52 protein-coding genes and 1 pseudogene (1 of these 53 running past the window's edge) are annotated in these 57,671 nt (G+C 63.9%); 12 read left to right on the top strand and 41 right to left on the bottom strand.

Annotation, left to right across the window (positions count from 1 at the left end; translation table 11 throughout):
* The 4 genes in view from OCL88_RS06950 to map are tightly spaced (at most 10 nt apart) and all read left to right on the top strand, a layout consistent with a single transcriptional unit that may run on beyond the window.
* Window positions 1-722: the 3' portion of an aldo/keto reductase gene (locus tag OCL88_RS06950; RefSeq protein ID WP_264962023.1), read on the top strand. Its footprint begins 160 nt before the window's first position; 722 of the gene's 882 nt are visible here — the last part of the coding sequence; the start codon falls outside the window, past its left edge; the stop codon is at window positions 720-722.
* A 10-nt stretch (window positions 723-732) separates the two neighbouring features.
* Window positions 733-1,677 (top strand): alpha/beta fold hydrolase, encoded by a 945-nt coding sequence (locus tag OCL88_RS06945; protein ID WP_264962022.1) that lies wholly within the window; start codon window positions 733-735, stop codon window positions 1,675-1,677.
* Window positions 1,674-2,783 (top strand): glycosyltransferase family 4 protein, encoded by a 1,110-nt coding sequence (locus OCL88_RS06940; protein WP_264962021.1) that lies wholly within the window; start codon window positions 1,674-1,676, stop codon window positions 2,781-2,783. The genes OCL88_RS06945 and OCL88_RS06940 overlap by 4 nt, the downstream gene beginning before the upstream one ends.
* Window positions 2,780-3,562, top strand: coding sequence for a type I methionyl aminopeptidase (gene map / locus OCL88_RS06935; protein ID WP_264962020.1), 783 nt, complete (start codon window positions 2,780-2,782; stop codon window positions 3,560-3,562). Before OCL88_RS06940 ends, map begins: the two co-directional genes overlap by 4 nt.
* 4 nt (window positions 3,563-3,566) lie before the next feature.
* On the opposite strand, the gene OCL88_RS06930 is transcribed toward map, so the two are convergent.
* The 13 genes from OCL88_RS06930 to pyrR form a co-directional block, all read right to left on the bottom strand.
* Window positions 3,567-5,720, bottom strand: coding sequence for a primosomal protein N' (locus OCL88_RS06930; RefSeq protein WP_264962019.1), 2,154 nt, complete (start codon window positions 5,718-5,720; stop codon window positions 3,567-3,569).
* 169 nt (window positions 5,721-5,889) lie between these two features.
* Window positions 5,890-7,119, bottom strand: coding sequence for a methionine adenosyltransferase (gene metK, locus OCL88_RS06925; protein ID WP_021470590.1), 1,230 nt, complete (start codon window positions 7,117-7,119; stop codon window positions 5,890-5,892).
* 87 nt (window positions 7,120-7,206) lie between these two features.
* Window positions 7,207-8,460, bottom strand: a complete 1,254-nt coding sequence (coaBC, locus tag OCL88_RS06920; RefSeq protein WP_264962018.1) for a bifunctional phosphopantothenoylcysteine decarboxylase/phosphopantothenate--cysteine ligase CoaBC — start codon at window positions 8,458-8,460, stop codon at window positions 7,207-7,209.
* Window positions 8,461-8,490: 30 nt separating this feature from the next.
* Entirely contained in the window at window positions 8,491-8,751 is a 261-nt protein-coding gene (gene rpoZ, locus OCL88_RS06915) for a DNA-directed RNA polymerase subunit omega (RefSeq protein ID WP_011774945.1), read from the bottom strand.
* A gap of 39 nt (window positions 8,752-8,790) precedes the next feature.
* The gene (gmk, locus tag OCL88_RS06910) at window positions 8,791-9,363 is read right to left on the bottom strand and encodes a guanylate kinase (protein WP_021470592.1); all 573 of its coding nucleotides are present in this window, start codon (window positions 9,361-9,363) and stop codon (window positions 8,791-8,793) included.
* 19 nt (window positions 9,364-9,382) lie between these two features.
* A complete protein-coding gene (gene mihF / locus OCL88_RS06905) occupies window positions 9,383-9,709 on the bottom strand; it encodes an integration host factor, actinobacterial type (protein WP_021470593.1) in 327 nt (108 codons plus the stop codon).
* A 70-nt stretch (window positions 9,710-9,779) separates the two neighbouring features.
* Complete coding sequence (pyrF, locus tag OCL88_RS06900; protein ID WP_264962017.1) at window positions 9,780-10,613, bottom strand: orotidine-5'-phosphate decarboxylase; 834 nt, start codon at window positions 10,611-10,613, stop codon at window positions 9,780-9,782.
* Window positions 10,606-13,914: a carbamoyl-phosphate synthase large subunit gene (carB, locus tag OCL88_RS06895; protein WP_264962016.1), complete on the bottom strand. Its 3,309-nt coding sequence runs from the start codon at window positions 13,912-13,914 to the stop codon at window positions 10,606-10,608. The genes pyrF and carB overlap by 8 nt, the downstream gene beginning before the upstream one ends.
* Window positions 13,914-15,161 (bottom strand): glutamine-hydrolyzing carbamoyl-phosphate synthase small subunit, encoded by a 1,248-nt coding sequence (gene carA / locus OCL88_RS06890; protein ID WP_264962015.1) that lies wholly within the window; start codon window positions 15,159-15,161, stop codon window positions 13,914-13,916. The genes carB and carA overlap by 1 nt, the downstream gene beginning before the upstream one ends.
* Window positions 15,142-15,663 (bottom strand): hypothetical protein, encoded by a 522-nt coding sequence (locus tag OCL88_RS06885; protein WP_021470597.1) that lies wholly within the window; start codon window positions 15,661-15,663, stop codon window positions 15,142-15,144. The genes carA and OCL88_RS06885 overlap by 20 nt, the downstream gene beginning before the upstream one ends.
* Complete coding sequence (locus OCL88_RS06880) at window positions 15,663-17,018, bottom strand: dihydroorotase (RefSeq protein WP_264962014.1); 1,356 nt, start codon at window positions 17,016-17,018, stop codon at window positions 15,663-15,665. Before OCL88_RS06880 ends, OCL88_RS06885 begins: the two co-directional genes overlap by 1 nt.
* A complete protein-coding gene (locus OCL88_RS06875) occupies window positions 17,018-18,028 on the bottom strand; it encodes an aspartate carbamoyltransferase catalytic subunit (RefSeq protein ID WP_264962013.1) in 1,011 nt (336 codons plus the stop codon). Before OCL88_RS06875 ends, OCL88_RS06880 begins: the two co-directional genes overlap by 1 nt.
* The gene (gene pyrR, locus OCL88_RS06870) at window positions 18,025-18,609 is read right to left on the bottom strand and encodes a bifunctional pyr operon transcriptional regulator/uracil phosphoribosyltransferase PyrR (protein WP_021470600.1); all 585 of its coding nucleotides are present in this window, start codon (window positions 18,607-18,609) and stop codon (window positions 18,025-18,027) included. Before pyrR ends, OCL88_RS06875 begins: the two co-directional genes overlap by 4 nt.
* A 154-nt stretch (window positions 18,610-18,763) precedes the next feature.
* Between pyrR and OCL88_RS06865 the strand changes: the two genes are divergently transcribed.
* Complete coding sequence (locus tag OCL88_RS06865; RefSeq protein WP_264962012.1) at window positions 18,764-20,017, top strand: PrsW family intramembrane metalloprotease; 1,254 nt, start codon at window positions 18,764-18,766, stop codon at window positions 20,015-20,017.
* Between the two features lie 82 nt (window positions 20,018-20,099).
* Here the strand turns inward: OCL88_RS06865 and nusB are convergent, their stop codons facing one another.
* The 14 genes from nusB to OCL88_RS06795 form a co-directional block, all read right to left on the bottom strand.
* On the bottom strand, window positions 20,100-20,510 hold the full coding sequence (gene nusB / locus OCL88_RS06860) for a transcription antitermination factor NusB (RefSeq protein ID WP_264962011.1): 411 nt from the start codon (window positions 20,508-20,510) through the stop codon (window positions 20,100-20,102).
* Window positions 20,510-21,073, bottom strand: coding sequence for an elongation factor P (gene efp / locus OCL88_RS06855; protein WP_021470603.1), 564 nt, complete (start codon window positions 21,071-21,073; stop codon window positions 20,510-20,512). The genes nusB and efp overlap by 1 nt, the downstream gene beginning before the upstream one ends.
* A 164-nt stretch (window positions 21,074-21,237) precedes the next feature.
* Window positions 21,238-21,759: a tetratricopeptide repeat protein gene (locus OCL88_RS06850; RefSeq protein WP_021470604.1), complete on the bottom strand. Its 522-nt coding sequence runs from the start codon at window positions 21,757-21,759 to the stop codon at window positions 21,238-21,240.
* Window positions 21,756-22,847, bottom strand: coding sequence for a 3-dehydroquinate synthase (gene aroB, locus OCL88_RS06845; protein WP_264962010.1), 1,092 nt, complete (start codon window positions 22,845-22,847; stop codon window positions 21,756-21,758). The genes OCL88_RS06850 and aroB overlap by 4 nt, the downstream gene beginning before the upstream one ends.
* Window positions 22,844-23,398 carry a shikimate kinase gene (locus tag OCL88_RS06840; protein WP_031215973.1) on the bottom strand — a complete coding sequence of 185 codons (555 nt, stop codon included), beginning with the start codon at window positions 23,396-23,398 and terminating at the stop codon, window positions 22,844-22,846. Before OCL88_RS06840 ends, aroB begins: the two co-directional genes overlap by 4 nt.
* Before the next feature lie 11 nt (window positions 23,399-23,409).
* Window positions 23,410-24,609: a chorismate synthase gene (aroC, locus tag OCL88_RS06835; protein WP_021470607.1), complete on the bottom strand. Its 1,200-nt coding sequence runs from the start codon at window positions 24,607-24,609 to the stop codon at window positions 23,410-23,412.
* A 26-nt stretch (window positions 24,610-24,635) separates the two neighbouring features.
* Complete coding sequence (locus tag OCL88_RS06830) at window positions 24,636-25,490, bottom strand: shikimate dehydrogenase family protein (protein ID WP_264962086.1); 855 nt, start codon at window positions 25,488-25,490, stop codon at window positions 24,636-24,638.
* A complete protein-coding gene (gene mltG, locus OCL88_RS06825; RefSeq protein ID WP_264962009.1) occupies window positions 25,487-27,262 on the bottom strand; it encodes an endolytic transglycosylase MltG in 1,776 nt (591 codons plus the stop codon). The genes OCL88_RS06830 and mltG overlap by 4 nt, the downstream gene beginning before the upstream one ends.
* Window positions 27,259-27,849 carry a Holliday junction resolvase RuvX gene (gene ruvX, locus OCL88_RS06820; protein ID WP_179014199.1) on the bottom strand — a complete coding sequence of 197 codons (591 nt, stop codon included), beginning with the start codon at window positions 27,847-27,849 and terminating at the stop codon, window positions 27,259-27,261. The genes mltG and ruvX overlap by 4 nt, the downstream gene beginning before the upstream one ends.
* A gap of 2 nt (window positions 27,850-27,851) precedes the next feature.
* Entirely contained in the window at window positions 27,852-30,530 is a 2,679-nt protein-coding gene (alaS, locus tag OCL88_RS06815; RefSeq protein WP_264962008.1) for an alanine--tRNA ligase, read from the bottom strand.
* A gap of 113 nt (window positions 30,531-30,643) precedes the next feature.
* Window positions 30,644-30,856, bottom strand: coding sequence for a hypothetical protein (locus OCL88_RS06810; protein ID WP_264962085.1), 213 nt, complete (start codon window positions 30,854-30,856; stop codon window positions 30,644-30,646).
* Between the two features lie 67 nt (window positions 30,857-30,923).
* Window positions 30,924-31,298, bottom strand: a complete 375-nt coding sequence (locus OCL88_RS06805) for a DUF948 domain-containing protein (RefSeq protein ID WP_021470613.1) — start codon at window positions 31,296-31,298, stop codon at window positions 30,924-30,926.
* A 172-nt stretch (window positions 31,299-31,470) separates the two neighbouring features.
* Window positions 31,471-32,091 (bottom strand): 30S ribosomal protein S4, encoded by a 621-nt coding sequence (gene rpsD / locus OCL88_RS06800; protein ID WP_021470614.1) that lies wholly within the window; start codon window positions 32,089-32,091, stop codon window positions 31,471-31,473.
* Window positions 32,092-32,304: 213 nt separating this feature from the next.
* On the bottom strand, window positions 32,305-33,804 hold the full coding sequence (locus OCL88_RS06795; protein ID WP_264962007.1) for a replication-associated recombination protein A: 1,500 nt from the start codon (window positions 33,802-33,804) through the stop codon (window positions 32,305-32,307).
* 42 nt (window positions 33,805-33,846) lie between these two features.
* Here OCL88_RS06795 and OCL88_RS06790 point away from each other — a divergent pair, with 42 nt between their 5' ends.
* A complete protein-coding gene (locus tag OCL88_RS06790; protein WP_243540983.1) occupies window positions 33,847-34,527 on the top strand; it encodes an acVLRF1 family peptidyl-tRNA hydrolase in 681 nt (226 codons plus the stop codon).
* 4 nt (window positions 34,528-34,531) lie between these two features.
* Here the strand turns inward: OCL88_RS06790 and OCL88_RS06785 are convergent, their stop codons facing one another.
* From OCL88_RS06785 to hisS, 3 genes are all read right to left on the bottom strand, one after another.
* Complete coding sequence (locus OCL88_RS06785; RefSeq protein ID WP_243540984.1) at window positions 34,532-35,362, bottom strand: GNAT family N-acetyltransferase; 831 nt, start codon at window positions 35,360-35,362, stop codon at window positions 34,532-34,534.
* 134 nt (window positions 35,363-35,496) lie between these two features.
* On the bottom strand, window positions 35,497-37,278 hold the full coding sequence (gene aspS, locus OCL88_RS06780) for an aspartate--tRNA ligase (RefSeq protein ID WP_243540985.1): 1,782 nt from the start codon (window positions 37,276-37,278) through the stop codon (window positions 35,497-35,499).
* A gap of 104 nt (window positions 37,279-37,382) precedes the next feature.
* Window positions 37,383-38,729, bottom strand: a complete 1,347-nt coding sequence (hisS, locus tag OCL88_RS06775; protein WP_243540986.1) for a histidine--tRNA ligase — start codon at window positions 38,727-38,729, stop codon at window positions 37,383-37,385.
* A 206-nt stretch (window positions 38,730-38,935) separates the two neighbouring features.
* Between hisS and OCL88_RS06770 the strand changes: the two genes are divergently transcribed.
* The 3 genes from OCL88_RS06770 to OCL88_RS06760 all read left to right on the top strand — a co-directional run bounded on the left by OCL88_RS06770 (window position 38,936) and on the right by OCL88_RS06760 (window position 41,983).
* Window positions 38,936-39,730, top strand: coding sequence for a peptidylprolyl isomerase (locus OCL88_RS06770; RefSeq protein WP_201433314.1), 795 nt, complete (start codon window positions 38,936-38,938; stop codon window positions 39,728-39,730).
* Between the two features lie 66 nt (window positions 39,731-39,796).
* Entirely contained in the window at window positions 39,797-41,287 is a 1,491-nt protein-coding gene (locus OCL88_RS06765; RefSeq protein WP_179014207.1) for a DUF349 domain-containing protein, read from the top strand.
* A 96-nt stretch (window positions 41,288-41,383) separates the two neighbouring features.
* The gene (locus OCL88_RS06760) at window positions 41,384-41,983 is read left to right on the top strand and encodes a hypothetical protein (protein ID WP_166187255.1); all 600 of its coding nucleotides are present in this window, start codon (window positions 41,384-41,386) and stop codon (window positions 41,981-41,983) included.
* Here the strand turns inward: OCL88_RS06760 and OCL88_RS06755 are convergent.
* From OCL88_RS06755 to pdxT, 9 genes are all read right to left on the bottom strand, one after another.
* Window positions 41,980-44,370 (bottom strand): RelA/SpoT family protein, encoded by a 2,391-nt coding sequence (locus tag OCL88_RS06755; RefSeq protein ID WP_031215976.1) that lies wholly within the window; start codon window positions 44,368-44,370, stop codon window positions 41,980-41,982. The genes OCL88_RS06760 and OCL88_RS06755 overlap by 4 nt on opposite strands.
* 157 nt (window positions 44,371-44,527) lie before the next feature.
* Window positions 44,528-45,517: a protein translocase subunit SecF gene (gene secF, locus OCL88_RS06750; RefSeq protein ID WP_243540987.1), complete on the bottom strand. Its 990-nt coding sequence runs from the start codon at window positions 45,515-45,517 to the stop codon at window positions 44,528-44,530.
* The gene (gene secD, locus OCL88_RS06745; protein ID WP_243540988.1) at window positions 45,517-47,286 is read right to left on the bottom strand and encodes a protein translocase subunit SecD; all 1,770 of its coding nucleotides are present in this window, start codon (window positions 47,284-47,286) and stop codon (window positions 45,517-45,519) included. Before secD ends, secF begins: the two co-directional genes overlap by 1 nt.
* Window positions 47,287-47,400: 114 nt before the next feature.
* Window positions 47,401-47,784: a preprotein translocase subunit YajC gene (gene yajC, locus OCL88_RS06740; protein WP_021470626.1), complete on the bottom strand. Its 384-nt coding sequence runs from the start codon at window positions 47,782-47,784 to the stop codon at window positions 47,401-47,403.
* A 103-nt stretch (window positions 47,785-47,887) separates the two neighbouring features.
* A complete protein-coding gene (ruvB, locus tag OCL88_RS06735; RefSeq protein WP_021470627.1) occupies window positions 47,888-48,964 on the bottom strand; it encodes a Holliday junction branch migration DNA helicase RuvB in 1,077 nt (358 codons plus the stop codon).
* The gene (ruvA, locus tag OCL88_RS06730; protein WP_201433318.1) at window positions 48,957-49,601 is read right to left on the bottom strand and encodes a Holliday junction branch migration protein RuvA; all 645 of its coding nucleotides are present in this window, start codon (window positions 49,599-49,601) and stop codon (window positions 48,957-48,959) included. The genes ruvB and ruvA overlap by 8 nt, the downstream gene beginning before the upstream one ends.
* A gap of 61 nt (window positions 49,602-49,662) precedes the next feature.
* The gene (gene ruvC, locus OCL88_RS06725; protein ID WP_031215978.1) at window positions 49,663-50,238 is read right to left on the bottom strand and encodes a crossover junction endodeoxyribonuclease RuvC; all 576 of its coding nucleotides are present in this window, start codon (window positions 50,236-50,238) and stop codon (window positions 49,663-49,665) included.
* A gap of 64 nt (window positions 50,239-50,302) precedes the next feature.
* Complete coding sequence (locus OCL88_RS06720; RefSeq protein WP_201433319.1) at window positions 50,303-51,058, bottom strand: YebC/PmpR family DNA-binding transcriptional regulator; 756 nt, start codon at window positions 51,056-51,058, stop codon at window positions 50,303-50,305.
* A 3-nt stretch (window positions 51,059-51,061) separates the two neighbouring features.
* Window positions 51,062-51,763 (bottom strand): pyridoxal 5'-phosphate synthase glutaminase subunit PdxT, encoded by a 702-nt coding sequence (gene pdxT / locus OCL88_RS06715; RefSeq protein ID WP_201433320.1) that lies wholly within the window; start codon window positions 51,761-51,763, stop codon window positions 51,062-51,064.
* Window positions 51,764-51,843: 80 nt separating this feature from the next.
* Between pdxT and OCL88_RS06710 the strand changes: the two genes are divergently transcribed.
* Together OCL88_RS06710 and OCL88_RS06705 are read left to right on the top strand one after the other, a co-directional pair.
* The gene (locus OCL88_RS06710; RefSeq protein WP_062096939.1) at window positions 51,844-53,163 is read left to right on the top strand and encodes a Mur ligase family protein; all 1,320 of its coding nucleotides are present in this window, start codon (window positions 51,844-51,846) and stop codon (window positions 53,161-53,163) included.
* Window positions 53,160-53,891: a type 1 glutamine amidotransferase gene (locus tag OCL88_RS06705; RefSeq protein WP_193593575.1), complete on the top strand. Its 732-nt coding sequence runs from the start codon at window positions 53,160-53,162 to the stop codon at window positions 53,889-53,891. The genes OCL88_RS06710 and OCL88_RS06705 overlap by 4 nt, the downstream gene beginning before the upstream one ends.
* Window positions 53,892-53,907: 16 nt before the next feature.
* Here the strand turns inward: OCL88_RS06705 and OCL88_RS06700 are convergent, their stop codons facing one another.
* Window positions 53,908-55,155 (bottom strand): CapA family protein, encoded by a 1,248-nt coding sequence (locus tag OCL88_RS06700; RefSeq protein ID WP_264962006.1) that lies wholly within the window; start codon window positions 55,153-55,155, stop codon window positions 53,908-53,910.
* 83 nt (window positions 55,156-55,238) lie between these two features.
* Here OCL88_RS06700 and OCL88_RS06695 point away from each other — a divergent pair, with 83 nt between their 5' ends.
* Window positions 55,239-57,257, top strand: coding sequence for a M3 family metallopeptidase (locus OCL88_RS06695; protein ID WP_264962005.1), 2,019 nt, complete (start codon window positions 55,239-55,241; stop codon window positions 57,255-57,257).
* A 70-nt stretch (window positions 57,258-57,327) separates the two neighbouring features.
* Here OCL88_RS06695 and OCL88_RS06690 read toward each other — a convergent pair.
* Window positions 57,328-57,671: pseudogene (locus tag OCL88_RS06690) on the bottom strand (pyridoxal 5'-phosphate synthase lyase subunit PdxS); the annotation flags it as partial.

Below are 57,671 nucleotides of genomic sequence, written 5' to 3'. Positions count from 1 at the left end.
AAGTCGGCGTCGGACGCGCGATCGGCGGGGCCATCGGCGATGCCAACGAGGCGAACGTCGGGACAGGTGGTTCCGGTGAGGCGGTTCATGCCCTGGCCCGGGAGGACGTCTTTGTTACCACCAAGGTGTGGAACGATGACCAGGGATATGACGCCACCCTGCGCGCCTTCGACACCTCCATCGCCAATCTGGGCCTTGACTACGTGGATCTCTACCTCATCCACTGGCCCTGCGCCCGCCGCGGTCTTTTCACTGAGACCTACAAGGCGCTCGAGACCCTTTACCGCGAAGGAAAAGTCCGGGCAATCGGCGTTTCGAACTTCCAGCCGGAGCACTTGGCACGGCTGATGGAATCAGCGGAGGTCGTTCCTGCGGTTAATCAGATCGAGCTTCACCCGTGGTTGCAGCAGGCCAGGCTCCGCACCCTGCATAAACAGCTGGGAATCCGCACCGAGGCCTGGAGCCCCCTCGGCCGTGGACAGGTCCTGGCCGACCCGGCCATTGCAGAGCTGGCCGACAAGCACCGGCGCACCCCGGCGCAGGTCATCATCCGGTGGCACCTCCAGCTGGGTAACCTGGTGATCCCCAAGGCAAGTTCGGCCGGGCGCATCAAGGAGAACTTTGCAGTTTTCGATTTCGAGTTGGACCAGGACGACATGGACGGCATGGCCGCCCTCGAAAGACATCACCGGACAGGCTCGCATCCGGACACCGTGAACTAGGAACGACTGAATGGAAAATGTGGACACCGCGCACACCCCTGAAGGTGCACAGGCCCCGGTCGAATTCTTCAGCAAGTCCCTGCCGGGACGGACCTCTGCCGCAACCATCGACGTCGATGGAAGCAACGTAGCGTACTGGACCTATGAGCCTGTGGAGGCGAAGGAGAACGCGAGGACAATCCTTGTCATCCACGGCTTCCGCGGGGACCATCACGGACTCCTGCGGGTGGCGGACCAACTTCCCGATATGAGGCTGATCATGCCGGACCTGCCGGCATTCGGCAGCTCGGAGCCCGTTGTTGGCGATGAACACTCCGTAGCGCGCTATGGGATGTTCATCAAGCACTTCATGGAGGCCCTCGGGCTGGGCCCGGACACCGTCCTCCTTGGCCACTCCTTCGGATCCATCGTGGCCAGCCACTTCGCAGCCGACCACCCGGGCGCCGTCAACCCGCTCATCCTGGTCAACCCCATAGCTTCGCCGGCACTGGAGGGTCCCAAAGGCTTGATGACCAAGCTGGCAGTCTTCTACTACTGGGCTGCTGCACGCCTGCCCAAGGCTCCGGGACTCGCCCTCCTCCGCAACCGGGTGGTGGTGCGTGTCATGAGCGTGACCATGGCAAAGACGAAGGACAAACAGCTCCGCCGCTTCATCCACGGCCAGCACGACGCATACTTCAGTGCCTTCGCCAACAGGGAGAGCCTCCTGGAGTCATTCAAAGCATCGGTCTCCGGGACAGTCGGGGACGTCGCAGAGCGGCTCAACCTGCCGGTCCTCCTGATCGCCGGTGAGAAAGACGAGATCGCCACGCTGCCGGACCAATACAAACTGATGGCGCTCCTGCCGGATGCGAGGCTGGAAGTGATTCCCGGCGTCGGGCATCTTATCCACTACGAAACCCCCGCCCCGGCCGCCGCCGCCATCCGCGACTTCCTGAAGGACAATCCCGCGTGAAAATCGTTTTTGATGCCCGCTTCACCAGGACAGAGCACCATGACGGCATCAGCCGGTACGGCTCCAGCCTGATCGCCGCGGTCTCCAAAATCGCCGATGTCACCATGCTCATCAGCGACCAGCGGCAACTCGCACTGCTTCCCGATGTTCCCTACGTCATGATCAACAGCCCGCTGTCCCCCATGGAGCTGTTCGTGGCGGGCAAGGTCAATCCCTTGGGCGCGGACGTCGTGGTGTGCCCCATGCAGACCATGGGCACGTGGGGCAGGCGGTACGGCTTGATCCTGACGCTGCATGACCTGATCTACTACGAACACCCCGCTCCCCCGGGGTTCCTTCCCGCACCCGTGCGTCTGCTGTGGCGTCTCTACCACAAGGCGTTCTGGCCGCAGCGGATGCTGTTGAACCGCGCGGACGTCGTGGCGACCATCAGCCGCACCACCGAAGCGCTGATGGCAAAGTACCGGCTGACCAACAGGCCGGTCCGCATCGTGGCCAACGCCCCGCAGGGCGGCCAAACACCCCGGAATCCGGCGGACGGCGCTGACAAATCGCTCGTGTACATGGGCTCGTTCATGCCGTACAAGAACGTGGAAACGATGATCCGCGGCATGGCCGGCCTGCCGGACTACACCCTGCATTTGTTGAGCCGCATTACCCCCGGACGCCGGGCCGAACTGGAGGCCCTGATACCGGACGGCGCCAAAGTGGAATTCCACAACGGGGTCACCGACGACGAATACGAGGATCTACTGAGGCGGTCCACGGCCCTCATCAGCCTGTCCCGGGCCGAAGGGTACGGGCTTCCCTTGGTGGAGGCGATGGCTGTGGGTACTCCGGTGATTGCCAGTGACATCCCGATTTTCCGTGAAGTGGGCGCCGACGCCGTGAGCTTCGTCCATCCGGAATCACCGTCGGAATTCGCGGCCGCCGTAACCGCTTTGGACGAGCCCGGAGCTTGGCAGCGGCGCTCACTCAGGTCCGTGGAACGTGCCGCCGACTTTGACTGGGACGTCTCTGCACGCCAGCTTCTGGCTGCAGCCGAAGAAGCCATTGCCCTGCGCTCCCGCAAACGCCGCACCTCCCCCAGGAAGGACGCCCGATGATCGAGATCCTGAGCCCCGCAGAAGTTGCCAAAGCCAGGGTAACCGGCGCCTTGGTGGCCGATATCCTCTACACCCTGAAGAGCCGGACCACGGTCGGCACCAACTTGCTGGACATCGACCGCTGGACCAAGGAGATGATCCTCAAGGCCGGCGCCGAATCGTGTTACGTCGACTACGCGCCCTCCTTTGGACGGGGTCCCTTTGGGCATTACATCTGCACGGGTGTCAACGATGCTGTGCTCCACGGCCTCCCCCACGATTACCAACTGGCGGACGGTGACCTGCTGACCCTGGACCTGGCCGTGCTGAAAAACGGAGTAGCCGCCGACTCCGCCATCACCTTCGTGGTGGGCGAATCAGCCCCGCCGTCAGGGGTTGCCATGATTGAGGCCACCGAACGGGCACTCAGTGCCGGCATAGCTGCGGCGGTCCCCGGCGCCCGCATCGGAGACATCTCCCATGCCATAGGTTCGGTCCTGGGTGCTGCCGGCTACCCCGTCAACGTGGAGTTCGGCGGGCACGGCATCGGTTCCACCATGCACCAGGACCCGCACGTTCCCAACACCGGCAGGCCCGGGCGCGGTTACGAACTCAGGCCGGGGCTGCTGCTCGCCTTGGAGCCTTGGGTCATGGAAGACACCGCCAAGCTGGTCACGGACGCAGACGGCTGGACGCTCCGGAGTGCTACCGGGTGCCTGACCGCCCACAGCGAACACACCATTGCCATCACGGATTCGGGTGCCGAGATACTGACGCTCCCCACGGGCACCCTGCTGTAGCCAATCAGAGAACGTCCACGCCGTCCAAACGCAGTTGGACCGGACCGGCCACCCGCTTGGCCGCGTTGGCCGCCTTCACGGCCCGCATGGCCTGGGTGGCGTTGGCGGCCTCGGCGTAGGGAATGAAGTACAGCGTACGGACGTCCCTGTCCTCCGCTGCAGGGCCGTCCTCCCCTGCAGGGCCGTCCTCCCCTGCGGGGCCGGCGGGGTGGCTCCCGGACATCGCCAAGGGAGCCGGGCCTACACTCCGCAGCTTAGGCTGGCCGGACTGGCCGAGGAATGCGTCCAAAGCATCGGAAAAGTGCCCGACGTCGGCCCGGGGACCCGTGACGGAAGCCACCCGGACAGCTGGCGGGAGCTGCAGTTCCTTCCGGAGTTCCAGTTCCCGCGAGGCGTAACCGGGCGCGTCCCACCGCACCAACGCTCCAGTAGCTGTGGTGTCGTCCGCCGTGACAACCACGAGGCCGCCCTCGCGGGCCGGCCTGACCAACGCTGCGGCGTTGAACCAACGGCGCACAGTGTCTTCACCGGCACGCAGGTTTTCGCGGCGAAGCAAGGAGTTTCCGTCCAGCAGCAAACAGGCGGCATAACCGCCGTCGGCCACTGGTTCGGCACCAACCGTGGCAACCACCAGTGCAGGAGCGTCCGGCACACCGGCCTTGACGTGCTCCCCCGACGAGGTGACCACAGCATGGCCGGGGAATGCCCGGCCCAGTTCCTCGGCGGTCCTGATGACCCCGGTGGCGCCACGCCGCAGCCGGGTCCCCGTGCAATGACTGCAACGCCACTGGGGCGCCGGAGTGGAACACCACCGGCAAGCCGGCATCGCTGACCCGCCTGCCATGGCAAGGGGCCCCTGACAGGCATTGCACCTGGCAGGCTCACGGCATGTTTCGCACACCAGTGACGGTGCGTACCCGGCCCGTGCCACCTGGACCAGGACCGGGCCCCGTTCCAGGCCCGCTTTGGCGGCACGCCAAGCAGCACCGGGCAAACGTGCAATACGTGCGAGCGGATCCCGTTCCTGTTCGAAGCTGTCCGCGGTGTTCACGACCCTGGGCACGGTTGACCGGATGACAGTGCGCGGGGCCTCGACGGCCACCGCCCAGCGCAGGTCCACCAGCCGTTGGAGTTCCGTGCTGCGCGTGTGCGAAGCGAGCAGGCAAGCGGCGCCCTCCTGCTCGCTGCGCAGAAGCAGGACTTCCCGGGTATGGGCGTAAGGGGCGCGCTGATCAATGTGGAGGTCGTCCCCGTCATCCCAGCAGACCACAAGGCCCAAGTTCGCCACCGGCGCATAGGCAGCGGAGCGGGTTCCAACGGCAACCCCCGCTTCACCCCGCAGCAGCCGCAGGAAATTACGGTAGCGCGGTGTCTGGCCGTCGTCGGCTGTCAGCCGGGCAACATCACCCTCAGGCAAGACAGCGGCAAGGGCAGCTTCCACCCGGTCCAGGTCCCGGCGGTCGGGCACCACCACGACTGCGCCCCGGCCTGAGCTGCGGACCGCGGCGACGGCCGCGGCCAGCATGGCGGGCCAACCGTGCCGGCCGTATCCCTGCAGCGCTGTCAGGACGGCTTTGGGCGCACCGCCCCCGGCCAGGTGGTGGAGGAAGGCAGGGCCGTTGCTGTACGCGTTCCACTCCGGCCCGGCCCCAACGCCGGGCCCAACATAGGGCCCAACGCCAGATGTGGAGACAGGCTCAGGCGAGGTGCCCGCCTGGGCTTCTTTCTCCACCTTTGCCACCCGTGGCGGAATGGCCGTGCGGAGTACATCACTCAAAGTTCCGGCGTATCGTGCGGCCACCGCGGCGGCCAAGGCGTGGACGGCCGGCGTCAGCACGGGCACCGGCGACACCACCTTGTGCAGGGTGCTGAGCTCCTGCCCGGCCTCGGAGGTTTGGCGTCGCTCCGTGATGTATCCGCTGAGTTCCTGCCCGTTGAACTTCACCTTCACCCGCACGCCGGGGAGGGCTGCGCCTTCAAGTTCAGCAGGCACGCTGTAGTCGAAAGGCCGGTCCAAATGCGGGAGCGGAGATTCGAGCACTACGCGGGCAACGGGATCCGCTGCTGCCAGCGGCGGCCCTTTCACGGGGGCCTTCGCAGGGAAACCCTGCAACAACGAAGGTTGCACCAAGGCAGGCCGGGAATCATGCTCCGCCATGCACTTCACCTCCTTCTCGGAACGCCATCACAGAGTGGACACTGGCTTTGAGCCCCGCCTGAACGCAGGATGCCCGCAGCGGGATCAACCCGCCACGGGCATCTCTGGCTCAAGCCAATCATGAGCCACTGACATTATGTGGACCTGGCGGCACGTGCGCGGCCGGGTGTCAGGCGTTGAAGAATTCCTTGAGGTCGGCCACGCGGTCGAGGCGTTCCCACGTGAAGTCCGGCTCTTCCCTGCCGAAGTGGCCGTGTGCGGCCGTCTTGGCATAGATGGGCCGCTTGAGGTCGAGGGCATCGATGATGGCCCGGGGACGGAGGTCGAAGATTTCGTCGATTGCCTCCGCAATCCTGGCCGGATCAACGGTTTCCGTTCCAAACGTTTCCACGTACGTACCCACCGGGCGGGCCTGGCCGATCGCGTAGGCGATTTGGATCTCTGCCCGCTTGGCGAGGCCGGCCGCCACGACGTTCTTCGCTACCCAGCGCATCGCGTAGGCTGCCGAGCGGTCCACCTTGGACGGGTCCTTGCCGGAGAACGCGCCGCCGCCGTGGCGGGCGAATCCGCCGTAGGTGTCCACAATGATCTTGCGGCCGGTCAGCCCGGCATCTCCCACGGGTCCGCCGATAACAAAGGCTCCCGCAGGGTTGAGGATGTTGGTGGCCCGGGAAAGGTCCAGGTTGGAGGCCGCAAGCACAGGTTCGATCACGTGGCTGGCAAGGTCCGCACGCAATTGGTCCAGTCCTGTCTCCTCGGCGTGCTGGCTGGAGATGACCACGGTTTCGACCGAAACCGGCCGGTCGCCGTCGTACCCTACCGTCACCTGCGTCTTGCCGTCGGGCCGCAAGTACGCAAGTTCGCCGCTTTTCCGGACCTCGGTGAGGCGTTCGGACAGGCGGTGCGCAAGCCAGATGGGCGTGGGCATGTAGGACGCAGTTTCATCACTGGCGTAGCCGAACATGATGCCCTGGTCACCGGCGCCTTGGAGGTCGTAATCATCTTCCTGGCGCCCCTCCCGGGCTTCCAGGGAGTTGAAAACGCCACCCGCGATGTCATTGGACTGCTGGCCGATGGAAACGGACACACCACATCGGGCACCATCGAAGCCGTTGGCCGAGGAATCGTAGCCGATGCCAAGGATGGTCTCGCGGACAATCTGGGGAATTTCCACGTAGGCGTCGGTGGTGACCTCGCCGGCCACATGCACCAGTCCGGTGGTAGCCATCGTCTCCACTGCCACCCGGGATTCGGGATCGGCGGCCAGCAGCGCGTCAAGGATGGCGTCACTGATTTGATCGCAGATTTTGTCCGGGTGCCCTTCAGTGACCGACTCTGAGGTGAAGAGCCGGAGCTTGGACGGGTGGCCATGCGTTTGGTGGTGCAGCGGTAAAGTCACTCGACTACCTTACTGGGTTGCGGGACGACGGCATTTGCCGTGTGTCCCTTTGCTAAGAATTTCACAGCAGGGCTCGCCTGCGGGGAGCTATGGTGCGGGGAAGACCGCGGACAGTTCGACGGCGGCACGGTCCACGACGGCGGCGGCGACGTCGGCCTTCGAGCCGGACGCCGTTTGCGGTTCGGCACCATGTCCGGAAAGGATGACCACGGAGTTGTCGTCCTGGCCGAATACCTTGCCAACGCCCACGTGGTTGACCACCAGGAGGTCACACCCTTTTCGCTTCAGCTTGGCGGTGGCATGTTGCAGCACATCGCCTTGGGCGTCGCCTGTTTCGGCGGCAAATCCGATGATCAGCTGCTGCCGGTCCGCGGCATTGCGGGCTTCTACGAGCTCCTGCAAGATGTCGGGGTTCCGGACCAGGCGGACGACTGGCGCTTCTTCGCCGTCGACCTTCTTGATTTTGGTGTCCGAAATATCCGCCGGCCGGAAGTCCGCTACCGCGGCAGCCATAATAACGACGTCGGAGTCCACTGCCGATTTCAGGGCTGCCTCACGCAGCTCCAGGGCGGACTCAACGCGGACCAGCTCGACGCCGGTCGGAGGTTCGATGTCCATGTGGGCCGCGAGGAACCGGACGGTTGCACCTGCTGCCAGGGCTGCCGAGGCCAAGGCAGCTCCCTGCTTGCCCGAGGACCGGTTGCCCAGGAAGCGGACAGGATCCAGCGCTTCCCGTGTGCCGCCTGCGGAGATGGTCACCACTTTACCGGCCAACGGGCCAGGGCCGGCGCCGTCCGCCGGACCAACGGCTGAAACGCTTCCCGCCAACGCGATCGCGGCCTCGAAAATGACGTCGGGCTCAGGCAGGCGCCCGGGGCCGGAATCAGCGCCGGTGAGGCGGCCGACTGCGGGATCCAGTACTGTCACCCCGCGGCTTCGCAGCGTCGCCACGTTGGACTGGGTGGCCGCGTGCTGCCACATTTCCGTATGCATCGCCGGGGCAAACAGGACCGGACCGTGCGCCATGAGCAGCGTGTTGGTCAGGAGGTCGCCGGCTTGGCCCGTTGCTGCCTTCGCCAGGAGGTCCGCAGTGGCGGGGGCAATCACAATGAGGTCTGCCTCGTGGCCCAACCGCACATGGTTGACCTTCTCGACGTCGTCGAAAACGCTGTTGCTCACAGGATTGCCGGACAACGCCTCCCACGTCGCGACACCTACGAACCGCAGGGCGGACTCGGTGGGAATGACCGTGACTTGATGACCGGCTTCAGTAAAAAGCCGGAGGAGCGATGCAACCTTGTAGGCTGCGATCCCTCCCCCGACTCCGAGGACTATGCGCACGTGACCTCCGTCAACAGGCAGTCTGCTTCTTTATTCCGTGGGCTCGATGGGGGTCGAAACCAGGAGGCCTTCATTGATCTCGCGCAGGGCGATGGAAAGCGACTTCTCGTTCAGCTTGGTGTCGACCAGCGGACCGACGTACTCGAACAGCCCCTCGTGCAGCTGGGCGTAGTAGGCGTTGATCTGGCGGGCACGCTTGGCGCCGAAGATGACCAGGCCGTACTTGGAATCGGCAGCCTCAAGCAGCGAATCGATCGGCGGGTTGATGATGCCTTCAAGGTTCGTGGACACGAAATCTCCAAATTCTAGCGGGCCGACAAGTGCAAGCGCTTAGCGCTCGTGCGGGGTAAGCCCCATGAGTGAAACAAGCTCGTCCGCTGCCCGGCGAACGTCGTCATTAATGACGGTGTGGTCAAACTCCGGTTCAGCAGCAAGTTCCAGTTTAGCGGTTTCCAGCCTGCGCTGCTGTTCCTCGGCCGTTTCAGTGCCCCGGCCCACAAGCCGGCGCACCATTTCGTCCCACGTCGGGGGCGCCAGGAAGACGAACTTTGCCTCCGGCACAGCCTCCTTGACCTGACGGGCGCCCTGGAGATCGATCTCCAGCAGCACCGACCTGCCCTCGGCGATGGCGGCGTCCACGGTACTGCGAAGTGTCCCGTACCGGTTCCTTCCGTGCACCACGGCCCATTCCAGGAACTCCCCGGCGGCCACCAGGGATTCAAACTCCTCGGCCGTCTTGAAGAAGTAGTGGACGCCGTCCTTCTCGCCCGGCCGTGGAGCACGGGTGGTGGCTGAAACAGACAGCCACACCTCTGGATAGTTGTCCCTGATATAGGTGGATACGGTTCCCTTGCCCACGGCAGTGGGTCCTGCAAGGACAGTCAGTCCAGGTTTCGTGCTCACGGATTCCTTCGAAAGATGCTTAGACGCTTTGCTGGGTCTGAATAAAATCTACCAGCGCGCGGGCCTGGTGGATTCCCAGCCCCCTGATCCTCCGTGATCCGGCAATCCCGATCTCAGCCATGATGGCCGCGGCGCGGACCGGCCCGATGCCGGGAAGGGCTTCAAGGAGTTCGACCACCCGCATGCGTGCGATCGCCTCGTCCGTTGTCCCCGAGGAGATGAGCTCGGCGATGCTGACTTCACCCCGCTTGAGCCGCTCCTTGGCTGCCGCACGGGTGGCCCGCGCTTTGGCAGCCTTCTCCAAGGCGTCGGAACGCTCTTGTGGTGTCAGCTCTTTTAGGGCCATGGCCAAACTCCCGTCAAGTCGGAATTGTGACACCGATCACGCGGCTGATGCTGAACCTACCTGCAGGGGGTCAGCCGCGCAAGCCACCCAGGGTTTCCCGTGTGGCTGCCTGCAGCGCGGCCATGTCCGGACCCGCCGCCAGGATGCCACGGCTGGACGTTGCCAAAACCATCGGGTAGGCCTGTCCAAAGGTCTCCCGCAGATCGGCCGGAGTTGCCCCCTGGGCCCCGAGCCCCGGGGCGAGGATCGGTCCACGCACCGGGCCGAGGTCTATGTCCAAATCGCCAAGGGCCGAACCTATGGTGGCGCCGACAACCAAGCCCACCGAGCCCAAGGGCCCTTCGTAGCGCTGGTTCTCCGCGGCAGCTGCAGCCACGATGCGGCGGGCCACCGAATCCCCGCCGCCGACGTGCTGGACGCTCCGGCCCTCAGGGTTGGACGTCAGCGCCAGGACAAAGACTCCCCTGCCGTGTTCGGCAGCGAGGTCCAACGCCGGACGCAGGGACTCAAAACCGAGGTACGGGCTCAGCGTCACCGAGTCGGCGGCCAGGGAAGATCCGTCACGAAGCCAGGCATCGGCGTAGGCCGCCATGGTGGATCCGATATCCCCGCGCTTGGCATCGGCGATGCTGAGCACGCCTGCTTCGGCTGCTGCGGCCAGGGTCCGCTCCAGGACGGCCATGCCGGCCGACCCGTGGCGCTCATAGAGCGCCACTTGGGGCTTGACCGCGGCAGCGAGGGAAGCCACCGCCTCCACCACGGTGAGCGAGAAACGCTCCAGTCCTGCGGCGTCGTCGTTCAGTCCCCAGGAGCCCAGCAACTGCGGGTGCGGATCGATGCCGACGCACAGCGGCCCCCGGGCTTCCATGGCCGCAGACAGCCGGGAGCCGAACGACTCAGGCATGTGCAGCTTCCAAAGAGGCGGTCAGGTTGGCGGCGTGCTCCTGCAGGCTGGTCACGGACCACTCGTAGGTTCGGAGTGCCTCGATGGCCTGCACGGCGGCGTTGAACTCCGCCACCGTGGTGATGCACGGGATGCCGATGGATGTTGCGGCCGCACGGAGTTCGTAGCCGTCGCTGCGGGCTTCGCCGCCGGACGGGGTGTTGAACACCATGTCGATTTCGCCCGCGATGACGAGGTCGGCGATGGTGCCTTCGCCCTCTGCGCTGCTTCCCTCGGCCACCTTGCGGACCGGCGTCGCCTGGATGCCGTTGCGGCGCAGGACGTCCGCGGTGCCGCCGGTGGAGACGATTTCGAAGCCGAGGTCAGAGAGCCGCTTGACGCCCATGATCACCGAGCGCTTATCGCGGTTGGCTACCGACACGAAGATCTTGCCTTCGGTGGGAAGGGCGTTGTTGGCACCGGACTGGCTCTTCGCGAACGCGGTATCGAAGTGCTTGTCGATGCCCATGACTTCACCGGTCGAGCGCATTTCAGGGCCGAGCAGCGAGTCCACGACCTTGCCCTCGGGCGTACGGAAGCGGCTGAAGGGCAGCACGGCTTCCTTCACGGCTACCGGAGCATCCAGGGGCAGGGAGGAGCCATCGCCGGTTTCCGGCAGCATCTTGTAGGCGCTGCGGAGCTGGTTGATGGTCACGCCGGTGCCGATCAGCGCGGCAGCCTTGGCCATCTGCACGCCCGTTGCCTTGGAGACGAACGGGACGGTGCGGGAGGCACGCGGGTTGGCTTCCAGGACGTACAGGACGTCGGAGGCCAGGGCGAACTGGATGTTGATGAGGCCGCGCACGCCGACGCCCTCGGCGATGGCGCGGGTAGCGGTCCGGACCCGCTCGATCACGTTGTTGCCCAGGGTGATCGGAGGCAGGACACAAGCGGAGTCACCGGAGTGGATACCGGCTTCTTCGATGTGCTCCATGATGCCGCCAAGGTACATGTCCGTTCCGTCGAAGAGCGCGTCCACGTCAATTTCGACGGCGTCCTCCAGGAAGCGGTCGATCAGCACGGGGTGGTCCGTGGTGATCTCCGTGGCGTTAGCGATGTAGCGGGAGAGGTTGGCCTCGTCGTAGACGATCTCCATGCCGCGGCCGCCCAGGACGTAGGACGGACGGACCAGCACCGGGTAGCCGATCTCGTCGGCGATCTTCTTGGCGTCCTCGAAGGAAACGGCGGTGCCGTTCTTGGGGGACGTCAGGCCGGCTTCGTCCAGGACGCGGGCGAAGGCACCGCGGTGCTCGGCAAGGTCAATCGCTTCCGGGGAGGTGCCCAGGATCGGCACGCCCGCGTCAGCAAGCTGCTGGGCAAGCTTCAGCGGGGTCTGGCCACCCAACTGGACAAAGACGCCCATGACGCCGCCGGTGCGTTCCTCGGCCGCGATGACCTCCAGCACGTCCTCGAGGGTCAGGGGTTCGAAGTAGAGGCGGGTGGAGATGTCGTAGTCGGTGGAGACCGTCTCCGGGTTGCAGTTGACCATCACGGTCTCGTAGCCGGCCTTGCGCAGTGCCATGGAGGCGTGGACGCAGGAGTAGTCGAACTCGATGCCTTGGCCGATGCGGTTGGGCCCGGAACCGAGAATGATCACCGAGGGCTTGGCGTGCAGGCCCACTTCATCTTCCTCGTCATATGCCGAGTAGTGGTACGGCGTGTAGGCCGCGAATTCAGCTGCACAGGTGTCTACGGTCTTGTAGACGGGACGGATGCCCAGTGCCTGGCGGACGCCGCGGACGACGGCCTCGGAGTTGTGCGTCAGGGCACCGATCTGCTCATCGGAGAAACCGTGGCGCTTGGCGTTGCGGAGCATGTCCTCGCTGAGGACACCGGCCTTGCGGATCCCGTGCGCGGTCTCGTTGAGCAGCTGCAGCTGATCAAGGAACCAGGGGTCGATCTTGGTGGCTTCGTAGAGTTCCTCCACGGTGGCACCCCCGAGTAGCGCCCGCTGCACCTGGTACAGGCGTTCGGTGGTGGGACGCTTGGCCTTCTCGATGAGCTCGGCAACCTCGTATTCGGGCACGGAGCTGAAGTCCAGCTGCGAACCCTTCTGTTCCAGGGAACGGAGGGCTTTCTGCAGGGCTTCGGTGAAGTTGCGGCCCATGGCCATGGCCTCGCCCACGGACTTCATGGTGGTGGTCAGCGTGTTGTCGGCTGCCGGGAACTTCTCGAAAGCGAAACGCGGAACCTTGACGACGACGTAGTCCAGCGTCGGCTCGAACGACGCCGGGGTCTTCTGCGTGATGTCGTTGGGAATTTCGTCCAGCGTATAGCCGAGGGAGAGCTTGGTGGCGATCTTGGCGATGGCAAAGCCGGTGGCCTTCGATGCCAAAGCCGAGGAACGCGACACGCGCGGGTTCATCTCGATGACGACGACGCGGCCGGTATCCGGGTTGATGGCGAACTGGATGTTGCAGCCACCCGTGTCCACGCCCACCTCACGTATCACGGCAATGGCCACGTCCCGCAGCTTCTGGTACTCGCGGTCCGTCAGCGTGAGGGCCGGGGCCACCGTGATGGAATCGCCCGTGTGGACGCCCACGGGATCGAAGTTCTCGATGGAGCAGACAACAACGACGTTGTCGTTTTTGTCCCGCATCATCTCAAGCTCGTATTCCTTCCAGCCAAGGATGCTCTCTTCGAGCAGCACCTCGGTGGTGGGGCTGTACTGCAGGCCCTGACCGACGATCCGGCGGAGGTCGTCCTCGTTGTACGCCAGTCCGGAACCCAGGCCGCCCATGGTGAAGGACGGACGGACCACCATCGGGTAGCCGAGGTCCTCGGCGGCTTTGAAGGCCTCGTCCATGGTGTGGATGATGTGGCTGCGGGCGGACTCGGCGCCGCAGCGCTCAACAACACCCTTGAACTTCTCGCGGTCTTCGCCGAGCTCGATCGCGGCGATGTTCGCACCGATCAACTCCACGTTGTACTTCTCCAGTACACCGTTCTTATCCAAGGCGATGGCAGTGTTCAGGGCCGTCTGTCCACCAAGGGTGGGCAGGACGGCGTCGGGACGTTCCTTGGCAATGATCTTTTCGACCACCTCGGGAGTGATCGGCTCCACGTAGGTGGCATCGGCGAACTCGGGGTCCGTCATGATGGTGGCCGGGTTGGAGTTGACCAGGATGACCCGCAGTCCTTCGTCCTTCAGGACTCGCAGGGCCTGGGTGCCGGAGTAGTCGAACTCGGCCGCCTGGCCGATGACGATCGGCCCGGAACCGATGACAAGGACGCTCTTGAGATCTGTACGCTTGGGCATTACTTGTTGTCCTCAGTCTTGTTTTGGTTCTTGGTTGCGGTGTCGCCGCCGGCTTTCGTTTCAGCCATGAGGTCGATAAAGCGGTCGAAGAGGTACGCGGCATCGTGCGGCCCTGCGGCCGCTTCGGGGTGGTACTGGACCGAGAACGCAGGGATGTCGAGGCAGGCAAGTCCTTCAACGACGTCGTCGTTCAGCGAGACGTGGCTGACTTCCACCCGGCCGTAGCGCTCTTCGGGTGCCACGGTGGCGCCGTTCAGGGGCGCATCAACAGCGAAGCCGTGGTTCTGAGAGGTGATTTCCACCTTGCCCGTGCGACGGTCCATCACCGGCTGGTTGATGCCGCGGTGGCCGTACCGCAGCTTGTAGGTTCCGAACCCAAGGGCGCGGCCCAGGATCTGGTTTCCGAAGCAGATGCCGAAGTACGGCAGCTTCTCGTCCAAGACGGAGCGCAGCAACTTGACCTGGTGATCGGCAGTGGCGGGGTCCCCGGGGCCGTTGGACATGAAGAAACCGTCGGGGTTGAGGGCGTTGACGTCCTCAAGCGTGGCGGTTGCCGGCAGGACATGCACCCGCACGCCGCGCTCGGCGAACCGGACGGGGGTCATCGCCTTGATACCGAGGTCGACGGCGGCGATGGAGAACCGCGGTTCGCCTTCCCAACCGTGGTCCTTGGGGTCCACCACGTAGGCTTCGTCGATGCTGACCTCTTCGGCAAGCGCGGAGCCTTCCATGGGGGCGCTTGCCAGCACGGTATCCAGCAGTTCCTTGTCGGACGCGTTGGCGGCTTCGCCGGAAAAGATCCCGGCGCGCATGGTCTTGTGCTCGCGGAGATGCCGGGTGATCGCACGGGTGTCAACGCCCTGGATGCCGACGATACCTTGGGCGACGAGTTCTTCGTCGAGGCTCCGCTCGGACCGCCAGTTGGACGGGCGTCGTGCGGCGTCGCGGACGACGTAGCCCTCAACCCAGATCTTGCGCGATTCGGCGTCCTCGCCGTTGACGCCGGTGTTCCCGATGTGCGGCGCAGTTTGCACCACGAGCTGGCGGGCGTAGGAGGGATCGGTGATGGTCTCCTGGTAACCGGTCATGCCGGTGGCGAAGACCGCTTCGCCGAGCGCGGTGCCCTGGGCGCCGTAGCTCCGGCCGCGGAAAATACGGCCGTCTTCCAGCACCAATACGGCTGCTGAGGGGGTTGGTGAGGTGGCTGCGTTACTGTCCGTCACTTTATTACTTTCCACTATCGGCATCTGCCTGAGGGGCTGCGGAGGTCAATTCTTGAATGGCTTGGCGGAGGCGGTCCTGGTCGGCGGAGTTCCTCGACCTGAACCCTGTGTCCAGTTCACGGCTGCCCAGTTTCCAGCTGATAACAAGGAGCCCGTCCTTTTCGACGAACTTCCCTGCCATCCCGGAGGCGGAGCGGCTGTCGGTCAGGGCTTCCCGCGGAATGAACACCGGGGCTGCTCCGGGGCGGTCGAACAACACGCCTTCGGCGTGAACGCTCAGTTCCGCGTTGGTCCGGATTCCAAGGCCTTGGACAGCGATGCGGTCCAGCCAGTCACCGGCTGTGGTGGTGCTGACGTACTGGCCGTCGGCCACCACTGTGGCCGGCGTCAGTTGCCGTGGCACTTCCGGAAGGCGTTCGACGTCGGATTGTCGTCGGAGGCGGTTCCGCCACCCCAGGCCGATCATGGCCAGGGCGACGGCGATCAAGCCTGCGGTGACGAGCGCCGAGAGCAGTTGTGTGTCCACTAGGCGCCGCTGACTGCCCCGGTGGAATCCGGGGCCGGAACGGTTTCGGTGTAGCGGTACGGGGTGTTGAGCCTGCCGTTGAGGACGGTCGGGTGTCCTTTGAAGAAGGTTGCCACCACGGAACCGGGCAGTTCCCTGCCCTTGAACGGTGAATTGCGGCCCATGGTTGCCATCTTATGGGGATCAACGGTCCAGCGCGCAGCCGGGTCCACCAGGATGACGTTGGCCGGCTCCCCGGCCTCCAACGGACGGCCCTGGTCCGCCACCCTGCCAATGCGGGCCGGAGTGAAGGATGTGACCCTGGCAAAATCCGCCCACGTCATGAGGCCGGTTTCGATCATGGTCTCCTGGACCACGGACAGCGCGGTTTCCAGCCCGGTCATGCCCATGGCGGCCTGGGCCCACTCGCATTCCTTGTGCTCGCGGGGGTGCGGTGCGTGATCGGTGCCCACCACATCAATGGTCCCGTCGGCAAGGCCCTCCCGGAGTGCCTGCACATCCGCGTCCGTGCGCAGCGGCGGGTTCACCTTGTAGACGGGGTCGTAGCTGCGGACCAGTTCATCGGTCAGGATCAAGTGGTGCGGGGTGACCTCGGCAGTGACATTGATGCCGCGGGCCTTGGCCCAGCGCACGATTTCAACGCTTCCCGCAGTGGAGACGTGGCAAATGTGCAGGCGGGAACCGACGTGCTGGGTCAGCAGTACATCGCGGGCAATGATGCTTTCCTCGGCTACCGCCGGCCAGCCGGCCAGCCCGAGGACAGCCGAAACGGCGCCTTCGTTCATTTGCGCGCCGGCGGTCAGGCGGGGTTCCTGCGCGTGCTGGGCCACCACGCCGTCGAACGCTTTGACGTATTCCAGCGCGCGGCGCATCAGGACGGGATCATGCACGCAGATCCCGTCATCAGAGAACATGCGCACCTGGGCGCGGGAGTCGGCCATGGCACCGAGTTCGGCGAGTTGCTCCCCGGCGAGTCCCACCGTCACTGCGCCGACAGGCCGTACGTCCACCCAGCCCGATGCCCTTCCCAGGCTGTGGACCTGCTCCACCACACCGGCGGTGTCGGCCACCGGATTGCTGTTCGCCATGGCGTGGACGGCCGTGAAGCCACCCAACGCGGCCGCACGGGTACCGGTTTCGACGGTCTCCGCATCTTCCCGGCCCGGTTCGCGAAGGTGGGTGTGGACATCAACCATGCCGGGCAGCGCGACCAGGCCTGCGGCGTCGATGACTGTGGCATCTCCGGCAGCAAGTCCGTTGCCCCGGGCCGCGATGACGCCGTCCCGGATCAGGAGGTCCTCGGCTGCACCGCCCAGGATGGCGGCTCCGCGGATCAAATACGTGTTCGCGGCCATCAGTTGTTCTCCTTGGTGGGCTGGTTGCTTACGGGGGCGGTCGCTTCACGGGAATCCCCCGAAAGCAACAAGTACAGGGCGGCCATACGGACCGATACGCCGTTCCGGACCTGGGCGAGCACGGTGGAACGGGGTGAATCCGCCGCGGCGGACGAGATTTCCAGGCCGCGGTTCATGGGACCGGGGTGCATGATGATGGTGTCCTTCATGCCGAGGTCATCCAGCGCCCGCAGGCGGGCGTCGTCAAAGCCCCAACGGCGGGAATATTCACGGGTGGACGGGAAGAAGGACGCATTCATCCTCTCCCCTTGGACCCTGAGCATCATCATCGCGTCGACTCCTGCTTCAAGGGTCTCGTCCAGGTTGTAGCTGACCTTGCAGGGCCACTGTTCGACGCCGACCGGCAGCAGCGTGGGAGGAGCCACGAGGGTGACCTCCGCGCCGAGGGTTCGCAGGAGCCACACATTTGAACGCGCCACGCGGGAGTGCAGGACGTCTCCGGCGATTGCGACGCGCATGCCCCTGAGGTCGGCGCCGGTGGATGCGACGCCCTTGATGCGCGACCAATGGCGGCGCATGGTGAAGGCGTCCAGCAGGGCCTGCGTGGGGTGTTCATGGGTGCCGTCACCGGCATTGACCACCGCCGCATCGATCCAGTCGGTGGCAGCCAGACGGTGCGGCGCTCCGGAAGCCCAGTGCCGGATGACCACGGCGTCTGCACCCATGGCGGCCAAGGTCTGGGCGGTGTCCTTGAGGGACTCACCTTTGGAGACCGAGGAGCCTTTTGCCGCGAAGTTGATGACGTCGGCGGAGAGCCGCTTCGCCGCTGCTTCGAAGGAGATGCGGGTGCGGGTGGAATCTTCGAAGAAGAGGTTCACCACCGTCCTGCCGCGCAATGCGGGCAGCTTCTTGACCTCGCGCTCACCGACGGCAGACATTTCCTCGGCCGTATCAAGTATCCGGATCGCGTCGAAGCCGCTGAGGTTTTCCGTTGAGAGGAGATGCTTCACTTGCCTGCCTCGATGACTACCTCGTTGACCGGAGTTCCGTTCACGGAGTCGGTCTCTTCAAGATGTACGCGGACCTTCTCCGAGGACGATGTAGGAAGGTTCTTTCCCACGTGGTCTGCACGGATGGGGAGTTCACGGTGCCCCCTGTCCACCAGGACAGCCAACCGGACGATGCGGGGGCGCCCGAGGTCCACCAAGGCGTCCAAAGCTGCGCGGATGGTCCGACCCGAGTAGAGGACGTCGTCAATGAGGACAACAACTTTGTTATCGATCCCGGACAGCGGCAGGCGTGTATGGTGCGGGGGTCGGGTGGGCTGGTGCGAGAGGTCGTCGCGGAACATAGTGACATCCAGTTGGCCCACTATTGTTTCGGCGTTGACGGCAGGATCAGCGGCGGCAATCTTATGGGCCAGCCGGACAGCCAGGGGATAGCCACGGCTTGGGATACCCAGCAGGACCAGGTCCTGGGATCCCTTGTTGGCTTCAAGGATCTCGTGGGCGATACGAGTGAGCGCACGATCGATATCCGCCTGGTTAAGGACAACCCTGGACGGAACCTGCGCTGAAGTAGCTTCAGTCATCGCTCGTCTCCCCTTTCCCCGCCTCACAGGACGGAATTAAAAAAGGAATATTTGCCTTCCAAAACTATCACAGCCACAGCGCCGGCCACCTGCCACGTCAGCGGCCGTGGGTGAGTTTAAGGTCACACCGCAGGCGTGGCATAGGCTCGGACCCATGAGCAGCAACCAACCAGGCCGCCATGATGGACAGCGGCCCTACCCCCGGCCGTTCCTGGAGCCCGGGGCCAATCCCACGTGGATCGGCCACATCCAGCCCGGCAACTACCAGCCCGCTCCCGGCAACCCCGCACCGTTGGGAAACCAATCATGGGCAGCCGCGCCCCAAGGCATGCAGCGCCGTTCAGCCGGTTTGCTGCCACTGCTCCTTGTCGGCGGCATCCTGGCCTTCGGCAGCCTTCTGCTGGTTGTTCCGTTCCTCTTGGGCAACACCGGGGTGGCGGGCTTCATCATCGGCTTCATCGCATCGCTGATTCCACTGTCCATAGTCCTGCTGACGGTCCGGTGGATCGACCGCTGGGAGCCGGAACCCAAACGGCTTCTGTGGTTTGCCTTCACGTGGGGAGCGGCTGTCTCCATTGCGGCGACGCTCTTGATCCAACCGCTCTTTGCCCTCGCGGCGCCCACCACCAGCGAGGACGCCTACAGCTACTTCATGGCCACCGTGCAGGCACCGATCGTCGAGGAGTTCAGTAAGTCGCTGGGACTCCTCCTGTTGATATTCGCCGCCCGGAAATACTTCGACGGACCCGTTGACGGCGTCGTGTTCGCTTTCACCATCGCCGCGGGTTTCGCGTTCACCGAAAACATCCTCTATTTCGGACGGGAGATCGCGTCTTCGTCCGACCCCGGGACCGACCTTGTCCGGATCTTCATCCTCCGCGGCGTGATGTCTCCTTTCGCGCACGCAATATTTACGGGCACCACCGGCTTGATCATGGGTTTCGCGGCGAGGAAGTGGCACTCGGGGTACGCGGTTCTGGCGTTCTTCGTGGGCCTGTTGCCTGCGATGTTCCTGCATAACCGCTGGAACAGCATGGGCCAGGGATTCCTGGTTGAATACTTCGTCGTCCAGGTCCCCATCTTCCTGGTAGCCGTCCTAGGAATAGTCTTCCTTCGCATCGCCGAGGGAAAACTGACCCGTCAACGGCTGCTGGAATATGCCCGTGCCGGGTGGTTCACGCCGGCGGAGGTGGACATGCTGGCTACACCCCGGGGCAGGCGCCAGGCCCTTGGCTGGGCATCCTCACGCGGCCGGGCTGCACAGATGCGGGCGTTCATCAAGGCGGCGACCTCCCTCGCCTTCACCCGCCAGCGCATCCTCAGCGGCAGGGACGTCCATGTCCACCAACACGATGAACTTGAACAGCTGCGCCGGATACCCGGGCTGCGGTCAGCGGTGCTCCTGTAAGCGTTCATAACGCAGAATGCCCCTTGGAGTCCGGACTGGCCGGATTCCAAGGGGCACCAAGTATGCAGAAATAAATCGGTTCTTACGCCAACAGCGACGGCTTGAGCTTCTGCAAGCGGCCCAGCAAACCGTTGATGAAGGCCGGGGACTCGTCCGTGGACATGGTCTTCGCCAAGGCTACGGCCTCGCTCACAGCGACCCCATCGGGAACGTCGTCGTTGTAAAGAAGTTCCCACGTACCAATGCGGAGAATGATGCGATCCACCGCCGGCATGCGTTCAAGAGTCCAGCCCTGCGCATAGGTTTGCAGGAACTCGTCGATGGTGGGCTGCATGGAAACAACCCCCTCCACGATTTCCACCGTGTACGGATTCACAACTATGTCAGTCTTCTCCCGACGCGCCTTGAGCGCATCAAAAGCTGAAACCGAGCGCTGCTCAGCCTCAAAAAGTACTTCAAGTGCCCTGTTACGGGCCTTACCGCGGGCACTCACTAGTCGTTGACCCTGCCCAGGTAGCTGCCGTCGCGGGTATCAACCTTGACCTTGGTGCCCTGCTCAACGAACAGCGGGACCTGGATCTCGTAACCGGTCTCCACAGTTGCAGGCTTGGTGCCTGCGGAGGAACGGTCACCCTGGAGACCCGGCTCGGTGTAGGTGATCTCCAATACGACGCTCGGCGGAAGCTCGATGTAAAGCGGAGTGCCTTCGTGGATGGCGATGTTGACCATCTGGTTCTCAAGCATGAAGTTGGTGGCGTCACCGACTGTCGCGCCCGAAACGTGGATTTGGTCGTAATCGCTGGTGTCCATGAAGACGAAGTCTTCGCCGTCCTGGTACAGGTACTGGTAGTCGCGCCGGTCGACAGTTGCGGTTTCGATCTTGAGGCCGGCGTTGAACGTCTTGTCCACTACCTTGCCGGACATAACATTCCGCATCTTGGTTCGAACGAAGGCGCCGCCCTTGCCCGGCTTGACGTGCTGGAACTCAATGACGTTCCAGAGCTGGCCCTCGAGCTTCAGTACGGTTCCGTTCTTGATGTCGTTTGTGGTTGCCACTCGTATCCTCTGGTTAATTTCACTGGTCCTGGCTGATGTCCAGCTTCCAGCCGTATGCCAAGCCGGCACGCCACATTGGCCGGCCAGCGCGTATTTATCAAAAATCCATGAACCATTCTACCGGCAAACGGAAGGCGGCACGCGCGGGGTGTCCGGAACGATGCTCAGGAAGCGAGCTCCAGGACGTTGCGCGCCCGTTGCAGGGCCACTGCCGAGGAGTAGATCAAGGCCGCGTCGGCGGACATTGCCACGCGGAGGTCGAGGGCCTTTGCGAATGCCTCGGACGCGGCAAGCGCATTGCCGCTGACGAAGTACGCGCGCCCAAGGTACTGATGGACGACGGCCTCTTTTGAGCTGCCCTGCACTTCATGGAGCAACTGCTTGTACAGCTGGATCGCCCGGTCCATGCGGTTGGTGGCACGGTGGACCTCAGCCTCGAAAATTCGGAGACGGAACGACTCGGGATTCTTGTACCGGGCTTCTGCCAACAATTCGGCTGCTTCCTTGGGCTGGTTGTCCAGGAGCAAGGCCATGATGCGGTCCGCAGGGTCCACCGAGGCAGCCAGCGCCGTCTCCAGCGCATCCTCATTGACAACCACCGGCAACAACGTGTCCGGATTCATCCGTACCCCGGGGAATCCGGCAGTAGGCCAATCGCTGATGCCTTCAGCCAAAGTGGCGGTCATGATGCGATCTCCTGGTAGGCGGCGAAGAGCAGCGAAGTGTCCGGAACATCGAGGATGCCGGGCTTGGCGATGCCATCAAGGACAACGAAACGGAGGAGGTCGCCGCGGGACTTCTTATCCCGGCGCATTCCGTCCAGGAGACCCTGCCAGCGGTCCCTGCGGTAGGTGATCGGCAAGCCAAGACTTTCCAGGATGGTGCGGTGGCGGTCAGCGTCGGCGTCTGAAAGGCGGCCAACGCTGCGCGACAGCTCTGCCGCAAACATCATGCCGACCGACACAGCTGCGCCGTGCCTCCAGGAGTACCGTTCCACAAGCTCGATCGCGTGGCCCAGGGTGTGGCCGTAGTTAAGGATCTCCCGGAGCCCGGATTCCTTCAGGTCCTGCGACACCACGTTGGCTTTGACCGCAATGGCACGCTCAATCAGCTCACGGACCACCTCGGATCCGGGATCAGTAACGGAGTCCGTGTTTTTCTCAAGGAGGTCAAGGATGGCGGGATCGGCAATAAACCCGCACTTGATGACCTCGGCCATGCCGGAAACAAGTTCGTTCCTAGGGAGGGTCTGGAGCGTATCCAGGTCAGCCAGGACGGCGGCAGGCGGGTGGAAGGAGCCCACGAGGTTCTTGCCTTCGGCGGTGTTGATTCCAGTCTTGCCGCCAACGGCTGCATCGACCATGCCCAACAGCGAGGTCGGCATGTGGATGACTTTGACACCCCGCAACCACGTAGCCGCTACGAAACCGGCGAGGTCCGTTACGGCTCCGCCGCCAACAGCGACGATCGCGTCGGAACGGGTGAAGTCGTTTTGTCCCAGCACCTGCCAGCAGAAGGCAGCAACCTGAATGTGCTTTCCTTCTTCGGCGTCGGGGATTTCGGCCGTCAGGGCGGTGAAGCCGGCAGCCTCAAGTTCGTCCCGGACAGTGTCGCCGGTCAGCCGGAGGGCACGGGGGTGGATCACCAAGACCCGGCGAACCCGCTCCCCCAGCTTTTCGGGCAGCGTTTCCAACAGCCCGCGGCCCACCACGACGTCGTAGTTCTCCGACGCGGATTCTCCCGTGACCTTGATGACAGTTGCTTCGTTGCTCACTTCTCAGCTTCCTTTTCCAAGGCTGCGTGCTCGCGCAGCCGCTCCTCCAGCCGGAGGGCGATTTCCGCTACGGATCCGGAACGAACATCCATGACGATATCTGCCAGGCGCTCATAGACGGGCTGCCTCGCGGCAAACAACGCTTCCCAACGGGACATTGCATCGCCTTGCAGCAGTGGCCTTGCCGTATTCCTGGCAATCCGGTCCGCAACTGTGGCAGCGTCACATTCCAGGTAGATAACAGTGCATTCTTCGAGCAACTGCTGAGTCCCGGAATCCAGGACGGCGCCACCACCCAAGGATATGACGGTTTGGCGCTGTTTGGCGGCTTCTATGGCCTTTGCCACAGTCCGGGCTTCGATTTCGCGGAAGGCATGTTCTCCCCGACCCGCGAAAATATCGGCAATGCTGCCATGGGCGGCAACCACCACCGCGTCGGTATCCACGTACGGTATGTCCAGCTGCTGCGCCAACTGCTGGCCGATGGCTGACTTCCCTACCGCCATTGGTCCGATGAGGACAAGTGGGCGCGCAAAAGTGCCGCCCGCCATGACGGGAGCCACTAGCGTCCGACCGAGTCCAAGGTTGCCGGGATGCTGTTCAGGTAGCCCTGGAGGTTGCGCGTGGTTTCCGCCACCGAGTCACCACCGAACTTTTCCATGACGGCTTCCGCGAGCACCAAGGCCACCATTGCTTCGGCTACGACGCCCGCCGCAGGCACGGCACAGACGTCCGAACGCTGGTGATGCGCCTTGGCCGGCTCGCCGGTGCTCACGTCGATGGTGCGCAGGGCACGCGGAACAGTCGCAATGGGCTTCATGGCCGCACGGACACGGAGTACCTCGCCGATGCTCATGCCACCTTCGATGCCACCTGCACGGTTGGTCCGGCGAACAATCTTGCCGTCTTCATCCTTGACGATTTCGTCGTGCGCGGCGGAGCCCCGCCGGGCCGCGGTGAGGAAACCATCGCCCACTTCGACGCCCTTGATGGCCTGGATGCCCATCAGGGCGGCAGCCAACCGGGAATCGAGGCGGCGGTCCCAATGGACGTAGCTGCCCAACCCCGGCGGAAGTCCGTAGGCCAGTACTTCGACGACACCGCCTAGGGTCTCGCCTTCCTTGTGGGCCGCGTCCACCTCGGCCACCATGGCGTCCGACGTCTCACGATCAAAGCAACGCAACGGATCCGCATCCAAGGCAATGACGTCGGACGGCGACGGCAACGGACGGCCTTCAGGAACGGACACACTGGCGATGGAGACTGTGTGGCTGACCAGTTCAATTCCCAGTTGCTTCAGGAACTGGGCGGCGACGGTTCCAAGGGCTACGCGCGTGGCCGTTTCCCGGGCACTGGCTCGTTCCAGGACCGGACGGGCCTCATCGAAGCCGTACTTCTGCATGCCGGTGAAGTCAGCATGCCCCGGACGGGGACGGGTCAGGGGCGCATTACGTGCCTGGTCCGCCAGAAGCCCGGCGTCCACGGGGTCGGCCGACATGATCTGTTCCCATTTGGGCCATTCGGTATTGCCGACCTGGATGGCAACCGGACCGCCTTGGGTAATGCCGTGGCGGACACCGCCGACGATCGTTACTTCATCCTGCTCGAACTTCATGCGGGCACCGCGGCCGTAGCCAAGCCGACGGCGGGCCAGGGCGTCACGGATCTGCCCGCTGGTGAGCTCAACACCGGCCGGCACGCCTTCAACAATTCCGATCAGAGCCGGACCGTGGGATTCACCGGCTGTCAACCAACGCAACATATAACCAATCCTGCCATGTAAGGCCTCTAGAAGACTCGTCGGGGAAGTCCGACTGAGTCGCACATCACATCTATGACGGCGCTATCCACCGTGCAGCCGCTGAAAAGCCGGATCTGCTCTGCCGCCTGGTACATCAGCATCTCCAGGCCCGGGACCACAACTCCCCCATGCCTGTGCCATTGCTCTGCCAGCCGGCTGGGCCAGGGATCATAGGCCACATCCAGCAATACCCCTCCCGAGGTACCGGGCAGCGCGCCGAGTTCATCCGCCAGGGCATCCGCTGCCCGCGGCGGGAAGGTGGAGATCACCAGGTCCGAACCGGCAATGGCGGTTGCCGCCTGTACCAGCGGCCTGACGGACAAGCCGATTCCGACGGCGGCAGCAGCGGCTTCGGCGTCGCCGGCCCGGGAGACATCGCGGACAAAGACGTCAACGTGGTCTGCCCCCAACTCACGGAGTGCCGCAATCGCGGCTGCAGAGGTTCCACCGCCGCCAAGCACCGCGCCATGGGGGCTCGTCGCGACGCCGGCATACTTGACCGCCTCCACGATCCCCGCAACGTCGGTGTTGTACCCGACCCGCCGGACCGAACCGCCGTCGTTCTCGAAAGCAACGGTGTTGAGGACGCCCAAGTGGGCTGCCGCACCCCTGACCTCGTCAACTTCCCTGACCATTGCGGTCTTCAACGGCATGGTGACCGAAAGGCCGCACCATGACTCGTCCGCCCGGACCGATTCCATGAATGCCGGAAGCATGTCCGCCGTCAGGTCTATTGCGGTGTAACCGATGTCCACGCCCAGCTTTGCGTAGGCCGCGGTATGCATCGCCGGGGATTTTGAATGTGAGATCGGGTGCCCGAGGACTGCTGCCCGGCGGCTCACACGCACCGACCCGCGTTGGCCGCACACCATGCGTTGTACTGCTCAACGTAGGTGTTGTGCTCGGCCAGCGTCTTGGAGAACTTGGTCTCCTTGGTGTCCAGGTTGATGGTTACCCAGTAGAGGTAATCGTTGGGCGTGGGTTTGGCGGCCGCGTCGATGGCAGTCTTGCCCGGCGAACCGATCGGCCCCGCGGGCAGGCCCGTATTCGCATAGGTGTTGTACGTGTTGGACTTGTCCGCCTTCTCTTCCTCGGTGAGGTGGAAGGACTTCTTGCCCAACCCATAAGTCACCGTGGCGTCCGACTGGATGAGGCCGTTCGTTTCCGTGTTATTGGGCTTCAGGCGGTTATAGATAGCGCCGGCGACGTTTCCGTAGTCCGCCTGGCCACCCTCGGCCTGGACGATGCTGGCGATGGTCACAACGTCATACTGCTTGGCGGGATCGGTGACTCCCTGAGCCTTGAGCTCATCCAACGTGGCAGTGACCAGCGTCTGGATGATGTCCTTGCCGGAGGTTCCCAAGGGGAAACGGTATTCACCGGGGGCCAGGAAGCCCTCAAGGTTCTTCGCCTTGGCAGGGAGCCCGAACTGGCTGGGCGCCTGGTTGAAACCGTTCAGCTGCTGAAGGGGAATTCCGGAGCCCTTGGAAATGGCCTCGAGGGACTCGTTGATACGCAGGCCCGCGCTTAAAGCAAAGTAGATGACTTTGGAGGCGTCCTTATTGGACAGGACCGCCACGGCGTCGGAATTCTTCATTTCGGTGCGGAAAGTGAACTCGCCCGGCGACAATTCGCCGCCTTCGCTGAGGAACGCTTTCACGAACGCATCCGGGTCGGCAACCACCTTGTTCGCAGCGAGTTCCGCGGCCACCTGTTTGGGGCCGGCTCCCTCGGGAACGGTGATGGTGACGGAGCCGGTGCCCGGTCCGGGGTAGTCCGTCACCTTGTCCATACCCAGAAGCGGCTTGAGGAACTGCGCACCCACCACAATGGCGGTGACGAAGACAGCCAGCGTGATCAGCAGAGCCAGCACCCGACGGCGGCGGCGGGCCTTGCGGGCAGCGGCCTTGGAAACGGGGGTTTCCACCGTGGTGATGAGCTCATGCGCGTGGTCATCATGGGCGTGCGCGTCATGATGGTCGTCGTGGTGCTCTGCGTAACCGTGATGGTCGTCATGAGGGTGCCCGTCGTGCACGTCGTGCCCGTCATGTCCCGCGAAAGCATGGGCGTCCGCGTCGTGGTGGTGGGCTGCGTCATCGTGGTGGGCTGCACCGTCGTTATGGTCAGCACCATCGTGGTGGGCAGCATCCGCATGGTGGTCCGCGACCTCGTGGGCCGCACCGTCGTGGTCCACAGGACCATCGTGTACAGCGCGGTCCTGGCCCGGGGCTGCTTCTGGAACCGCCGGCAGGCTCGTAGTGGCCGCACCATGGGCTTGGGTCTCGTCGTGCGCCTCGGGCTCGCGCTCCGGGGCTGCTGGAGCGACCCTAGGTGCGGCTGCCGGGGCGGGAGGCACCACTGGCTCCCGCTGGGGTGCCGGCGCCGACTGGACATCCCGTCGTACAGCTGCGGCATTGGGGACCGCAGGTACAGGACGGGGAAGTTCCGGCTCGTCCGCTGCCGGGGCGCCGGCCGCTCCTGGAGTCGCTTCCGGAACGGGTACGACGTTTTGGTTCTGCGTGGCGAGGAATCGCTCGCGTGCCCGCAGTTCTTTGCGGGTCAGCGGCATACTGCCGCCACCGGTGCTGGAGGGGTCGTTATTGACCGGGCTCACAGTTGCAGTCCCCTCGTAGAAGAATCAGGTTGGCTGCCTGAGGAGGCCGGCAGTGTTGGGGCACCGCCTGATGCATCGGACTGCGACGGCGCCTGCACGCGGCGGCCAACGTCCGTTCCTCTGGCTTTTTGCATGTCGATCGCGTGCTGCAGTATTCCAGCAGCAGCAACCTGATCAACCACTTTACGGTGGTTCTTGCTGCTCATGCCAGCTTCATGCAGGTTGCGGTGCGCCGTCACGGTGGTCAAGCGCTCGTCGACCAGGTTGACCGGCACCCCCACACCCGCCTGGACCAACGCGTCCGCGAGCAGCTCGGCGTACTCCACAGCCATCTGAGCGGAGCCGCGCTCCTCGCCCTTCATGGTCCGAGGCAGGCCCACGAAAACCTGGACTGCCCCCTGCTCGATGACATGCTTCACCAGGACCCGTACATCCGAGTTCTTCTTGAGGTCACGGCTGAGGGTCTTGAGCGGGGAGGCTAGGATTCCATCGGGATCGCACACGGCGACCCCAACCCTGACGGTGCCGACGTCCACCCCCAGCTTGGTGCCGCGGGGATAGACGCCGGCATCGGTAGTGGAACTCACAATCAGCGCTTGGCTATCGCGTCAAACACGGCTGCAAGGGCATCGGATACCTTTGCAGCGTCGGTGCCGCCGCCTTGGGCAACGTCATCCTTGCCGCCGCCGCCACCACCGAGGATCCCGGCGGCCAGGCGAACCAGCGCACCGGCTTTGACACCGGCTTCGCGGGCTGCCTCATTGGTGGCAACGAGGATGATGGGACGATCGTTGCTCACGCCGGCCACGGCCACCGTTGAGGCTTCCGAACCCAGGCGGTTGCGAAGGTCGAGCGCCAGGTTGCGGAGGTCATCCGCGCCGCCGACCTGGCCGGCGTCGTGCGCAACCACGCGTACGCCTGCGGCGTCGCGCGCCGAACCCACCAAGTTGGCCGCTGCGGCCGCCAGCTGTTCCTTGCGGAGCCGGTCGAGTTCCTTCTCGGTCGCCTTCAACTTGTTCAGGGTGCTGGCGATACGGTCGGCCAGTTGTCCGGACGGTACCTTCAGCAGCTCGGTGAGCTCGGTGACGAGGGCGCGTTCGGCAGCCAGGTGCCGGAAGGCATCCAAGCCCACGAACGCCTCAACCCGGCGGTTTCCGGAACCGACAGACTGCTCGCCCAAGAGCGAGAGGCTGCCGATCAACGAGGTGTTGGAGACGTGGGTGCCACCGCACAACTCGCGCGACCACGCGCCGTCGATCTCCACAACCCTGACTTCGCTGCCGTAGTTCTCGCCGAACAGCGCCATGGCGCCCAGCGCTTTTGCTTCGGCAAGGCCCATGACCTTGGTGTCAACGCGGAAGTTATTGCGGATTGCGATATTGGAAACTTCTTCAATCTCCGAGCGCGTGGCAGCGCTCAGCCCTTCGCCCCAGGCGAAGTCGAAACGGAGGTAGCCGGCCTTATTGAACGAGCCGCGTTGGGTTGCTTCCGGCCCCAGGATCTGGTGCAGGGCGGCGTGCACAATGTGCGTTCCAGTGTGTGCCTGCTCAGCGGCGTGGCGGCGTTCACGGTCGACAGCGGCACGAACCACAGCGTCGCCGGCAATTTCACCTTCACGAACAATCGCCTTATGGACGCTCAGTCCCTTGACGGGACGCTGGACATCGAGGACTTCAACGACGAAGCCGTCGCCGGTGATCAGGCCGGTATCCGCAGCCTGCCCGCCGGCCTCGGCGTAGAACGGCGTTTCGTTGAGGACCAGCTCGATCTCGTCCCCGGTGGAGGCATGGGCAACCCGCTGGCCGCCGCTGACGATGCCCCGGACCTTCGACTCACCTTCCAGTTCTTCGTACCCGGTGAAGACGGTTTCACCTTCACCCAGCATTTCCTGGTAAGCGCTGAGGTCGGCGTGGCCGCCCTTCTTGCCTTTGGCATCTGCCTGGGCACGCTGACGCTGCTCGAGCATGAGGGCACGGAATCCGGCCTCATCAACCTTCAGGCCCGCTTCCTCGGCCATCTCCAAGGTCAGGTCGATCGGGAAGCCGTAAGTGTCATGGAGGGTGAAGGCTTCGGCACCGGACAGCGGAACGCCGGCAGCCTTGGATTCCGCTACGGCATCTTCCAGCCGTGCGGTGCCTGAGGCGATGGTGCGGAGGAATGCCTTTTCTTCGGCGTAGGCGATGCGGCTGATCCGGGCGAAGTCCGTCTCGACCACGGGGTAGACGCCCTTCATGGCATCGCGGGAGACCGGAAGCAACTCGGGGAGGCAGGCGGACTCCACACCCAGCAGGCGCATGGCCCGGACGGCGCGCCGGATCAAACGACGAAGAACGTAGCCACGGCCTTCATTCGACGGGGCAACCCCGTCGGCAATGAGCATCAGGGCAGAACGGATGTGGTCTGCAACAACACGCATACGGACGTCGTCCGTGTGGTGCGGATCTTCATCCGTTTCGGCGGAAGTGTATTCCTTGCCGGAGAGTTCGGCGGCCTTGTCAATCACGGGCCGGACCTGGTCGGTCTCGTACATGTTCTCGACGCCCTGGAGGATCATCGCAAGACGCTCCATGCCCAGGCCGGTGTCGATGTTCTTGTTGGGCAGTTCGCCAACGATGTCGAAGTCCACCTTGGAGCGGACGTTCTCGATCTGGTACTGCATGAACACGAGGTTCCAGATCTCGATGTAACGGTTCTCGTCGGCAATAGGGCCGCCCTCGACACCGTAATCCGGACCTCGGTCGTAGTAGATTTCCGAGCAGGGACCTGCAGGACCGGGCTGGCCGGTGTGCCAATAGTTATCCGACTTGCCCATCTTCTGGATGCGCTCAGCAGGGATGGCCGTGTTCTTGAGCCACAGTTCCTTGGCTTCGTCGTCTTCCTCATAGACAGTCACCCAGAGGCGTTCGGCCGGAAGTCCGTAGCCGCCGTCGTCGACGCTCTTGGTGAGCAGCTCGAAAGCGAACTTGATGGCGTCTTCCTTGAAGTAGTCGCCGAAGGAGAAGTTGCCGCACATCTGGAAGAACGTGCCGTGGCGGGCGGTCTTGCCGACTTCCTCGATGTCACCGGTGCGGATGCACTTCTGGACACTGGTTGCCCGGCTGTAGGGCGGCTCTTCGCGCGCGGTGAGGTAAGGGATGAACGGCACCATTCCGGCCACAGTGAAGAGAAGTGACGGGTCGCTGGAAACGAGCGACGCGGAGGGAACGGCTGTGTGACCCTTGCTGACAAAAAAGTCCACCCAGCGCTTGGTGATCTCCTGCGACTTCATTGGCTGATTACTTACCCTTCTCAATTCACTGCACATGTTGTGCGCGGTTCCGGCCGGTGCCGTTCCGCAGCTATCCATTCTGCCCTGTTGCGGGCCCGCGTGCGAACCTGCCGCTACCGCTTGCCGGAGTCCGTGGCGTCGATACCCAGGGCCGACCTCAGGTCCGCCTCCCGTTCGTGCATGCCTGCACGGACAGCATCGGCGAAATCGAACAAGCCATCTGCCAGGCGTCCGACAGCCCGGTTCAGCCCGTCAGGACCGATGTTCGCCTGCGCTTCGGTGACCTTCCGGAAGGCAATGACACCGATGGCAACGCCGATTCCCATCCAAACAATTCTCTTCACGACGTGTCTCCCTTAAGTATTCAGGCTGCAGTCAAGCGGCCGTGCGGATTCAGCGGCTGCGGCGGCCGGAGGACGTTGTGCGCTTGGACGCGAGAGCAGAGCGCACGCCATAACTGAAAGCCGCTACCTTGATCAGCGGAGAACCCACAGTGGCCGCAACCAGCGACGACAAGGCAGAGATGTTCGCGGAGGCGTCCGAGACGTTCGATGCGATGCCATCAACCTTCTTCAGTTGCTGGTTGGTGGTGGAAACGGTCGCTGTCACCTCGTCCATGAGGGGCGTCGCGCCGTCGCTGATGGAACGGATGGACGTACGGACTTCGTCAAAGACGCCGCCCAGCTTCAGGATAGGCACTGCCAGCAACAGAACCAGGAGCGCAAAAACCCCTGCTGCAATCAGACCGGCGATGTCGCCACCAGACATAGAACTCATCTCCTAGGATCGTTGCACTGCCTCAACCCGCCTTCGCGGCGGCCAAGGCCTCCCCCAGTACATTACAGATAAAGGAAGCCTCGCCTCACCTGCGAAGCATGGGGTTCAAAGACAAAGAAGCCCGCGGCTTGGCCACGGGCTTCTTTGGATACGCTGCTGAAATTTAGCGTGCGTAGAATTCGACGACGAGCTGCTCTTCGCAGATCACGGGGACCTCAGAGCGCTTCGGGCGGCGAACCAGGCGTGCCTGCAGGGCGTCGATCTTGACGTCCAGGTACGGCGGGGTGGTGGCCAGGACGTGGGCACCGGCAGCTGCTGCCTGGAACGGAGCCATGACCTCGGAGCGGCTGTGGACGTGGATGAGCTGGCCTTCACCGACGCGGAAGGACGGGCGGTCAACGCGGACGCCGTCAACCAGGATGTGGCGGTGCACAACCAGCTGGCGGGCCTGTGCGATGGTGCGGGCGAAGCCTGCACGGAGCACGAGGGCGTCGAGGCGCATTTCCAGCAGCTCAACGAGGTTTTCACCGGTCAGGCCCTTGGTGCGGCGTGCTTCTTCGAAGGCACGGGTCATCTGGGCTTCGCGGATGCCGTACTGGGCGCGCAGGCGCTGCTTTTCGCGCAGACGAACGGCGTAGTCGGAATCCTGCTTCTTGCGGGCACGGCCATGCTCACCGGGGCCGTACGGGCGGCGCTCCATGTACTTGGCGGCCTTGGGGGTCAGAGCGATGCCGAGTGCACGCGAAAGGCGTGCGGTACGGCGAGCACGAGTGTTGTTAGCCACTTGTGTCCTTCCAAATTACTGCGGTGTGTTGGTGTTACTGGCCTCCATCAGGGAGAGCATCGGCCAACCGCTGCCACTTGCTACTGGCCCACGGCACAGCACCATCGAAGAAATCTTCAGGGATTTGTGCGTCGGGTCATGCCAGACAAAGAAATATCCTACCACGCAGCGCCTACCCCGCAGGAACCGGGAGCCGACGCCGGGCCTTGGAGGTTATTGCCCCCGCACTATCCGGCGCAAACGTTCCAGCCTCGCGGCGATATCCCGCTCGGCACCATTGGCCGTGGGCTGGTAGTAATCCTTGCCGATGAGGTCGTCCGGCGGGTACTGCTGCGTTGCCACGCCGTGCGGCTCATCATGGGCGTACTTGTAGCTTTTGCCATGGCCGAGTTGCTTGGCGCCCGGGTAGTGGGCATCCCGCAAATGCATGGGGATGCTTCCACCGTATCCTGCCCGGACATCGGCGATGGCCTTGTTGATGCCCATATACGCCGCATTGGATTTGGGCGCGGTCGCCAGGTGGACCACCGCTTCGGCCAGGATGATCCGGCCCTCCGGCATGCCGATCAACTGAACCGCCTGGGCTGCTGCCACGGCCGTCTGCAGCGCGGTGGGATCCGCCATGCCGATGTCTTCCGCTGCCGAGATCACAATGCGGCGCGCCACGAAGCGCGGGTCCTCCCCCGCTTCGAGCATGCGGGCCAGATAGTGCAGCGAAGCATCGACGTCCGAGCCCCGGATGGACTTGATGAATGCGCTGGCCACGTCATAGTGCTGGTCACCGGCGCGGTCATAACGGACCGCTGCGGCGTCTAGGGCCCGCTCCGTGTGGCGCAGTTCAACCAGCACGGGAGCATCCGGTGCGCCGTCGCCGGCGAGGCCGGGTTCGCCGTCGTCAGATTCGCCGTCGTCGGGTTCGCCGTCGTCGGTGGCGGGCATCTCAGGCCCGACGGCGTCAGCGTCACCGAACGCTACTCCCGCGGCCGCCTCCAAAGCGGTCAGGGCCCTGCGGGCGTCGCCGCCGGACAGACGGACCAAATGCTCCAGGGCTTCTTCGCTGAGTTCCACGCGGCCTGCAAGTCCGCGGGCGTCCGCGACTGCACGCTGCAGCAAACCTGAAATGTCGTCATCCGTCAGGGGTTTCAGGGTCAGTAGGAGAGACCGGGACAGCAGCGGGGAGACAACCGAAAATGACGGGTTCTCCGTAGTAGCGGCCACGAGGACTACCCAGCGGTTCTCGACGCCCGGCAACAAGGCGTCCTGCTGCGCCTTGTTGAACCGGTGGATTTCGTCAAGGAACAGGACGGTCGTCTTCTTGTAGAGGTCCCTTGCGGTCAAAGCCTCGTCCATCACGCGCCGGACGTCCTTGACGCCGGCAGTTATCGCGGACAGCTCAACGAACTTCCGCCCGGGCCCCCTGGCAATCACATGGGCCAGGGTGGTCTTTCCCGTTCCGGGAGGTCCCCACAAGATGACCGAACTGGGGCCGGCGGGGCCTGATGCCTCGGCGCCGGCGGCCAACTGCCGAAGCGGCGATCCATGACCCAGCAGATGTTGTTGGCCCACGACGTCGTCCAAGGTCCGCGGCCGCATTCGCACGGCAAGGGGGCTACGCTGCGAAGCCATCCAGCCTGCGTCAGTGAGGGGTCCCGCGGCAGCGGAGTCCTCTGACTCGTCATCACTGGCAGCGCCGGAACCAAAGAGATCTTCCACATGGATAGGCTACTCATACTTCCAATAAAGGAGACATTTCGCGTGGAGCCCCAAAACCCCGGCCCGCAACGCAGGGATTCCCAAACTCCCGTCCGGACCGCCCTGGTACCTGCAGCCCGACTCCACGGCTGGGTGGAACGCTTTTCCGCCAGCCATGGCCAGGTGGAGGAGGATTTCGACGACGACGGCCTCCTTCTGCGCGCAGCCGACGGAGCCGAGGCGTTGCTCAAGGCCCCGTGGCCGGTGGACGGCCGCCCGGGCCGCGGCGCCACGGACCTCGATCGGCTGGCGGCTTTGGCCAGCCAGGAACGCGGGCTCGGGATAGTGCTGATCCGGCGGGGCGGTTTCGCCGTCGCCGCAGCATCGGGGTCACGGATCCGCGCGTCAAAAAGCGGTAACCGCTACGTGCAGTCACGCACCTCTGCCGGCGGACAGTCCCAGCAACGCTTTGCTCGTCGCCGGTCCAACCAGGCAGATGCCCTGGTGGAAGCGGCAGCAGTCCACGTCGGTGCGATCTTCGCAGCCCACCGCATCGAATACATCGTCCCGGGGGGCGACAAGACCCTGGTGGAGCAGGTCCTGAGCCAAGGGCCGGCCAAGTCATTCGCCAACAGGACGCGCCTCGCCCTGCTTGACGTGCAGGACCCCAAGACCGCGGCTCTGGCAAAGGCGGCCACCGATGCCTGCTCAATCCGGATCACCGTTACTGATCCCCCGCGCTAACCACTCAGCAACCGCCGGGAGCGCGCCGCAACGGTGCCTGACGGTAAAGATAGCTGCCTTGCCGGAGAAAGCCCGCCGTTTCGTAAAGGCGCCTGGCGCCGGCATTCGCCGACGTCACCAGGAGCCAAAACCCGTCCAGGCCCAGCCTGGTCCCCTCCTCGAGCAAAGCGGCAAGCACCAGGGTGCCAAAACCTTGCCTGCGCCGGCCCGCCGCCGTGGCCATGCAGTAGATACCGCCCCGTCCGCCAACCAAGGCGAGGCGTCCGACGGCGGCCGGGTTGCCGTCGTCGTCCCTCGCCAAAGCGTAAATGGACGGGCAACCGGTAAGGATTTCCCGGGCAACGGCGAGTTCCCGTTCCCCGCCCCGGCCATCCACGGCCCACCAGAGCCGAAGCCAATCCTCGGTCGGTTCCGCGGACAACTCCACGCCGGGCTGGGCCGGACTTTGCTGCACCGGACTTTGCCGGGCCAGACTTTGCTGCACCGGGGCCCAGGGCTCCGTACCCCGGACCATAATCAGCGTTTCCGATTGCCGCGTAAACCGCTGCGTATCCAGAACGTCGTGAAGGACTTCGCTGCGGGCGTCGTCGAAGGTTTGGAGGATCAGCGGGAGCTTCCGCCGCCGGTACCAGTCGGCGGCGCTGCGGAGCGCCTCCACGACCTCCCCGGCATGGGTGACTGCCCCGCGAGGCCACACGGAGTTGGCCCGCTGGGTCACCCCTTCCGAAGCCCGCAGGACCCATGGCCCCGCTTCGGCATGTTCCACGGCAGGCCACGCCGCATCCATGAGTGCTTCCAGGGACTCCTGGTCGATTGGCTCTCCGGCCTTGAACATGGTGGCGCGCTCTTCCTGGTTACGGTCGTCCTGGTTACTGTCTGCCTGGTGACGGTCCGCCTGGTGAGGGTGGCGGAAACGCCGCAGGCCCCCTGCACGTGACAGGGGGCCTGCGGAGTCGTCCGGGCCTTTGCTTACTCGGACTTGGAAGCGGGCTTGGCTTCAGGCTTGAAGTCCACGCCGGCTTCCTTGCGCTGCTGCGCGGTGATCGGTGCCGGAGCCGCCGTCAAGGGGTCGAAACCGTTGCCGGTCTTGGGGAAAGCGATGACGTCGCGGATCGACTCCACGCCGGCCAGCAAGGCCACAACGCGGTCCCAGCCGAAGGCGATCCCACCGTGCGGAGGTGCTCCGAACTTGAAGCCTTCCAGCAGGAAGCCGAACTTGGTTTCAGCGTCTTCCTTGTCCAGTCCCATGAGCTGGAAGACCCTCTCCTGGACTTCACGCTCGTGGATACGGATGGAACCGCCGCCGATCTCGTTGCCGTTGCACACGATGTCGTAGGCGTAGGACAAGGCCGACTCGGGGTCCTTGTCGAAGGTCTCCATGAACTCCGGCTTCGGCGAGGTAAAGGCGTGGTGGACCGCAGTCCACTGGCCGGCGCCCACGGCTACGTCACCGGAGGCGACGGCGGCCGCGGCCGGCTCGAACATCGGAGCGTCCACAATCCACACGAAAGCCCAATCGTTCGGATCGATCAGGCCGGTGCGGTGACCGATCTCCACGCGCGCGGCACCCAGCAGGGACCGGGAAGCGCCCTTCTCGCCGGCAGCGAAGAAGATGCAGTCGCCGGGCTTGGCACCGACGGCGTCCGCCAGTCCGGCGCGTTCCTGCTCGGTGAGGTTCTTGGCGACGGGACCTGCGAGCTCGCCGTCCTCCTTGTACAGGACGTAGGCCAGTCCCTTGGCTCCGCGCTGCTTGGCCCATTCCTGCCAGGCGTCCAGGGCACGGCGGGCCTGGGAAGCACCGCCGGGCATGACCACGGCGCCAACGTAAGGGGCCTTGAACACGCCGAAGTTGGTGTCCTTGAAGAACTCGGTCAGCTCCGTCAGCTCCAGGCCGAATCGAAGGTCCGGCTTGTCGGAGCCGTACTTGGCCATGGCGTCCAGGTAGGTCATGCGGCGGATGGGCGTGGGAACCTCGACGTCGATCAGCTGCCACAGCGCCTTAACGATCGCTTCGCCCAAGGCAATGATGTCGTCCTGGTCGACGAAGCTGGCTTCGATGTCCAGCTGCGTGAATTCAGGCTGACGGTCGGCGCGGAAATCTTCATCGCGGTAGCAGCGCGCGATCTGGTAGTACTTCTCGAAACCGCCGACCTGGAGGAGCTGCTTGAACAGCTGCGGGGACTGCGGCAGCGCGTACCAGGATCCGGGAGCCAGGCGTGCCGGCACCACGAAGTCGCGCGCACCTTCAGGCGTCGAACGCGTCAGGGTGGGCGTCTCGATTTCAACGTAGCCCTGTTCGTGGAGGATCCCGCGGGCCACGCGGTTGGCCTCGGAACGCAGCCGCAGGTTGCGGGCGGGACCGGGACGGCGGAGGTCCAGGTAACGGTGCTTCAGGCGGGCTTCTTCACCGACCTCCACGTGCTCGTCAATCTGGAACGGCAAGGGATCGGAGGTGTTAAGAATCACCACCTTGTCCGCGATGACTTCGATCTCTCCCGTGGCCAGCGCGGGGTTCTCATTGCCCTCCGGACGCTTGCTGACGGTACCCGTCACCTGCAGGACGTACTCGTTCCGGAGCCCGTGGAACACTTCTTCCTCGCGGACAACCACCTGGGCCACGCCGGACGCGTCACGGAGGTCGACGAATGCAACACCACCGTGATCACGGCGGCGGCCCACCCAGCCGGCCAGGGTAACGGTTTGTCCAATGTGCTCGGAACGAAGTGATCCGAGGTCATGTGTGCGCAGCACAGCATTCCTTTCGCATGAATTTTTGATGGATGTCCGCAAAGACAATCCCGTCCGAGTTTACCCGCCCCCGGCAGCGCTGCTCCCTGAGGGATGTCAGGGGGAAGTCAGGCGGTAACCACCCGAACGTACAAATCCTCTTCCGACGGCGTCCAGGTCACGGGGTCCGCGTCCACCTGCTCGCCTGAACGGATGTCCTTGACCTGGTGCTTGCCGTCGTCGTCGGTGAACCACACAAAGGGAATGCCGCGGCGGTCGGCAAACTTGATTTGCTTCCCGAACTTCTCTGCCTTGGCAGCCACCTCGGTGGCGATGCCGCGGCTGCGCAGCTGGGCTGCCACATCCTGGGCAGCGGACCAGCTGTCATCGTGGTTCAGGGCCACGAGGACTGCCGTGGGCACCGACCGCGAGGCCGTGGCCAGCTCCTGGCTCAGGATGCGGGAGACGAGGCGGGTAACACCAATGGAGAGTCCGACGCCGGGGAACTTCCGGTTGCCTTTGCTGGCGAGGGCATCGTACCGGCCGCCCGAGCAGATGGACCCCAGCTGCTCGTGTCCTACAAGGACCGTCTCCACTACTGTCCCGGTGTAGTAATCCAGCCCGCGGGCAATGCTGAGGTCCGCCACGACCTTCCCGGGAGCGCGCTGGATCGCTGCTTCGATCACCTGCTCCAGCTCATTGAGGCCCTCATCGAGCAGCTCATCCTTGACGCCCAACGCGCGCACCTGCTCGACGAACGAGGTGTCCTCGGTCCGGATAGTGGCGAGTTGCAGGGCAAGGCCGGCTTGTTCGTCCGTGGCGCCGAGCTCGCTCTTGAGCAGCCCGGCCACTTTCCCGGCTCCGATTTTCTCGAGCTTGTCGATGCTTCGCAGGACACCGGCAGTATCCGTCAACCCGATGCCGCGGTAGAAGCCTTCGGCCAGCTTCCGGTTGTTGATCCGCAGGCGGAAATCCGGGATGGGCAGGGCGCTCAGCGCCTCTGCGATCACCAGTGCGATTTCGACGTCGTAGCGGAACGGCAGCTCGCCGTCTCCCACGACGTCGATGTCGGCCTGGGTGAACTCACGGGCACGGCCTTCCTGCGGCCGTTCCCCCCGCCAGACTTTTTGGATCTGGTAACGGCGGAACGGGAACGCCAGGTAGCCGGCGTTCTCCACCACGTAGCGCGCAAAGGGAACGGTCAGGTCAAAGTGCAGCGCCAAAGCGTTCGGATCAGTCTTGCCTGTTTTTGCAGTCTCTTCGTCGTCGTCCTGCAGGCGGCTCAGGCCGTAGACTTCCTTGTCGATCTCTCCCTTGCGCAGCAGCTGCCCCACCGTCTCCACCGCACGGGTCTCAATGGAGGAGAACCCGTGCAGTTCGAAGGTCTTGCGCAGCGTATCGAGCACATGCAACTCCACCAACCGTTCCTGGGGAAGCCACTCGGGGAATCCGGACAGGGAGGCGGTACGTGCCATGGTGGAAGAGTCTCCTCGAAGAAGGCTGACCGCGGGAAGCCCGCGCCACTGCAATTAAGATGCATTCAGCGTTTATTGGGCAGGAGTCCGGACGGTCATGCATAAACTATGTGCGGCAGCCAGTTTATGCTCTCCCCGCGCGCAGTTCTAATGCAGCACGCCCGGGTGCATGACTGCCGTTGACGTGGACACCATCAGGAGGACTCTTGGCAACAAGATCGCGGGACGACCGCGAAGCCCGGCGACGCATCCGGCAAATGGAGGCCAAGCGTGCCCTGCGGCAGCAACAGACCAAACGGCGCAGGCGGGACAACATTGTGGCGGTGGGCGCCGGAGCCTCGGCTTTGGTCCTGGCGGCCGTGCTCCAATTAACGGTCTTCAATTCCAACCCCACCGAGGCAGAGTACGCCGCGGCCCAGGCCGGACTCAGTTCGCCGTCCGCGTCACCGCAGGCATCCAACAGCGCCGACGTTCCGGCTGCGGACACTGCTGAGGGCAAGACCTTCACAGGCGAGCTTGCCCTGAACGGCGGCGTACTTGGTGTCCGGATTGACGGAACAACCGCCCCGCAGGCCGCGGCCGTCATCAAATCCCTGAGCGACTCGGGCTACTACGACGGCACCTTCTGCCACCGGCTGACAACCTCCGAAACCTTCGGCCTGCTGCAATGCGGCGCCAAGTCGGAAGACGGAGCGGACGACGCAAACTACAGATGGGGTCCGCTGGAAAACACCCCGTCAAACAACACGTATCCTGCCGGAACCATTGCTGTAGCCCGGACCGGCAACAACGCCTACGGGAACGGGCACCAGTTCTTCATCGTCTACAAGGACACAACCATCCCGGCAGACTCGGCCGGGGGCTACACGGTGGTCGGCCAGGTCACCAGTGGCCTGGATGTCGTGTCCAAGATCGCCGCGGCGGGGCTGAAGGCAGACGCCACCAACAACGACGGCGCCCCTGTGGCACCTGTCACGATAGACTCGTTTTCACTGAAGTAACCAACTCCGGGCCCCGGCCTGGGGTGCATTACCTGAGCAGTCCCTCCAAGCGAAAGACTTTTAGCGGTGACAGACAGTCAGAAATCCGACGAAACAGCAGCAGTAAGCAACCAGGAAGCCGTTGAGGCTGCCGAGCCAAAGGCCGGCGAAACCGCCACCCCGGAGGCGGCACCCGCCGTCGAACCTTCCCCGGCAGCTGAACAGCCTGCTGCGCCCCGTCCGGCCCCGTCCCCCGCGGCTTTCGCTGCCCGCCCCAAGGCGCCCGCCGCCGTCGTGCCCGCCGCTCCTGCGGTTTCCGCGGCGTCCTTGGCTGAAGCGGCCAAATGGGGGCGCGCGGAAGGGGACGGCCACGTCTTTCTGACGCTGGACGGCGAGGAAATTCCCGTAGGCCAGTACCCGGGCGTCAGCCCCGACGAGGCCTTGGGCTACTTCGCCAGGAAGTTCGACGACGTCATTGCCCAGGTAGTCCTGCTGGAACACCGGGTGGCATCAAAGGCCCCGGCCACGGACATGCAGAAAACCGTCACGCACCTGCGTGAGCAGCTGGCCGAACGCAACATGGTTGGTGACATCCGCTCCGCCGAGGCCCGTTTGGACACCCTCTCAGCGCAGATCGTTGAACTCGAACAGTCTGAGAAGGCCGCCCACGAGGCAGTGCGGGCCAACGAGCTCGCTGCACGCGAGGCGATTGTTGCAGAGGCCGAAGCGATTGCGGGGCAGGATCCGGCCCAGATCCAATGGAAGACCTCCAGCGCACGCATGAACGAGTTGTTCGAGTCGTGGAAGACCGCACAAAAGAGCGGCGTCCGGCTCGGCCGTAGCAATGAGGATGCGCTCTGGAAGCGGTTCCGTTCCGCGCGCACGGTCTTCGACCGTCACCGTCGGGCCTACTTCTCCCAGCTGGACAGCAACAACTCCGCCGCCAAGGCCGCGAAGGAGGCCTTGATTGCCGAGGCCGAAGCGCTGTCTTCCTCGACTGACTGGGGCTATGCCGCAGGCGAGTACCGCCGGCTCATGGACCAGTGGAAGGCGACGCCACGGGCAAGCCGTAAGGACGACGACGCTCTCTGGGCCCGTTTCCGCGCTGCGCAGGATGTCTTCTTCAGCAACCGGCAGGCCGCCAACGAGCAAATCGACCAGGAGTACACCGCCAACCTCGCCGTCAAGGAACAGCTGGTGGCCGAGGCCCAGGCCCTCCTTCCCATCAATGACCTCAACCTGGCCAAGAAGGCGCTCCAGTCCATCCGTGACCGATGGGAGGAAGCCGGCAAGGTTCCGCGCGCCGACATGGGCCGCATCGAAGCCGGACTCCGCAAGGTTGAAGATGCCGTGCGTGAAGCCGAAGAGGAAAAGTGGCGCCGCAGCAATCCTGAAACGAAGGCCCGCACCAACAGCGCCCTGACCCAGCTGGAGTCGGCCATCGCCAACCTGAAGGACGATCTGGAGAAGGCAGAAAAAGCCGGAGACCAGCGCCGCATCAAGGAAGCGCGGGAAGCACTTGAAGCCCGTCAGTCCTGGCTGGACCAGATCCAGCGGTCCGCGAGCGACCTCGCGTAGGCAGGCTTACCGCGTGCCTGCAGGCCCCGGTTTGGTTATCCACATAACTGAACCGGGGCCTGTGCGCATTTAAGGGCTGCGGGAAATGACCAGAGCATGCATTCCTTCGATCCCGCCACGCACCTGCAGGAGCCCGCCCTCCAGGAGTTGTACTCCCCCAGCCGGATATTCACGTGGCCGGAGCTTCAAAGCATGGCACTGGACGGGATCCTTCGCCCGCTCTACGGAAAGAGTTACGCAGCACCTGGAGTGGCAACAACCCCGAGGCTGCGCGCACGTGCGGCGGCCCTCACAGTTCCCGCCAGGATGCGCACCAAGGTCGTGGCGGGGCGCCTGACAGCAGCCTGGATCTACGGTTGCGCGGCTCCTCCGGAGCGGCTGTCACTCCTGGTCGACGCAAAGCACCGTATCTCAAGTCTCCGCGGCGCCCGGGACTGCAGCCTCCACGAAGTCAAGCTGGGTCAAATGGATGTGGTGAGCCTCGGCGGCATGCTTGTCAGCAGTCCCTTGCGGACGGCAGCGGACATCGCACTGCATATCGAGGAAGAACGGGCACTGCCGGCCTTATTCTCACTGCTGGCACGTCCGGACCTGGGCGTACGCCTGCGGCTTCTCACACTGGCCGTCGAGGCTGCACCGCGCGTTCCCCACAAGAAACGGGCGTTGTCGACACTCGCCGCGCTGGGTCAACGCTAGGTGCGGCGACGGTTGCCGGTAGTTCTGTACACGTCGAACACACCGTCAATGCGACGAACAGCGCTCAGGACATGGTGGAGATACTTCGGATCCCCCATCTCGAAGGCAAACTTCGAGATGGCTACCCTGTCGCTGGACGTATGCACCGAAGCAGCCAGGATGTTCACGTGGTTTTCCGACAGAACCCGGGTGACGTCGGAGAGGAGCGACTTCCGGTCCAACGCTTCGACCTGGATCTCCACGAGGAACACGCTCGACTGCGTTGGCGCCCACTCGACCTCGACGATCCTGTCCGGCTGGTCCCGGAGCCCGGAAACGTTGGTGCAGTCCGTCCGGTGGACAGAGACTCCCGAACCACGCGTCACGAAGCCAAGGATCGGATCCGGCGGCACCGGAGTGCAACACCGGGCGAGTTTCACCCAGACATCCCCGACTCCACGCACGATCACACCTGAATCGGAGAACTTGGACTTGGCCACCTGGGTGGGGATGCTGACCTCGTCAAGGTCCTCGTCCGGCGTCTCTTGACCGCCCAGGTGCTCGACGAGCTTCTCCATGACCGACTGCGCGGACGTGTGTCCATCGCCCACCCCCGCGTAGAGCCCGGAGATGTCGACGTAATGGAACTCCTCGGCAACAGCAGAGAGGGCATCGTGGGTCATCAAACGCTGCAACGGAAGGTTCTGCTTCCGCATTGCCCGGGTCAGCATGTCCTTGCCGCGGTCAATTGCTTCCTCGCGGCGTTCCTTGGTGAACCATTGGCGGATCTTGTTGCGGGCACGGGCCGATTTGACGAAGTGTTGCCAGTCCTGGCTGGGACCTGCACCTTCGGCCTTGGAAGTAAAGATCTCCACCCAGTCGCCGTGGTTCAGCTCGCTGTTGAGCGGAACCAGCTTGCCGTTGACGCGGGCGCCGATCGTCCGGTGACCAACCTCCGTGTGCACGGCGTAGGCGAAGTCAACCGGGGTAGAGCCTGCGGGCAGAGCCATGACTTCACCCTTCGGAGTGAAGACGAACACCTCACGGGCGTTGATCTCATAACGCAGGGAGTCAAGGAACTCACCAGGATCCGAGGTTTCCTGCTGCCAGTCGACCAGCGACCTCAGCCAACCCATGTCTCCGTCCCGGGGGCTGCCGGGGCCGACAGCGGTACGGTTGGGCTGATCCTTGTACTTCCAGTGCGCGGCCACGCCGTATTCGGCCCTGCGATGCATTTCATGCGTACGGATCTGGATCTCCACGGGTTTGCCGCCCGGACCGATCACGGTGGTGTGCAGGGACTGGTACATGTTGAACTTCGGCATCGCGATGTAGTCCTTGAAACGCCCGGGCAAGGGGTTCCACCGCGAATGCAGTGTGCCCAGCGCGGCGTAACAGTCGCGGACCGAATCAACCAGCACGCGCACGCCCATAAGGTCGTTGATGTCGTCGAAGTCCTTATCCCGGACGATCATCTTCTGGTAGATCGAGTAGTAGTGCTTGGGACGGCCGGTAATGGTGGCCTTGATGCGCGCCGTCCGAAGGTCGTCGGCGATCTGGTTGCGGATGACGCTGAGGCTCTTCTCCCGCTCGGGGGTCCTATCCCCCACCATCCGGACGATTTCCTCGTACACCTTGGGATACAGGGCTGCAAAGGAGAGATCCTCGAGCTCCCACTTGATGGTGTTCATGCCAAGGCGGTGCGCCAGCGGGGCAAAGATTTCCAGGGTCTCCCGAGCCTTGCGGGAGGAAGATTCCGCAGAGACGAAACGCCACGTCCTGGCGTTATGCAGACGGTCCGCGAGCTTGATCATGAGGACCCGGATGTCCTTTGCCATGGCCACGACCATTTTGCGGACGGTCTCGGACTGGGCAGCCTCACCGAAGCTGACCTTGTCCAGCTTGGTCACCCCGTCCACGAGCATGGCCACTTCGGGCCCGAAGTCACGGGTCAGGTCTGCCAGCGTGTACGGCGTATCCTCCACGGTGTCGTGGAGCAGCGCCGCAGCCAAGGTGGTGCCGGTCATGCCCAGTTCGGCCAGGATCGTGGCGACGGCGACGGGATGGGTGATGTAGGGGTCGCCGCTCTTGCGCTTCTGCCCCTGGTGGCTCTGCTCGGCCACTGCGAAGGCGCGCTGGATGAGGTCGAAATCCTCTTTGGGGTTGTTGGCCCTGACAGTGCGGAGGAGCGGCTCCAGGATGGGCGAATACGGAGCTACCCCACGTCCGGTAAGCCGGGCAAGCCGCGAACGGGTCCTTTCCCGCCGTCCGGGGAAGGTTGGACGCGCCCCCGGGGCGTCAACCGGCACAGCAGCAGACCGCCCAGCCACGCTTGTTGCTGGAACCGCCACACCGCTGTGACCGTCTTCTCCGCCCGCCGGTGGTGCCGACGTCGCACGCTCTTCCACAGAAGTACCCCTCACGACCGATTTAATTCTTCCAGTCTATTCCCGCCAACGAATGCTTCCGCAACCGCGACGCACATGACGCGAACAGCGGCAAGTCAAAGAGCCGGCCCCTGCATCCTGGCAGGGGCCGGCTCTTTCCGTTGTTCAAGCGTCTTCGTCAGGCAGCGGCTTCAGCCCTCCGGTGGGCCACCTTCTTCGCCTGCTTCACGAGGTCCGGTTCGCCCTGGCGGAGCCAGGCATACAGCGGAGCGGCAATGAAGATGGTGGCTGCGGTACCGATGAGGATCCCGACGAACAGCGCCAGGGACAGGTCGCGGAGTGTTCCGGCCCCCAGGAGTCCGGCACCAATGAAGAGGATCGCTGCCACGGGGAGGACAGCAACCATCATGGTGTTGATCGAACGCACCAAGGTCTGGTTGACCGCGAGGTTCACCTCTTCGCCGAACGTCCGGCGGGTGGAGGTGGAAATGTCCGAGGTGTTCTCCCGGATCTTGTCGAAGACCACCACGGTGTCGTACAGCGAATAGCTAAGGACCGTCAGGAAGCCGATGATGGCCGACGGGGTTACTTCAAAATCACTCAGGGCGTACACACCCGCCGTGACGAACATCGTCACCAGCATGCCCACCAGGGCGGACAGGGACATCTTCCACGTCCTGAAGTACAGCGCCATGAGGACAGCAGCCAGGCCGACGAACACCACCAGGCCGATCAATGCCTGCCGGGTCACGTCCTGGCCCCACGTGGGGCCGACGAAGTTGGATGTCACTTCGTTGTCGGTAACCCCGTAGGCGCTGGTGAGGCCTTCCTTGATGCGGTTGGTCTCATCATCGGTCAATTGGTCCGTCTGGATCCGCATGGTGTTGCCGGCAACGTTGGCAACACGCGGCACGGCACCGGGAACGACGTCGTGGACCGCCTTCTCTCCAAGTCCGGCATCCGTGGTGGAAACATTGGACACCGTGAACTCAGAACCGCCGCGGAACTCGATGCCCAGGTTGAAGCCGCCCTTGAGCACCGGGATGAGGATGGACAACGCCACTGCCACGGCAGCGATGATGAACCAGATCTTCTTCGAGTCCACAAAATTGTAGGACCGCTTGCCCGTGTAGAGCTCATAGCCGAAGGTCGCGAAGCTGGTAGTCATTACTTCTCCTCGCTGGTGGCGTTGGATGACTTGTTGCCGTTGGACGAGCCGGTGAGCTGCCCCTTCTCGGCAAGGCGTCGTTCGGCGATGGTCATGCGCCGTTCGGCTTCCGCCACGGCACCGGCGTTGCGGGGCCTGACGTTGGGGGGCTTCTCCTCAGGTGTCCGGATCCGGCCGGCACCCCGGTACAACGGCACCGCACCCAGGCGGTCAGGAGACAGTCCGGAGAAGCGGTGGCCTTCGCCGAAGAACTTGGTGCGGGCCAGGACCTGCAGCATGGGGTGGGTGAACATGAACACGACGATGAGGTCGGCCACAGCGGTCAGGCCCAGCGTGAAGGCGAAGCCACGCACGTTACCGACGGCGACGAAGTACAGCACCACGGCTGCAAGGAGGTTGACTGCCTTGGAGGCCAGGACGGTCCGCTTGGCGCGCTTCCAGCCGTTCTCGACGGCGGACACCAGGCCCCTGCCTTCGCGCAGCTCGTCACGGATACGTTCGAAGTACACGATGAAGGAGTCCGCAGTCTGGCCGATGGCCACAATGAGGCCCGCAACACCGGCCAGCGACAGGCGGTAGTTTTCGGTCCAGCCGAGGATGGCGATCGCGAGATAGGTCAGCGCGCCGGCGACAACGAGGGAAGCGATGGTGACGAACCCGAGTGCGCGGTACTGGAAGAGCGAGTAGACCACCACGAGCACGAGGCCGATGATGCCGGCCAAGAGACCCAGGCGCAGCTGGTCGCCACCCAGGGTGGCGGAAATCTGTTCCTGTGACTGGATCTCAAAGGAGATCGGAAGCGCGCCGTAGCGGAGCTGCTCGGAAAGTGCCTTGGCGGATGCTTGCGTGAAGTTGCCCGTGATCTGCGGCTTGCCGTCAGTGATGACCGCCAGTGCCCGGGGGGCGGAAATGACCTGGTCGTCCAGGACGATGGCGAACTGCGCCTTGGGATCGTTGCCGCCCTGTGCCAGGGAGGCGTTGTAGAACTGGTTAAGCCGTTCGGTAACCTTCTTGAACTTCTCCGTAGCGTCACCGTTGAACTCGATGTTGACACCCCAGGAGTTGGTGACGGAACCCTGGGCTCCCTGGACCTGGGAGAAGGAAGAATCCGCAATGTCCTGGCCCTTGACCTCTACGGGACCGAGGATGTACTTGATGGCGGGGGTCTTGTCCGTAGCAAGTTCGCATGTGACCAACGGCTTGGCCGGGTCGGAACGCTCGCGCTTCTCCGCAGCCGGATTGACGCAATCCAGAGCCTCGAATTCCTTTTGGACTTCCGGGGTGATCCAGTTGGTGTCGCTGGCGTTCGTCGGCTCGGCCGTGGGCTTGTTCAGCTGGTCATCCGGAGTGCGGGACTCGGCAGGAATTGCCGCCGGGTCAGCCGCGGCAATCACGGGGCGGAAGTTCATGTCCGCCGACGCCTGGATGAGGTCGCGGGTTTCCTTCGACGGTGTTCCCGGAAGGCTGACCACGACGTTGCGGCCGGACTGCGTGCTGATCTCGGCTTCTGCCACGCCGGAACCATCAACGCGCTGGCGGATGATCGCCACGGCCTGGTTGAGCTGTTCTTCGTTGATCTCGCTGGAGCCCTCGACGCGTGGCGCCAGGATCATCTGGGTTCCGCCCTCAAGGTCCAGCGCAAGCTTGGGAGCCCACGTGGCGTTGCCGGTGATGACACCCCCGGCCAGAACTGCGGTTAGTACGACGAATATTGCTCCAAGCCAAGTCAGCACTCTGCGCGCTGAATTCCTAGGGCCGGTCCGTGCCATTATCGATCTTCCTGTTATCGCCGGACAGCCGCCGGCCGACGCCGGTGGGCGTCCGCCGGCGGCTCTCCGCTGCCGTAGAAGTTATCTTGCGCGGTGGTACCGCGGCTGACAGTGCTAGTTGTCCTTCTTGTCCTCTTTGTTGAGGCGCGCAATGGTTTCCTCGGGAGTTTCCGGAGCCGCCGGGGCCTCCGTGCCGGTTACGGTGAGCGAGGACGCGTCATCCGGAACAACCGGGGTTTCCTCTGCCGGCTGGTCGATGACCTTGGTTACTGCCTGGCGGTGCACCGTGGCTTCGTTGCCCGGGGAAAGCTCCAAAACGACCTTGTTCTCGGCCTCGTCGATGGAGACAATGCGGCCGAAAAGGCCAAAGCTGGTCATGACGTCAACGCCCGGAGCAAACTTCGACTGCATTTCAGCCTGCTGCTGCTGGGTCTTCTTGTTGCGGCGGAACATCATGAAGACAAAGAGTCCCAGCATGACGAAGAGCAATATGGTCATTGGATCCACAGGGAAGTTCCGTTCTGTACTTACGTTTGCGTTCACGGCAGCGTCCTGTGCCGAGCGTCATACCAGTCTAGTGGGAAATTCCGGGTGCGGCGTGTTAACCGATGCTGTCTACGCTCTCAGCGTGGTTTTCATCCTCTTCGAACAGGGGAAAGGCTTCCTGGCCAAACACCCCGGCAGGGACGGCATACCCCAGGTGGGTCCAGGCTGACGCCATGGCGATCCGGCCTCGCGGGGTGCGTCCCATCAGGCCTTCACGGACCAGGTACGGCTCTGCAACGGTCTCCACCGTCTCCGGCTCTTCGCCGACGGCGATGGCCAGCGTGGAAAGACCCACCGGGCCGCCGTTGAACTTGGTGATCAGGGCCTCCAGGACAGCGCGGTCCAGGCGGTCGAGCCCGCGGGCGTCTACCTCGTACATATCCAGGGCTGCCGCGGCTGACCGCGCGTCGATCTGCTCGATGCCGTGCACCAAAGCCCAGTCACGGACACGGCGAAGCAGGCGGTTGGCGATACGCGGCGTGCCGCGTGAACGGCCCGCAATCTCCGTAAAGCCGGCCGAATTGACCTTGAGGTCCAACAGGCCTGCGGAACGGCGGAGGACGAGTTCAAGTTCTTCGACCGAATAGAACTCCAAGTGGCCCGTGAAGCCGAAGCGGTCCCTCAGGGGCCCGGGAAGGAGTCCGGCACGGGTTGTGGCACCAACCAAGGTGAACGGCGGGAGCTCCAGTGGAATGGCGGTGGCTCCGGCACCCTTGCCCACCACGATGTCCACGCGGAAGTCTTCCATGGCCATGTACAGCATTTCTTCGGCGGGCCGGGACATGCGGTGGATTTCGTCCAGGAACAGGACTTCGCCCTCCGATAAGGAGGAGAGAATGGCAGCCAAATCCCCGGCGTGCTGGATGGCCGGGCCACTGCTGATCCGCAGGGGGGCATTCATCTCGGCAGCGATGATCATGGCAAGGGTGGTCTTGCCGAGTCCCGGAGGCCCTGACAAAAGAACGTGGTCGGCGCTCCGATCACGCATGCGTGAGGCTTCCAGGACCAGCGAAAGCTGCTTCCGGACCCTGTGCTGGCCCACGAAGTCGTGAAGGTTTTTGGGCCGGAGGGCGGCCTCGATGACACGCTCTTCCGGCTCTTCCCCCCCGGCGACCAGGGATTGCTCAGCCACGGCTGCCTACGCGGTTGCCCGCACGGGCCCCGTCCTGGCCCAGCCAGCGAAGGGTTGCGCGAAGGATCTGGGCAACATTGCCCGAGTCCACGAGCTCGGGCGAGTCGGCCATGGCTTTGTCGATGCTGCCCGTAGCGTCTTTTTCCGACCATCCCAGGCTGGTCATGGCCGCAACTACCTGCGGCTTCCACTCAGCGGTTACCTGTGCGGCAGGGGCGCTGGCGGTGCCTGTGCCATGGGGAACCAGCTTGCCCGCCAACTCCAGGACGATCCGGCCAGCGACCTTCGGCCCGATGCCCGGGACCTTGGTGAACGCCTTGCCGTCTCCGGTGTGCGCGGCCACCCGGATGGCCTCCGGCTCATGGACGGCAAGGACGGCCAACGCCAGCCGCGGCCCTACTCCGCTGACGCTGAGAAGGACATCGAAGACCTCACGTTCGTCGTCATCGGCAAAGCCAAACAGCGTCAGCGAATCCTCACGGACGATCATGGACGTAAAGAGCTTGGCTTCATCGCCGGGCTTCAGGTGGCTCAGCGTCTGTGGTGTGGCGTGGACGCTCATGCCTGCACCGTTGAGGTCGATCACTGCCGTCGACAACCCGACGTGGGCAACCGTGCCACGAAGAAAACTGATCAAGACCGGGCTCCTGTAACTATCCGAACATATCTACGAATACCCTAGCAAGCGCAGCCGGCATTCAGCGCGCGCGCCGCGCCTTCGCTTCGGCTTCTGCCCATGCTTTCTGGGCCGGCGTCAGGGCAGAGCTGCCCTTTGCACCGGGAGCTCCCGTCCCGTTTCCCGCCCGCCAGGCGTGGGTGAGTGCCAAGGCGAGGGCGTCGGCGGCATCGGCCGGCTTGGGCGGGGCATCCAGGCGAAGGATCTTGGTGACCAGCTTGGTGACGGCGTCCTTGTTGGCACTTCCGCTGCCCGTGACCGCCGCCTTGACTTCGGATGGCGTGTGCAGCGCCACCGGGATGTCCCTCCGGGCGGCAGCCGCGATCACCACTCCCGACGCCTGCGCCACGCCCATGACGGTACTGACGTTCATTTGGGAGAAGACGCGCTCAACGGCCACCACATCGGGTTGATGAAGGTCCAGCCACTCATCGATTGCCTGGGCGATGACCAGCAGGCGCCTGTCCAGGGTGAGTTCCGCAGAGGTACCCACGACGCCGACCGCCACCATGGTTGCGCGGCGGTTCCGTTCGATATCCACGACGCCGATCCCGCAACGGGTAAGGCCCGGATCGACTCCCAATACGCGAAGAGTCAAATCCGGGCCTTTCTCAGTGAATGTAACGCCTCAGCGGACGTGAGGCTGCCGGCGTGAACGGCTGTTAGTCGGCGTCGAGGGCCGCTTGGACCTCGTCGCTGAAGTCGGCGTTGCTGTAGACGTTCTGGACATCGTCCAGGTCTTCCAACGCGTCCACCAACCTCATGAACTTCTTGGCACCATCGACGTCGAGGTCGACCTGCATGGACGGCACAAACTCTGCCTCATCCGACTCGTACTCGATTCCGGCTTCCTTCAGGGCATCGCGGATGGCCTGAAGGTCCGAAGGCTCGGAGTGGATTTCCCAGTTGTCGCCGCTGTCCTTGACCTCTTCGGCGCCGGCGTCGAGGACGGCCATAAGGATGTCGTCCTCGGACAATCCATTCTTGGGCAGGACCACGACACCCTTGCGGGTGAACAGGTAGCTCACGGATCCGGGATCGGCAATGGTGCCGCCGTTGCGCGAAATCGCCAACCGGACCTCGGAGGCTGCACGGTTCTTGTTGTCCGTCAAACATTCGATGAGCAACGCCGAACCCTGCGGACCGCGGGCTTCGTACATGATCTCGGTGTAGTCCACCACTTCACCGGTGAGGCCGGCGCCGCGCTTAATGGCGCGGTCGATGTTGTCGTTGGGCACCGAGGTCTTCTTGGCCTTGGTGACTGCCAGTTCCAGGCCAGGGTTGCCGGCGAGGTCCGGACCACCCATGCGGGCGGCAACTTCGATGTTCTTGATCAGTTTGGCGAACGACTTTGCACGGCGGGCGTCAATGACGGCTTTCTTGTGCTTGGTGGTCGCCCATTTGGAGTGGCCTGACATGCTTTACGCTTCTCCTCTGATCATTCGAATAAAGAGTTCATGCACGCGCTTCTCCCCTGTTACCTCCGGATGGAAGGAAGTGGCCAGCAAACGGCCGGAGCGCACTGCAACAATTCTAGCCATCCCGTGCAGGGTGGCCGTGTGGCTGGCGTGGTCGGGATCCACCTGCGCCAGGATCTCAACGTCGGGACCAACCCGTTCCACCCACGGTCCGCGGATGAATACCGCGTGTACCGGGTCCACGCCGGACTCGCCGGCACTGAAATCAAGGCCCTTGAAGTCCAGGTCCGTCTCAAAGGATTCCCGTTGGCGCCCAAAGGCGTTGCGGCGGACCGTAATGTCAAGCCCACCGAAGGTCTGCTGGGGGTTTCCGGACAGGTCCGTAGCGGGGTCCGCGATGTCGTTGGCGAGCAGGATCATGCCTGCACACGAACCGTAGACGGGAAGTCCGTCGGCGATCCGTTGGCGCAAGGGATCAGCAACGTCGAATATCCTGGCGAGCTTGTCGATTGCCGTTGACTCGCCGCCCGGGATGATCAGGCCGTCGATGTCATCAAGTTCCCCGGCCCTGCGGATCCCGACACCGGTGGCGCCTGCAGCTTCCACCGCGTGGATGTGCTCGCGGAAGTCGCCCTGAAGCGCCAGCACGCCGATCCGGAGTCCGGCACCAACGCGCGACGAAGCGTCGGAAAGGGTTTTGGTCATTGGACCATCATAGTGTCCGCAGACCCCACGGGCCGCAACGGGACAAGGCTCCATGCCGCAACTGGGATATATTACAGAGCATGTTTTCCTTCAGCGTCCCCCTCGGCAAGCTGGTCCGCGGCCTGTCCCGGCTCCGCGGCGGAGGCTCGGCATTTCCCGGCCTCGTAGTGGAAAAAATCGACCCCGGCTTCATGGAACGGACCCTGGCTTCCCTGCCCCATGGGGTGGCCGTTGTCAGTGGGACGAACGGCAAGACAACCACCACCAAAATGGTGGTGGAACTGCTCGAAAGCCAAGGCCTGAAGGTGTTCACCAACCGCAGCGGCAGCAACTTCACCCGCGGCGTGGCTGCGTCCCTGTTGGGGGATGTAGACTGGCGCGGAAAACTCGACGCCGACGTGGCGGTGCTGGAACTGGATGAGGCGCACGCCGTGCACTTCGTCAACAAGGTCTCGCCGCGCTTCAGCCTGCTGCTGAATGTGCTGCGTGACCAACTGGACAGGTTCGGCGAAATCGACAAGACCGCCCGCCTCCTGGAACACATCGCCATGAAGACCACGGACACCGTGGTGTTGAACCGGGAAGATCCGCGGGTAGCCCGGATTGCCGGCAGCGTGCAGGGACTCGGGTCCGTCCACCATGCCGCGGTCCGCTACTTCGGCCTCGATGAGTCGCTGCGGAGTACTTTCCCCAACGACGACGAAATGCGCACGGCTACCGGAACCGCTTCCCCCGGCACCACCCCCGCAGGCGAGCTGCCTGCGGCACCGGAGGCCGACGTCGTACTGCGCCGCGTCGGTGCCCGCGACGCCGACTTCGAGTTCGACGGCGAAACGGTGACCACCCCCATGAAGCTCCGTGGCGTCTACAACATCTTCAATGCTGCTGCAGCGTTGTCGCTGGCCCGCGCAATCCTGGGAACCGGCGCTGTGGACACCCCCAAACTGGTGAAGGCCCTGGGTGAAGTGGCACCTGCCTTCGGCCGCGGTGAGAGCCTCACCGTTGACGGCCAGCCGCTGGAACTGGTGCTGGTGAAGAACCCCAGCGGTTTCCGGCTGGGCCTGAAGTCATTCCCGGCGGGCGGGTACGCAACCATGATCGCCATCAACGACAACTACGCGGACGGCAGGGATATGTCGTGGCTGTGGGACGTTGAATTCGAATCGCTGCGCGAAGACGGCGTGGAAGTCCTCACGGGCGTCCGCGCCTACGACATGGCGCTTCGCCTCCAGTACGACGAGGTACCCTTCGGCGCCGTCGAAACTGACATCACGGCTGCGCTGCGCAAGTTCATTGATGGGTCCCGCGGCAAGCCCAAGAGGATCTTCTGCACCTACACGGCCATGCTCGCCATCCGCCGCGAACTGGCCAAAATCACCATTGTTGAGGTGGTCTCATGACATCGGAATCAAAAGGAACCCTTCGGGTCCTCCAGCTCTATCCGAAGGACATGAACATCTACGGGGACTGGGGCAACGCACTGGTTCTCCAACAAAGAATCAAGTGGCACGGCTATACCCCGGAACTCCTTGAATACAACGTCGGCGACGAGTTCCCCGACGACGTGGACCTCATTGTGGGCGGAGGCGGCCAGGACAGCGGCCAGGTAGTCATCCAGGAGGATCTTCAGGGCCGGGCCGCACAATTGCGCTCCATGGCCGAGGACGGCGCACCCATGCTGGTCATTTGCGGGCTTTACCAGTTGTTCGGCAAATTCTTCAAGACCAGCGCCGGTCCCGTCATTCCGGGAATCGGCATCCTTGACGTCGAGACCCAGGGCACCGATGAACGCCTGATCGGCAACGTGACCCTGAAGTCCCCCGAATTCGGCGAAATCCTTGGGTACGAGAACCACAGCGGGCAGACCACCCTGGGACCCGGCGTCGAACCTCTTGGCACGGTGACCAAGGGCGCCGGCAACAACAGCAAGGACGGCCACGAGGGGGCGCGCTACCGGAACGTGGTGGCCAGCTACCTCCACGGCTCGCTGCTGCCCAAGAACCCTGCCATCGCCGACTTCCTGATCAAGACGGCCGCGGAACGCAAGTTCGGTGAGTTTGTTCCGGGAAAGCCCGACGACGGATACGCCCGCCTCGCCCGCGAACACGCTGCCCGCCGCCCGCGGTAAGGCGCTACTTCTCCTGCTACTTCTCATGGGTGACCAGCAGCTCGCGGGCTCCCGCGGCCGCTGCACCCATGGACTCGACGACCGTCCGGGTCCGTAGCCGGGTTTCGGCGTCGGCAGCCGGTGACGCACAGACACCCTGGGGCGCATCACTGGCCACGGAGCACCAGCGGTAGGGGTCGCGGACGATCACCGAGGGCGCCCAGGCAAGATCGGATGCTGTCCACTGACCGGCCTCGTTCTGGCTGAACTGGGCGCGTACCAGCAGTCCTTCATTGTTGACCACGTACCACGGTGACAACTCAGTGACGCCATTGCCCAGGCCATAGACAATCCAGGTGCCTTTGTAATTCTCGATCGGCAGCACGGAATGGGTGTGGTGGCCGTAGATCATGGTGAACTGCCCGCTGTCCACCAGCGCATGGGCAGTCTCCTGCTGCTGCGCGTTCGGCTCACTGGCGTATTCGTCTCCTGCGTGCATGACGCCCAGCACAATATCCGCTCCCGAGGCGCGCGCCTGTTTGGCCTTCGCAATCATCACGGCCGGGTCAAGCTCGTCGACCAGCCACGGATACTCCGGGATCTGGCCGTTGTGGCCATAGGTGCCCTCGATGACGGCCACGGTGGCCGCAGGCGTCTTGAGCAGCAGGATTTCTTTTGAGGCCGCCTCGGTACGGTAGGAGCCTGTGTGCTTCAGGCCGGCCGCATCCAGGGCATCCAAGGTCCGCAAGAGACCTTCTGTTCCGCGGTCGATGGTGTGGTTGCTTGCTGTCGTGCAGGCTTGGTATCCCACGTCTTTCGAGGCCGCGATGATCTGCGGCGGCACGTTGAACGACGGATAAGCGGAGAACGGACCCTCAGGGGTGGCCACCGGAGTTTCCTGATGGCAGATCGCAAGATCGCTGGCACTGATGTAGCGGCGCTGGCCCTCCAGGAGCGGGACGAAGTTGTAACCGGGCTGTCCTGCCGCGGCCGCATCAGCGCGCGCCTGTTGCCAGAGCTGGGTGTGAACCAGCATGTCTCCGGTGACCGTGACGGACGTGCAGCGAAGCGTGGGGCACGCCGGCCCTTTGCCGGGAGTCGGGGTCGGGGTGGGCGTCGGCGTGGGTGTGACCGTTTCCGGCGCTGCCGCAGTACTGCTTGATTGATCGGGCTGTTCAGCGAGCACGCCGCAGGAGTTCAGCGACAGCGACAAGGCGGCGGCAATCGCCAGCACGGCCGCCGGCTTCGCCAGTGAGCGGACTCGGAAAAAGGTGATGTTCCCCATAGGGCCAATCCTATGGGCGCGCCCCGCGAAGAAGGGTGCGTGCCACCCTTGAGGACGTGCTTGTTAAGTGAAAGAGTCACTTCATGACCAATCCCCTGCTGACTCCCAGCGAGCTGCCCTTCGGGCTTCCACCCTTCGCGGACATCTCCCCCGAACACTATGCAGAAGCGATCGACGCCGGGCTCGCTGCGCAGCTGCAGGAAATCACGGCGATTACGGGCAACTCCGAACCCCCGACCTTCGAAAACACTGCCGCTGCCATGGAACGCTCAGGACAGCTCCTGGCGCGCGCTGCCGCGGCCTTCTTTACGCTGGTCTCGGCCGATGCCTCCGAGGAAATCCGGGAGATCGAGACTGATGTGTCCCCCAAGCTGGCTGAACACCAGGATGCCATCTACTTGAACAGCGGCCTCTACGAACGTTTCCTCGCTATCGACACTTCTTCGCTGGATGCCGCCTCCGCGCGCTTGGTGGAGGAGTACTTGAAAGAGTTCAGGCAGTCCGGCATCCAACTGGACCAAGCCAGCCAAGACCGGCTCCGTGCCATCAACGCCGAACTCTCCAGGCTGGGCACCGACTATGGGCAGCGCGTCAAAGAAGGAATGAAAGCGGCCGCCGTCCTGGTCGAGGACCCTGCCGGTTTGGCGGGCCTTTCCACCGAGGACATCGCAACTGCCGCCGAGGCCGCGAAGGAGGCAGGAGCGGACGGCAAGTACCTGCTCGGCCTCATCCAGCCCAGCAACCAACCCGTGCTGGCTTCGCTTGAGGATCGTGAGGTCCGCCGCCGGCTTTACGAGGCTTCCGTTTCCCGTGGAATCGAAGCCGGGCCCCTGGATGTGCGGGACCTCATTGAGCGCACCGTCCGCCTCAGGGCGGAGAAAACAAGCCTCCTGGGATTCCCGAATTTCGCGGAGCTGATAGTGGACAGGCAGACCGCCCCGGACTTGGCAGCAGTACAAGGCATGCTCACCAAGCTCGCCCCTGCGGCCATGCGGAATGCACACGCCGAAGCCCGGGCCTTGGCCGAAGTAGCCGGACACAGCCTGGAACCTTGGGATTGGGCATACTATTCGGCCCGGGTACGCAAGGAAAGGTTCCAGGTGGACGAGCAAGCACTGCGCCCCTACTTCTCCCTGGAATCAGTGCTTGTGAACGGAGCTTTTCATGCCGCCACGCAGCTCTACGGGGTTACGTTCCACCAACGGTCCGACCTTCAGGGCTACCACCCCGACGTCCGGGTGTGGGAAGTCCGGGACGGGGACGGCAGCAGCCTCGGTCTCTTCCTGGGCGACTACTTCAGCAGGGAGACCAAGCGGGGCGGAGCGTGGATGAACTCCCTCGTGGACCAGTCCCACCTTTTGGGAACCCGGGCGGTAGTCATCAATAACCTCAACATCAGCAAACCGGCGCCCGGCGAACCTGCGCTGCTGACCCTGGACGAGGTCCGCACAGTGTTCCACGAGTTCGGGCACGCGCTGCACGGCTTATTCTCCGACGTGGCCTTCCCACGGTTCTCCGGGACATCAGTACCGCGGGACTTCGTCGAGTACCCTTCCCAGGTCAATGAGATGTGGCTCATGTGGCCGGAAGTGCTGGCAAACTATGCCCGGCATCATGTCACGGACCAGCCACTGCCCGGGGAAACAGTGGAGAAACTCGAGGCATCGCTCCTCTGGGGTGAGGGTTTTGCCACCACGGAATACCTCGGCGCCGCGCTGTTGGACATGGCGTGGCACGCATTGGGGGCAGAAGAAATCCCCGAAGACATCATGGATTTCGAAAGCCGGTCCCTCGTGGACTCCGGGATCGCCCATCCGCTGATCCCGCCCCGCTACCGCAGCGGCTACTTCCAGCACATTTTCGCGGGCGCAGGCTATGCAGCGGGGTACTACTCCTACATCTGGAGTGAAGTCCTGGACGCGGACACCGTCGAGTGGTTCAAGGACAACGGCGGGCTGACCCGGGCAAACGGTGACCACTTCCGTCAGGAGCTGCTCTCCCGCGGCAACAGCCGCGACCCCCTCGAGTCCTTCCGGATTTTCCGTGGACGCGACGCCAGGATTGAACCACTGCTAAAACGCCGCGGCCTCGACGAGGCTTGAGCCTGGAGGCTTAAAACAACGACGCCGGCTGGTCACCGTTAAGGTGGCCAGCCGACGTCGTCGGGGTGCTTTACCAGCCGCGTTCGGCCAGGCGGTGGGGTTCGGGGATTTCGTCGACGTTGATGCCGACCATCGCCTCGCCGAGGCCGCGGGAGACCTTCGCGATCACGTCCGGGTCATCGTGGAACGTGGTTGCCTTGACGACGGCGGCGGCACGCTGGGCCGGGTTGCCGGACTTGAAGATACCGGAACCGACGAACACACCGTCAGCGCCGAGCTGCATCATCATCGCAGCATCAGCCGGAGTCGCGATACCGCCGGCGGTGAACAGCACCACCGGAAGCTTGCCCGTGGCAGCAACTTCCTTGACCAGCTCGTACGGGGCCTGCAGTTCCTTCGCAGCAACGTACAGTT

It is taken from the genome of Paenarthrobacter sp. PAE-2 (genome assembly GCF_026013155.1).
GTDB classification, from domain to species: domain Bacteria; phylum Actinomycetota; class Actinomycetes; order Actinomycetales; family Micrococcaceae; genus Arthrobacter; species Arthrobacter ureafaciens.
Note: the sequence above shows the minus strand (reverse complement) of the source record. Positions and strands in the feature narration are given on the sequence as shown.

Coding starts and splice junctions, on each gene's coding strand:
- OCL88_RS06850 (WP_021470604.1), bottom strand. CDS start 21,759: ATGACCGCCACTTTGGCTGAAGGCATCAGCGATTGGCCTACTGCCGGA.
- pyrR (WP_021470600.1), bottom strand. CDS start 18,609: ATGACTGAAGCTACTTCAGCGCAGGTTCCGTCCAGGGTTGTCCTTAAC.
- OCL88_RS06705 (WP_193593575.1), top strand. CDS start 53,160: ATGACATCGGAATCAAAAGGAACCCTTCGGGTCCTCCAGCTCTATCCG.
- pdxT (WP_201433320.1), bottom strand. CDS start 51,763: ATGACCAAAACCCTTTCCGACGCTTCGTCGCGCGTTGGTGCCGGACTC.
- carA (WP_264962015.1), bottom strand. CDS start 15,161: ATGCCGATAGTGGAAAGTAATAAAGTGACGGACAGTAACGCAGCCACC.
- OCL88_RS06710 (WP_062096939.1), top strand. CDS start 51,844: ATGTTTTCCTTCAGCGTCCCCCTCGGCAAGCTGGTCCGCGGCCTGTCC.
- mihF (WP_021470593.1), bottom strand. CDS start 9,709: ATGGCCCTAAAAGAGCTGACACCACAAGAGCGTTCCGACGCCTTGGAG.
- OCL88_RS06810 (WP_264962085.1), bottom strand. CDS start 30,856: ATGGGAATCGGCGTTGCCATCGGTGTCATTGCCTTCCGGAAGGTCACC.
- map (WP_264962020.1), top strand. CDS start 2,780: ATGATCGAGATCCTGAGCCCCGCAGAAGTTGCCAAAGCCAGGGTAACC.
- OCL88_RS06840 (WP_031215973.1), bottom strand. CDS start 23,398: ATGGCGGGCGGCACTTTTGCGCGCCCACTTGTCCTCATCGGACCAATG.
- secF (WP_243540987.1), bottom strand. CDS start 45,517: ATGACTACCAGCTTCGCGACCTTCGGCTATGAGCTCTACACGGGCAAG.
- OCL88_RS06695 (WP_264962005.1), top strand. CDS start 55,239: ATGACCAATCCCCTGCTGACTCCCAGCGAGCTGCCCTTCGGGCTTCCA.
- OCL88_RS06945 (WP_264962022.1), top strand. CDS start 733: ATGGAAAATGTGGACACCGCGCACACCCCTGAAGGTGCACAGGCCCCG.
- OCL88_RS06930 (WP_264962019.1), bottom strand. CDS start 5,720: ATGGCGGAGCATGATTCCCGGCCTGCCTTGGTGCAACCTTCGTTGTTG.
- OCL88_RS06700 (WP_264962006.1), bottom strand. CDS start 55,155: ATGGGGAACATCACCTTTTTCCGAGTCCGCTCACTGGCGAAGCCGGCG.
- yajC (WP_021470626.1), bottom strand. CDS start 47,784: ATGACCATATTGCTCTTCGTCATGCTGGGACTCTTTGTCTTCATGATG.
- OCL88_RS06880 (WP_264962014.1), bottom strand. CDS start 17,018: ATGGCCGCGAACACGTATTTGATCCGCGGAGCCGCCATCCTGGGCGGT.
- OCL88_RS06865 (WP_264962012.1), top strand. CDS start 18,764: ATGAGCAGCAACCAACCAGGCCGCCATGATGGACAGCGGCCCTACCCC.
- hisS (WP_243540986.1), bottom strand. CDS start 38,729: ATGGCACGTACCGCCTCCCTGTCCGGATTCCCCGAGTGGCTTCCCCAG.
- OCL88_RS06785 (WP_243540984.1), bottom strand. CDS start 35,362: ATGTTCAAGGCCGGAGAGCCAATCGACCAGGAGTCCCTGGAAGCACTC.
- secD (WP_243540988.1), bottom strand. CDS start 47,286: ATGGCACGGACCGGCCCTAGGAATTCAGCGCGCAGAGTGCTGACTTGG.
- OCL88_RS06760 (WP_166187255.1), top strand. CDS start 41,384: ATGCATTCCTTCGATCCCGCCACGCACCTGCAGGAGCCCGCCCTCCAG.
- carB (WP_264962016.1), bottom strand. CDS start 13,914: ATGCCCAAGCGTACAGATCTCAAGAGCGTCCTTGTCATCGGTTCCGGG.
- OCL88_RS06720 (WP_201433319.1), bottom strand. CDS start 51,058: ATGTCAGGCCACTCCAAATGGGCGACCACCAAGCACAAGAAAGCCGTC.
- aroC (WP_021470607.1), bottom strand. CDS start 24,609: ATGTTGCGTTGGTTGACAGCCGGTGAATCCCACGGTCCGGCTCTGATC.
- alaS (WP_264962008.1), bottom strand. CDS start 30,530: ATGAAGTCGCAGGAGATCACCAAGCGCTGGGTGGACTTTTTTGTCAGC.
- OCL88_RS06805 (WP_021470613.1), bottom strand. CDS start 31,298: ATGTCTGGTGGCGACATCGCCGGTCTGATTGCAGCAGGGGTTTTTGCG.
- pyrF (WP_264962017.1), bottom strand. CDS start 10,613: ATGCCTGAGTCGTTCGGCTCCCGGCTGTCTGCGGCCATGGAAGCCCGG.